We start from the raw sequence: 56,509 nt of genomic DNA on the forward strand, positions 1-56,509 counted from the left end.
GCGGGAGTCGTTCTTCGGTCGGTCCCGCGGTGTGGTCACCACTTTTCCCGGAGCCGCTAACGCTCCGGAAACGACTCACTCACGCCCCGCGAACCAACCACGCGCGAGCGGGGGAGACCGAACCGCCGCCGGCCTGGAGCACCGCGGCTCTGGCGCCCGCACACGGCCACGAACAGTCTCATCCGGCCCCATGCCCGCCGCCAACCGGCAGCACCGTTCGCGCGTCGCCGCGCTGGAGCCGGCTTCCCACCGTCCGTGAGGCCGGCTGTCGCTGAACCTCGGATTCTGCTCGTGAGGGCTGATTGTCGCCGCTTGTCGAAGTCCCCGGCCGGGCATGGAAGGGGAGGCAGGTGGACTGATGCCGATGTATGCGGACATCGGGATGGCGCAGGCTCTGACCGCTCCCGCGTCGCCGACGGTGTGCCCGGCATCTCCGACGCGCCCTGGGTGCCGTGACGGTCCGGGCCGAATGCTGGGGGACTTTCCGTACACGGTCGTCGGTACCGCGACAGGGGGAGGGGGCCATGTGGTCGAAAGTGTCGAACGAGAACCTACCTGCGAACGAGCAGCCGCCCTTCTGGGGCGAGCTGATCTCCCGTGAGCTGGCACCGCTCACCATCAGCAGCGCGAACGCCGGGGGCTTCCCTGCGCGGGCCTCGGTGCTGGACCTCGGCCCGGTACGGGTGGCCGCGTTCAGCAGCCCGCCCGCACATCTGAGACGCACCTGGGCGGACATCCGGCGGGCCGACCCGGACACATACCAGCTGACCTTCGTCTCCGGCACACCACTGTGGATCAGTCAACGGCGCCAGGACTCCGGACTGGTGATAGGAGACATGGTGCGGCTCGCCGGGCTGTTCCTTGCCGCCAGCCGCCGCCAGCCGCCGCCTCCGGCACCTCCGTGGTGCCGGAGGCGGCGGTACGCGCGTCGTCCGGCTCGGTCCGGCGGCCGCCCTGTCTCTCCCTGGTTGTACCGCCGCTGGGCACCACCACCGGTCGTCCGGACGGGATGGCTCATGCCAGGCATCCGAGCGGGTACGGAAGATGCCCGGCCGGACAAGCCGCTCAGGGGCACCGGAAGGGTTGCCGGGCCACTGAATGCCGGACAGGCGGCCATCCACCACGCGGCGGGGCGAAGAGTGCGATTCCAGTCAGCGCAACGGATCGGTGCGGTGCTGATTTCAGCCATCCACCGCGTCTTCCCGGCAAGCGGCCGGAGGCGTGCCTAGGGTGAACCCCGGACACTGTGCGGCGCCGGGAGGGCTGTCATGGCTGGAGACGATCGTCAGTCGGGGGATGGGCAGGTCGGCGGACCGTACTCCAGCCCGGGCGACCCCGGCAATCCCATGCCCGAGCCCGACGACACCCCGGAAGAGGACTAGGGCACCCGCGCCATGGCGGTGACCGCGGAGAGCCTGCGTGAGCGCTGCGCACAGGAGATGGACCGGAACCCGCGCGGATTCGCCGGCTGCTCCTGGCTCCGCAAGGCCTTCCTCGAAGTGCCACGGGAGCACTTCGTGCCGGACAAGGTGTGGTGGCCGGCCCCCGGCGAGGACGGCCGCTACGCCCTGATCGACCGGGCGGTGAAGCCCTGGGCCTGGCTCAAGGCAACCTACCGACCCGGCGTCGCGCTCATCACGCAGATCGACGACGGCGCCGTGGCGACCACCGGCCCGGCGACCGGAGCGTTCACCTCCAGCATCTCCGCGCCCGGTGTCGTGATCGAACTCCTCCGGCACCTGGCTCCCGAGCCCGGCGAGACCATTCTCGAACTCGGGACCGGAACCGGCTACACCACCGCGCTCCTGGCCCACCGGACCGGAGCCGCCGGAGTGACCACGGTGGAGATCGATGCCGAGATCGCAGCCCGCGCCCGCAGCCGGCTGAAGTCTCTGGGCATGGACCCCCGCGTCATCACCGGCGATGGCGAGCAGGGGCAAGCCGACGGCGGCCCGTACGACCGCATAGTGAGCACCGCATCGGTCCGGCAGGTCCCCGCCGCATGGCTACGTCAGCTCAAGCGCGGCGGCGTGCTGGTGACGCCGCTGGACAGCCCTTTCGGTTGCGACTTGCTGGTGCGCCTCGTCAGTGACGGCCGCGGCCGCGCCGTCGGGGTCCCCGTCGCACAGGTCGAGTTCATGCGGGTGCGCAGCCAGCGCGAGCCTCGCCCCTACGAGGACCTGGGCTGGCCCGCACAACTGGCTCCCGCGCGATGGATGGATCTTCGGATCACAGCCGACGAGGCAGGCCAGCACATCACCGCTGTCACCGCCTCTGCCGACCGTTGACAGCCTGCTGCTCTTCGGTGAGCTGCCAGGTACTCGTCGAAATCACCAAGCCTCGTGGCGGGCCGGGCAAGGGGCGGCCGGGCCGGAAGCGGCCGGCTCCGGGGCTGGTGAACGGGCCGCGGTCCCCAACGGGATCCGGCCGCGGGGCGATGGCCGCCCGGCACGCCCGCAACGAGGCCGGTGGTGAAGGCGCACCGGTACCGGGCGGCTGCCAGGGCCCGGCGAAGCCCGGCCCGAGCAGGCCGCCGCCCGCGCGACCGAGGGGAACGGGCAGTGAGCAAACAGCAGATGGCTCTCGACGGCCCGGACGCCCCGCCACCTGTGCCCCGGACGCGGTGCGTGTCGGCTGCCACTGATGGACCGCTCCGACAGCACCCGTTGCCTGCTGCCCGGACGCTGGGCCCGCATCAACGCCCCCGACGCCTGGTGCGGAGGCGACCAGCTCGGCACCCGCCTGGCCACGGCCGAGGAGCAACTGCGGAACGCCGAGGTGCAGCGGTACGCCGACACCTGACGAGACCCCTGCGCGCCGCGGCGGACGCGCGCCCCGACCGCGACCAGTTCCTCGCCGCCGCACGCCAGAGGGCCGCCCGGCGAAAACCGTGCTGCCCTACATCGCCACCCAGCAGACCCAGGAGACCTGATGCCCGCCCGCGAACCCCTGACCCCGTCCCCTCTGTGGGCGGCTGCCCGCCGCTCGGCCGCCTGGCTCGACGAGGCGAACGGAAACAGCGACCACGAGACAGCGATGCGGCTCATGAAGCTGGCCGAGGAGGCAGGGGAGGTGATGCAGGCGTACATCGGCACCGTGGGCCAGAACCCCCGCAAGGGCGTCACTCACGGGCCCGAGGACGTGGCGGCCGAGCTGTGCGACGTGATCCTCACCGCCGCCGTGGCGCTGCATCGGTTCACCGACGACCCGGAACGGTTCCTGGCCCGGCACGCGTCCCGTGTCATGGGTCGGATCGACGCGCTGACCCAGGAGACCGGCTGATGCCCGTCCGTATCCGGCGTGCGCGCACCAGCGGGTCGCGCAAGCCACTCGACGCGCAGGGCCGAAGTCGCCCACACCTGAGAACCCTCGTCCGGGCCGGCGAGAGAGCCCGCCCGGACGGCCGGAGCCTCATGCCGCCTGCTGGCGACGCCGACGACGAGCGGTTCACCGGCCGGCCTCCGCCGTACCGCTGCGGCGGCTGCCGGGGGCTTCCAGCCGCCATGCGGCGCGACCGTCATCAGAGAGCGCCCGCAGGGCTCTTGCCGAGTATCCGGATTGCCGGCCCGGCCGGCGGCGAAGTCGCGGACGGTCGTCGGTACGCTGCGACGGTGCACACGGTCGAGCTCCTCTTGGACGAGGCGGCGGAAGTAGCGGTTCAGGAAGCCTGGCGGCGGCTGGCGGACGCGGGGTTGCCCAGCCAGGCGCGCCACCGCTCACCGACCAACAGCCCGCACCTCACGCTGGCCGCCTGCCCGGAGCTGACCGCCCCGATCCGCTGGGAGCTCGCCGAAGTGGCCGCCTCCCTGCCGCTGCCGGTGCGGTTCACCGGCGTGGTCCGCTTCGAGCGGCCCACCTCGGTGCTGGCCTGGGCGCTTGACCTCGACTTTGCGCTGGCCGGGTTGCACCGCCGGGTGTGGGAGGCGGTGGTCTCGGACAGCCCGCCCGAGACCCTCAGCCCCTTCCATGAACCCGGACGCTGGAGCCCGCACATCACCCTCGGCCGAACCCGGCGGGCCGGAGCCTTCGCCCACCGGCGCCTCCCCGAACTGCTGCCGGAGCCCCCGCTGTCGGCCCGGCTCACGACCCTGCGCAGCTACGACACCCAGACCGGCGCCCTGGAGGTGTGGAAGTCCCGCCCCTGACACGCGTTCCGACGCTGGAGCCGGCCGTGCCGTTTCATCGGTGTGAGCTCGTCACCCAGCCTCCCGAAGACCGCACGGTCCTCGTCCGACGCCACGATGCCACGATGCCACGATGCTCATGGTGGGGGTCTGGACGAAGCACCGGCTTACCGTGTTGACCCGGCTTCCCGTCGTCAGGAGCGCCGCAGCGCCGCAGCCGGCCGTGGAAAGTCGGTTGAGGCACAACGGTGGGCGGCGACGGAGCCGCCTTCCCTTTCAACCTTCAGAAGCGGTGTAGCCGAACTGGGTCGAGTGCTGGGGCCTGCCCTGGCGGTTCGGCCAGGTATCGGGGTCGCCCGGCGAAATCAGCTGGTCAGGCGCCGTTCGGTTGCCCGCCGGCCATGGCGGGTCTGTCGCGTTACACGTCCTGTCGTGCATCCAGCACCACCGAAAGCTCGCTGCGCGACGCCACGCCCAGCTTGGGATACGCCTTGTAGAGGTGGTAGGCCACCGTCCGGGGGCTCAGGAACAGCTTGGCGGCGATGGCCCGGTTCTGCAGGCCGTCCGCCGCCAGCCGTACGATCTGATTCTCCTGCGGGGTGAGCTGGGCCAGAGGCCCGGCGGGGCGAGCCCGTGGAGTCTCGATACCAGTGGCGCCCAGCTCGGTGCGGGCTCGGTGGGCCCACGGTTCAGCACCGAGGTCCTCGAAGATCCGCAGTGCGCCCCGCAACTGCGCGGTCGCCTCGGCCTTCCGGCGCTCCCGCCGCAGCCACTCGCCGTACAGTAGGCGCGTCCGGGCCTCCTCGTACGGGCGGGGCGCCAGCGCGTGCCGGCCCAAGGCCGTCCGGTAGTGCTTCTCGACTGACTCACCGGAGTCCAGCAGGGCCCGGCAGCGGCTGACCAGAGCGTCCACGCACGGTTGTCCGGCCCAACGGGCCCAGTGGTCGAGGCGGGCGAAGGCACGCTCCGCGCGGTCGGTCTCGCCCAGCCGCACCGCCGCCTCGACCAGGTCGGGGATGCTGCGGGTGGAGTGGGCCAGGTGCCGCTCCGGCCCCTCGGCCAGCGCCTCCAAGTGCCGCACCGCCTCCTCCGGGCGGCCCGCCCCCAGGGCGAGCAGACCCAGCGCCCAGCGCGCGCCGCCGATGTTGGGCGCCGGAGTGCCCTCGAGCGCCTCCGCGGCGAGGGCACGGCAGCGTTCATCGTCGCCCGCGGCGGCGGCCAGTGCGGCAAGGATGGCCTGCAACTGCCCCGTCCACTGCGGCTGATTGGTGTCCTGCGCGATATGCAGCGCCTCCGTGGCGGCAGCGACCGCGGCCCGCGGTCGCCCGAGAAAGAACTCCGCCGCGGTGAGATAGCTCAGCGCCGGCGGCAGCCAGGCGATCCTGCCCTGCTCCCGGCCTTGCGCCACCAGGTTGGATGCCAGTTCGTACAGCTCCGCGTCCTGCGCCCCGGCCAGCATCGCGGCGGCGACCAGCACTTGGCCGCGCGGGTCATCGCCCAACGCCCGGCACGCGGCCCGAACCAGCTCTGGGAACGGCTCGGCAGGCACGTGCCGGCCCTCCCAGATGCCCACCAGGGACCGCAGCAGCCCGGCCGCGGGCGCCGCCGTGGACCCGGCGGGCACCGCCAGCGCGGCTACCTGGCGGGCGGTACGCGGGCGCACTCCTCCGTCGTCGATGAACCAGGCGATGTGCACCGCGTCCAGCAGCAGCTTCAGCGCCTGGCCCGAGTCGTGCCCGGCAGCCGACTCGGCCCCCGCGAGGAGGTGGGCGTTGGCGTCGCGCAGGGCGCCCCGGCCGAAGTCGGCCGCGGCCCGCACCTGAAGCACCCGGGAGCGCAGGACCGGATCAGCAGCGTCCGGCAGAGCACGTTCGGCCAGATCACCGGCGTGCGCGAAGTCACCCGCCTCCGCAGCGTCGGCGGCCGCCATCACCAGGTGCTCGGTGCGCCAGGCGGGATCGGGGGCGAACCGGGCGGCGGCCTCGTGGGCTGCGGCCGCCGCGGCCGGACCACCACGGGCACGGGCCCGTGCCGCCGCGGCGGCCAGTTCGGCGGCCACCTCCTCGTCGGGGGCGCACGCGGCGGCGGCCGACTGCCAGGCGCGCCTGTCTGCCTGGTCCGGGCCGGACAGCGCTTCGGCCAGGGCCCGGTGGACGGCGATGCGGTCGCCGTGCGGCGCGCTTTGGAGGACGGCCGCCCGCACGAGCGGGTGCCGAAAGACAACGTTGCGGCCGTCGACCCGGATCAGCCCGGCCCGTTCGGCGGGTGCCAGGTCTGTGGGGCCCGCGCCCGAGGTCGCCACCGCCCGCAGCACCACGTCCAGCTCGCCACGGTGCTCGGCCGCGGCGGCCAGCAGGACCGTGCGGGTGGCCGCGGGCAGGCCGACCAACTGCCCGCCGAACACCACCCGCAACCGGTCCCCGAGTGGAACCTCGCTGCCAGGGACCGCGGGACCGGTGGTCGCGGCGCCGCCATCGACCGGTCCGGGGCCGGGACCGGTGATGCCGCCCCCCTCCCGGGTCAGTACGGCGGGAAGCTCGAGCAGCGCCAGCGGGTTGCCCCAGGCCGCGGACAAGACGCGATCACGCGCCGCGTTACTCAGGTCGGCGGCCTTGTGGTCCAGGAGCCGGGCCGCCGCCCCGTCGTCCAGCCCCGCCAGGGCCAGCTCGGGCAGCCCCGGAGCAGGGAGTGAGCCGGGGTCGTCGCGCTCGGCGAGGAGCAGTGCGATGCCCTCGGCGTGCAGCCGCCGCGCGGCGAACAGCAGCGCTTCCGCGGACCCGTGGTCCAGCCAGTGCGTGTCGTCCACCACGCACAGCAGGGGGCCCCGCTCGGCGAGTTCGGACAGCAGCGAGAGCACGGCCAGGCCCACCAGCAGCGGGTCCCCGGGGCGGTCGGAATCCGCCAGCCCGAAGGCGCTCAGCAGTGCGGACCGCTGCGGCCCGGGCAGCCGTTCGGCTTCACCCAGTGCCGGGTGGAGCAGTAGATGCAGGCCCGCGTACGGCAGTTCGCCCTCGGCCTCGATCCCTTGGCCTCGTAGCACTCGCATCCCCGTAGCGGCGGATATCGCGTACTCCAGCAAGGCTGTCTTGCCGATGCCAGGTGCACCTCGTACGACCAGTGCGCCACTCCTGCCGTCTCGGGCGGCGGCGAGCAAGTGGTCGATTCGTCTCTGTTCGTCGTCTCGCCCGTACAGCATGGGCCGCACACTACTGCAGCGGTCCGCGGTACCGGCGATTACCTAAGCCGGTACTGATTCCTCCGCGCACGGGCACGCATACCGTCCTGATCAGCAAGTTCGGGCGGATCCGCGCCGCCGGCGCCGGTCCGCCGGAGAGCGCCACGAGAAGGGAAGCACCATGATCGTGAATCGGCATGCGGGTGTGAGGCGAGCGGTGTACGGGCGGACAGTGCTGCTCGCGGTGGCCGTTGCCACCGGACTGTCGTGCACGGCGGTCGCCGCCGGACAGTCGGCCCCGGCGACTGCCGGCACGGCCGGCGGGGCGGATGCCTGCCCGGAGGTGCGGGAGAAGGTCGAGCGGCTCGAGGGCCGGATCACCCCGAACGTCTGCGCCTTCCTCACCCGGCAGATCGCCTTCGGCGAGACGCCCACCGGGACGCCCCCGCAGCCGGGCGAGACCGGGCACCCGAGAGTCCAGGCCTACCTGGACATCTTCGACCCGGAAGCGACGCTGTGGGAGGCCGGCGGTGGACCCCAACGCGGCCACACCACGATCGGGAACTCGATCGTCGGGTCGCTGCGGCTCGTCCCGGACCTTCGGTACCGGGGCACGGACGTAGTCGCCGACGGCGCGGTGATGATGTTCGGTCAGTGGAACGAGGTCACGATCAAGGGCCAGAAGGTGGCCTACCCCCAGATCGCCCGGAACCTCCTCTCCGACGACGGCAAGACGATCCAGGCACGGCGCTACTACGACCGCTACACCGTCTACCGCTCCGCCGCCCCGGAGCTGCGCAACCTCTTCGAGGGCATCGCCGACGCCGGCCCCGTCACCGAGTCCCGGCAGACCGCCGGCGCGCCGCCACGCTTCCGGGCGAGTGAGATCTCCTCCCGGCTGGCCGCGTGGAATTCCGGGGACGTCTCCGCGCTCACCGACCGGATGACGGGTGCGAGGTTGACCGCTCCGGGGCTCGCCCACTCGCTCGCCACTGCCGAAGGCAAGGGCGCCTACCTCACCCGACTTCTCGAACACGCCGACCTCGACCTGAAGGCCGGACAGGTGGCGTTCGGCCGGACCACCACCTACGTGGAATGGCACGGCACGGTCAGCAGCGACAAGGGGCGGAACATCCCCTTCGGCATCATCGAGCGGTTCGGCCCCGACGGTGAGTGGGAACTGTATTTCGACACTCTGCCGCTCATTGCCGACAAGGCCGAGATCGCGGCCCTGTTCCAGCGGCTGGCCACGAGCTGATTCGAGGCCCCCGCCGTGACGGCGGGGGCCTCGACTCGCGGGTGGAGCGGGTCGCCGCTCAGGGGCGGGGGCCCGGGAGCGGCGTCAGGGCGCGCGCACCTTGGCGCCGCCCGCCAAGCCGAAAAAGTCGAGGAACGAGTAGATGATGCCACCGATACTGAGGACGAGCCCCGACCCGCTGATCAAGGCCTCCAGCACATCCATGGCCGGCTTGGGGACATGCGTGATGGTCTGGATGACCTGCCCGATGCCGTTGAGGACGTCGAACTCGATCCCTGCCGCCCCCGGGCCCGGTGCCCACCAGATGAGGTTCTTGAACCACTGCCCCAGGGGAACCTTGCCCAGGGCGCCGAGGCCCTTTCCGGCCCACATGGCGAACCCGCCCAGGCCGAGGCCCACGATTCCCGTGACGATGCCATAGATATCCCATTCCTTGGTATCTATCCCCTTTGCGATCGAGAGGATGACCGAACCGGCTCCGAAGATGAGAGCGCCCGCGCCGAGCACGACACCGATGGGGCCCGTGAACACCATGGCCACCACGCCGAGAACGGCGCTGACGACGGAGAACACCAGGTTCAGCAGGTCCCCGATCTTCTCCCAGAAGTTCTTTCCCTTGACCGCCTCGCCACTGGCCTCGTCCAACTCCCGCTTGGCCAGCGCCGCGTCGGTGGTGCGGAGGTCGCGCGCGTCGAGTGCCAGGAGCCGGGCGGCCTCCAGGTCCGCCTCCGCCGACTCGACGGACCGCTGCGCCTCGGCCTTTGCCTGCTGAGCGTCGGCGAGGGCGCGCCGGGTGCTGCTGCGGGCCTCCTCGTCGTCGGGCGGCGGTGTCTCCGCCTTGTCGAGGCTGTCCAGGCGGGCGCTCGCCGTGGACGCCACCAGGATGGCCGCGTCCAGCGCCCGTTTCGCCTCGCGGCCCTGGTCGAGGGCCCGGTCCGCCTGTTGCTGTGTCTCCCGGAGGCTGTCGGCGTACCTGTCGATCGCCTGGGCGGCCACCTCGTAGGACGACTGCAGCTTGCCCACCTGCACGGGCAGGTCACCGAGCTTGGTCCACAGCTTCTCCATGGACTTGCCCTCGCCGAGTTCGCCCGCGTCGAGCCGGGAGACGACGGACTGGGCGGACAGGGCGTCTTCGGAGACGGAGCGGTACTGCGTGGCGAGGTGTTCGAGGGTCTCGGGGTTGCCTGGTGTCGGGTCCTCCGAGAAGCCGAACACCGACTCCCAGTCGGCCAGCGGTGGGCGTGCCATGTCCCGACCTCACTTCCCGCTCTCGGTGCCGACGGCTGCGGCGGCGTCTGTGTCCGCGTCCGCGGGGGTCTCGTCGTCGTGGAACCGGAAGGTCGTGGCGACCGCGTCGAACACCTCGAAGAACTTCTCCGCCAGGCTGATGTTCGGAGTCGTGCTGGCGAGCACCATCAGGTCCTGGCTCGACGGCACGGGGATCACGACCTGGTGCACGGCGGTGCGGACCGTGACCTGCCCGAAGTAGTCGAAGTCCTCCAGGGAGGTCATCCGTCCCACGCTGCCCACCTCGGGCAGCTCCATGATCTCCACCCGGTTCAGGCCCGAACCCCGGCCGACGGACTTCCGGTTGTTCTGTACGCCCGCGGCGAGCATGATCTCGGCGAGATCGGTCGGCTCACCCTCGGGAATCCGCGTCCGCAGCACCATGGCCGATGCGTTCAGCGTGCTTCCGTCCGGGAGGAACACGATCAGAGAGCCGACCTGCAAGGCGCCCTGGGCGTAGGCCTCGCGAGCGCTCTTGCGGGTCTGCCGGATCAGCCGGTCCACCTGCTCGGGCTCCGCGCTCGTCCCCTTCGCCTGCTCCTCGACACGGCGCCGGATCGCGGCGTCCCTGGTATGCGGGTCGAGGTCCAGGTGTGACCAGGTGGACGGGTATTTCAGCGTGTAGCGCGCCGGAGCGCCCGTCGGCCGCTGGTCGGAGGGCAGCAGCCGCGGCTGCCCGGCCCCCTCCTGTGTTTCATGCGGGTTCATTCAGCGCCTTCGCAGCTTCGTTGTCCGTGTTGGTGAAGTTGTCGACGATGCCCTTGACGGTCTCCTGGAACGTGTCCACGTTCTCCTTGACCCGTTCGTGGCCGGCCGACCAGGCGTCGTCGAAGCCGTGGACGGCCGAGATCAGACCGGAGTCGCCCACGTCCTCCTCCGAGCCGACGTTGCCCAACTTCGCGGTTTTCTGGATCCGTTCGCGGATGTCCTTCAGGGCGTCCACGGTGTCGGTGAGTTCGTCGATCGGGATGTGAATGCGCGGCATGAGGTCCCCTTCTCTCCTCGCGCTCTCTCCTCGCGGCGGCCGAATCCCATGGCACCGTGACGCCGCAGGTCCCGGCCGTCGCCGAGAGGTCAGCCGATGGCGCCGGAGGTCTGTATCTCGGTGTTCGCCTCGCGGAGGTTGTGCTGCCTGAGTTCCTTCCGGGTCTTCGGCCAGGTGGACGCCTCGCGCGTCTCGTCAGGGCTGATCTTGATGTTGCCGTCGGCCATGTCCGTCGTTCTCCTCGTTCGGTCCGGTTCCGGGGGCTGGGGGCGAACCCCAAAGGCACGCGCACACCCGCCACCGGGCACTACGGAACGTCCGGCGGCTCGGTTCACCGCTGTTGCGAAACGGTGACAAATCACGGCATCCGGGTACGGCCCGGCAGTACTCCGAGGTAGCTGCCGGGGCGGACGCCGGCGACGTTCCGCACCCGCTGGTCACGCTCGGGTCCGTGGCGCCGCAGCATCCGGGAGTTGCCCGACAACGTCACGCTCGTGTGGAACCGGCGGCCGATCAGTGCCTTGATCCTGGCCGGCGTCCACCGCGGATCAAGCCATCCGTGGGAAACCGGAAACCGGTCCGGCTCCTCTTCCAGCCAGTAGCAGTGGTTCGCCATTTCGCGTTGACGCCGGCAACGGGGCAATCCACTTCTCGCGCCGGAGGTCGAGTGCGGTGACGACTTTGGTCGCGGGGCGCGATCCCTTCGACCGACGCGCCGCCGACAGGGTTCCGTACAGGCTGGCCGCATGACACCAGCATCCGTCGCCCGCCGGACCCTGCTCGCGGGCGCCGCGGCCTTGTCCACCGCGAGCCTGGGCACCGCCTGCGCCGCCGGCAACCCGCATGCTCGTACGGCCTCCACCGACGCGGCGGCGCCACCGCGGACCGCCGCATCGCTCACCTGCAAAGGCGTCAACTTCGACACCGACCGGGAGATCTGGCGGACGGAGTTCGTCCGCCGGGAGATCGCCGCCATCAGGGAGCAGCTGCACTGCAACGCGATCCTGCTACTCGGCCACGACTTGGACCGGATGACCGAAGCCGCGTCGATTGCGGCCGCGCACGGCCTGTTCGTCTGGTTCGAGCCGCGGCAGTTCGACAAGGACGCGGATCTGACCCTCTCCTTCCTCGGCTCGGTGGCGCGCGCCGCCGAGCGGCTGCGCACCCGACACCCCGGCGTGGGCATCGCGGTCGGCACCGAGCTGACCATCTTCATGTCCGGATTGGTGCCGGGCAAGGACTACACCGAACGTGGCCAGGCGCTTCGACGCCCCGACTCGGCCGGCTACCAGGAGCGGCTCAACGCCTTCCTGGCCCGGGCATTGAAGACCGTGCGGCCGCTGTTCGAAGGCCAGGTGACGTACAGCTCGGGGGAGTGGGAGGAGGTCGACTGGCGTGGCTTCGACGTCGCAGGGGTCAATCTGTACCGGAGCGCGGACAACAAGGCCACGTACACCCAGAAGCTGCGGGCCCTGCACCGGCACGGCAAGCCCCTCCTCATCACCGAGTTCGGCTGCTGCACCTTTACGGGGGCCGAGGAGCACGGTGGGACCGGCTTCCAGGTGGTGGACTGGGAGCGGGAGCCTCCGGTGGTGAAGGACGGCTATGTGCGCGACGAGCGGGAGCAGGCCGCCGAGATCGGCGAGCTGCTGGACCTCTACGCAGCCGAGCGGGTGCACGGCGCGTTCGTCTACAACTTCATCGCCCCGGACTCGCCCTATTCCCCGCAGCGCCGCCACGACCTGGACATCGCCAGCTTCGCGCTGGCCAGGACCTTCCCCACCGGGACGCGGCGCGGTTACGCGGAGACCGGGCAATGGGAGCCCAAGCAGTCCTTCCACACCGTGGCCGGCCGGTTCCGGTGACACGGGCCGCTGCCGGTGACACCGGAGCCACCGAACCCGCGGAGCCGGGCCCAGCACGTGCCCGCAGCTTCCGACGGCATTGACGGCGCCGAGGACCCGCTGCATCCTCGCACGCGCCAGCCGGAAAGTGCCTGCGAGCGCCACCGGGCGTAGTCGGCCACTCGAATGTCGGCAAGACCCGGCGAGCATCGGCCCGCGCACGGGCAGGTTCCTGAGGCATGACTTCGGGTCTGCGCCGGGGGCACCCCGGGGCGGTTCAGCCGAGGGCCGCGGACAGTGCCTCGCCGGGGGAGCAGCCCGAAGCCGCGCCGGTACGCGGTCCGACAGGTGTCCTGGTCCGGGCGCTCTCGTACCGCCTTCGTGGCCCGCTCGACATCGCCCCGTTCGGCGAGGGGAAGTGGCGTGCCGACGGAGTCCCGGGCCGCGTGCGTGCGCGGCGCCGAGCAGTACGGCGGCATGGGGGTCGACGGGTGTCGCGTCGGCAGTGGGTCTGCCGGTTGGGCGATCCACCGCGTCGAGGTGACTCGCCCACCGGCTTCATCCCGGCCGACTGCCGGGCGGCCCGCCCCTGGAGGTCCCGAGGGTGCGGGCCGGCCGGCCTCGGTGGTGGTCAGGCGTCGGCGATCGGTGCGGTGCCCAGGCGGATGTTGTCGATCGCCCAGTACCAGTTGTTGCCCGCGTTGAAGAGCCGGAAGGACACCTTCGCCGTCCCGGCCCCGGCCGGGACGGGACAGGAGAGCCGGACCAGGCGGTTCTCCTGGTCCCGGCCCTGGTTGGTGTTGCCGGATCCGGCGCTGCTGTAGTGGAGCAGGCGTACCTTGTCGCCGGAGTCGAACTCGACGGTGACCTCGGCCTCCTGGGGACTCTCCTGCCGGTAGTGGGAGTCGAAGCCCAGGTGGAGGGTGGAGGTACCGGACGGGATGTTCACCGCCGGGCTGGTCAGGGTCGAGTCGAATCGGCCCCGGCCCGACGGGCCGACGGTGTCGTCCCAGTCGTCGGGGTCGGCGACGGCGATGACGCCGAGGGCCCGGGTGAAGGAGGGGCGGTTTTGTCCGGCGGGGAACCAGAACTGCTTGGACATGAGTGTCCATCCCTGCAGTTCCCTCGTGCCCTGCGGCATGCCGGGCGCGTTGGTGACCGTCCAGCCCTCGGGGACGGTCCGGGTCCAGCCGAGCAGGCCGGGGCGGCTGAGATCGGCGGCCGGGCCGAGTGCGGGGGCGGCGGTCTCGAAGTCCTCCGCGAGGAGGTGGCCGGTCATGACGGGGCCGGTCCTGACCGGCAGCGACGCGGACACCTCCGGGCCGCTGCCGGCCGGCTTCGCCGTGGCGGTCGCCCGGAGGGTGGCGAGGGTGCGCGCAGCCGTGACGGGCGCCACGACGTCCCAAGCCAGGGTCGTGTCCGAGCGCGCGGGAACCGACGTCGGCGGGGTGCCCCGGACGGTGGCCTTCCAGCCGTCCGGAAGGGCCGGCGTGACGGTCAGGCCGGTGAGCGGCGTACTGCCGGCATTGGTGACGGTGGCTTCGACGGTGGCCGGCCGACCCGGCGACAGTACGGTGCCGTCGGTGCCGGGCGAGCTCGCCGGGCCGGTGAGCGTGACGGACATGACGGGGGCCACGTCGGTGTGCATGCGCACGTCGGCGAACCTGAGCAGTCCGTCGCCGCGGGCGTGCGCGGCGACGGCCAGCCGGCCCTTGGTGGCATTGCGGGAGGGGGTGACCGTGAAGTGCACCTCGGCCGTGGCCCCTGCCGCCAGCGCCTTGGGGTGCGTTCCGGTCGGTTCCACCGACCAGCCGGAGGGGGCGGTCAGGGCGGTGCAGAGGCCCTCGAGCCGGCCGCGGCTCCGGTTGTGCAGGGTGACGACGACATCGGCCGGGTCGCCCTGGGTGAACGGTGTGTCCAGGGAGGGCAAGGGCTCGGGCAGGCCGATGGTCGCGGCCAGCGCGGGGGGTGTGCCGGTCGCCGGGTCGGTGACGCCGGGTCGGTCGTGCGCCAGGCGGCCGGTCATGCGGCGCAGGAAGACCGGGTCGTCCCGGTCGAGGACCACGATGTCGTACCAGCCGTGGTCCGCCGGGCGCAGCCGCACCGTGTGCGAGGCACCGGGCCTGAGGGTGACGGTGTGCACGCGGTCGCCGTGCCCGCGGGAGTGGACCGACTCACCGACGAGGAGCCTGCGGGTGGTGGCGGACGGGTTGGAGCACACGATCCGCACACCGCCGGCGGCCGGCTGCTCGGCGAGGTGCGCCTCGGCGCCCACTCCGGCACCGCGAAGCTCCCACACGGACCAGCCGGGGCCGTGTACCTGCAGGTCGTAACCGTCGTCACCGTACTCGACCGTGTGGTCGGCACTGTTGCGCGCCGGGACGGTCCAGGTGTGCGGGTTGCTGCCGTCGCCGGGGTAGGCGGTGAACCAGGCACCGGTGGATCCGTCGTTGCCGAGCCGGAGGCGGACGCTGGTGCGGGTGACGCCGGAGCGCAGGGACAGCCGGTACGGCGAGGGGCGGGTCCGGCGGGTGCCGGTTTCCTGCTCGGGGAGCGACTGGTTCTTCGGCGGTTCGGGCTTCCAGCGGCCCACTGGCGCCGGTACCGGACCGGGCTGCTCGACCTCGGGCCGGCGGTAGCCGCGGTGGAAGTCGAAGGCGGAGGTCAGGTCGCCGAACACCCCGCGGCGCCAAGCGCTGATGTTGGGTTCCCGGACGCCGGTCCACCTCTCCAGGAACCGGATGACCGAGGTGTGGTCGAACGCCTGGGAGCTGACGAAGCCGCCCACCGTCCAGGGGGACACGATCGTCATCGGCACGCGCGGGCCGGGGCCGATGGGGCTGCCGTCGTACCAGTCGTCGCCGTTGCCGGAGGCCGGCCGTGGCGCCACCGGGGCGGGTACGTGGTCGAAGTAGCCGTCGTTCTCGTCGAAGTTGATGAACAGTGCCGTCTTGGACCAGGTCCTCGGGTCGCTCGCGATGGCGTCGAGGAGGTCGTAGACCAGGTTGGCGCTGCCGACCGGGGTGGAGGTGCTGGGGTGCTCGGAGAGCGCTGCCGTCGGGACGACCCAGCTGACCCGCGGCAGGGTGCCCTTGTCGATGTCGGACCGGATCCGCTGTACGAGGGTGTCCGGCTCGGAGCGGTGGGCGCCCCGCAGGAACAGCCGGCGCTCGGCCTCGGTCAGCGCGTCGACGCCCTCCTGGAACTCGGCCAGCTCGGCCTTGCGCTGTTCCGCGTCCTTGCGCAGCAGGCTGTCGTAGAACTGTTCGGTGGTGGAGTAGCGGCCGCTGACCTTGGAAAGGATCTTCCGGCCGATCTCCTTCCAGGGCCGGAAGTACTCCACCGCGTTGTCGGTGAAGTTGTCCCACTCCTGGTAGATCTGCCATGAGACACCGGCCGCCTCCAGGCGCTCGGGGTACGTCGTCCACGTGTAGCCGGCGTGGTCGTGGTCGTACGCGGCGTTGGTGACGGCTCGCTTGACGCCGTCCGGCTCGTAGCCGGTGGTGCCGGTCCACAGGTAGTTGCGGTTGGGGTTCGTCGAGCCGTAGACCGAGCAGAAATAGGAGTCGCACAGGGTGAACCGGTCCGCCAGTTCGTACTGGAGCGGAATGTCACGCCGGTCGTAGTAGGCCATGGTGCTCTGGGTCTTGGCCGCGACCCAGTCGTTCCACCAACCGTTCGCCCTGGCCTGGTTGGCGTCACGGAAGCCGTGTGCGAGTGCCCCCAGGTACTGGATGTCGCTCTCCGGGCGGCCGGCGTCGACCGCCGCCCGGCGGGCCGAGAACGGCAGGACCGCGCCGCCTGCGGACCGCGGCTGCTCGAAGACGGCGGCCCCCGAGGGCAGACGCAGCGGCGTACGGTCACCGAAGCCGCGTACACCCCTCAGGGTTCCGTAGTAGTGGTCGAAGGAGCGGTTCTCCTGCATCAGGACGATCACATGCTCGATGGCGCGCAGGCCGCCACGCGGCATCGGCGCGGCCATCGCCTCGTGCAACGACGGGGGAAGGAAGGAGAACGCGGCCCCACCTGCGAGAGTACCGAGAACCTTACGGCGGGAAACGTTGGACATGGCGGGGACGCTAAGGTGTGTCAACCGCACAACAAAACCCCGTACAGCGGGATTTCGCCGACCGTTCACCGGGTGACATCGACTGTTCCGCTGTCCGTGGGCTCGGCCGGTAGCGGCCGGCGACGGCCACTGACGCCCCGAGCCCCAGGCCCTGCGGTCGGTTCTCGTCGATCGCAGGCATACCCCCGAGTCCCTCCCGGGGCCCGGCATAACCGATCGACATTCCGATCGGGTCCGGGTTGGCTGGGATGCATGCCACAGCTGCGAACCGAGCGTCTTGTCCTCCGCCGGTGGAGGGAATCCGATCTCGAACCGTGGGCCGCCATGAACGCCGATCCCGAAGTCCGGGAACACCTGGGTGAACTGCTGACCCGGGAGGAGAGTGATGCCGCCGTGGCGCTCATGCAGGCTGGGTTCGACCAGCGTGGATACGGGTGGTGGGCGCTGGAGACACGGGAGACCGGCGAGTTCATCGGCCGGGCCGGCCTGGACGAGGTGGGCGGTGACATGCCGTTCACGGGGGTGGACGTCGGCTGGCGCCTGGCACGTTCGGCGTGGGGTCGTGGTTACGCCACCGAAGCCGCACTGGCGTGCCTGGCTTTCGGCTTCGAGGCCCTCGGGCTGCCGGAAGTGGTGGCGTCGACGACCGTCGACAACCTCCGGTCCCAGGCAGTGATGCGCCGGATCGGCATGACCCGCGATCCGGCCGACGACTTCGAGGACCCGAGCGTGCCGGAAGGGCCGCTTCGCCCGTGCGTGCTGTACCGGATCCCCCGTCCAGGTCCGCACGGGGAAACCAGCCGGCCGAACAGGGCACTCGGCACGGCCCGCGCACGTCACGAGTGAGTGCCCCGGACACCTCGTTGATCGCGCCCGGGTGCGGGGGACGGCCGTCTTCCGGCGGGCCGACGGAGTTCGCCGAGCCCTGGGCTCCTGTCCGGGCGGGGCGCTGTCCAGGGGCCGAGGGCGGCGGCCACGGTCAGGCTGCGGCGCCGCATGCACAGCGCCTGCTCAGATCGTTCACGGCATGCCCTTGCTGCCGGCGCGGCGTCGGCCGGCGGTCAGGCGCACGGTGTAGGTCAAGCAGAGCAACGCCAGGACGGGGAGGATGACCAGGGCCGGGTTCACCCATGCCGGGACCAGGTCGTATCCCGCGTGACACCTGTTGTGCAGCGGGAACCACCGCGTGTACTCCTCGAAGTTCGCCCTGCGGTACGCCGTGTCGTAGCTCTGGCCCGCTCTGTGGCATGCCTCCGCCGGGTCCAGCGACGCCCCGGCGAGGGAGCCGATGAGGTAGGTGACACCGGCTCCCAGCAGGAGGAGCACCGCGCTCCAGGTGAACCAGGCAGGACTGCGCCGCCACGTGCCCGAGAGCAGCGGACGGCTCCAGAACCACAGTGCAGCCAGGAGAGGCAGGAGGATGGGGATGAGAACGGCGGCCATGGGTCAACCTTCCCGGTTCTGCCTCTGAACCGCACGGGGCGCAGCATACTCGGCCGCGTGCCACGGCGCTCCAGGGGCCGTGCCGGCGCACGAGCCCTGGGCCCGTCACCTGCTCAGCCGTGCGGCTCCTCCCGTGTCGCTGCGGCTTCGGCCTCGACCTCGACCTCGAAGTACGCCATATCCCGCTTGTACCGGCTGGTGTACCGGGCCTGTTGGAGCCGGCCGGGCACACTGAGCACGAGGTCGGCCGTCGCCCGCCGGTCACTCCGGGTCGGGCTGGTAGCCGACTCGGCATCGTGCGCGCCCTTGTTGTCACGACGGTCGCCGAAGGAGCACGCGCGCCGTGGCGGTTTGTGGGGCAACCCCCGAGGTCGTGGTTCAGGCAGTGTCGTAGAGTCCGGCCAGTTCGGCGATGGCGCGGGTCATCTCTTCGCACGCCTGCGGAGGGCCGGCGACCTCGACGTCGGTGCCGAACTGCAGCAGGTGGCGGACCGCCTCCACGACGGGGTAGACGACCTCCACCCGCAGCCACTCGTCGGTGCCGGCCTCGGGGACAGGTGGCCCGGTGAAGTAGTCGCCGGCGATGCGGGTCACCATGTCCAGCCGCGCCCGGCGCAGCCGGACGGTGACCGTGACACCGCCGCTGCGGTCCTCCACTTGGCGGCGCAGGTCGTGCCAGACCTGGGTCAGCTCCACACCGGGCCGGCGACGCGCTGCGGCCTCGGCGACGCTGACCTGCGACAGGCGGTCGGTGCGGAAGAGCCGCGGCTTGCCCTTGTGGTCAGCGACCAGATACCAGGTGCCGGCCTTGGCCACCAGCCCGTACGGGTCGACGGTATAGGTGCGCAGCGCGGTCTGGCCGCTGTGGCGGTAGCGGATGCGCAGCCGTCGGTCGCTGAGGACCGCGGCGTACAGGGTCTCCAGGTCGGTCTCGGGGCGGGGTGCGGCATGCCAGCGGTCGGGTTCGACGAGAATGCGGCGGCTGGTCAGCTCGGCCGCCGGGCGGTGCGGGGCGGGCAGCGCGGCCATCACCTTGCGCAGCGCGGTGTCGAGCGCGTGGTCGAGGCCGAGTGCCGAGTGGGCGCTCTGTGACGCCAGCACGAACAGCGCACGTGCTTCGTCGGTGGTCAGGCCCGTGACATCGGTGCGGAAGCCGGCCAGGAGCCCGATGCCGCCGTCCTTGCCGCGCTCGGCGTAGACCGGGACGCCGGCCGCCGACAGCGCTTCGACGTCGCGGTAGATGGTGCGCTGTGACACCTCCAGGCGCTCGGCGAGTTCCTTGGCCGGAACCAGGTCACGATGCTGGAGCAGCAGCACGATCGAGAGCAGACGGTCGAATTTCACCCGCGCAGAATATGACGGCAGGTGTCATATAAGCCCATCAAGATCGCTCCCGTTGGCACCGACGAAGGAGCAGGACCGTGGAGCGTCACGACATCAATGCCCTGGCCGCGCGTATCGAGGGGCCCGTGCTGTTGCCTGGCCAGGAGGGCTACGACGAGGAGCGGACGGGCTTCAACCTGGCCGTGCGGCACCGTCCGGAGGTGATCGTCGGCGCCGCGCGGGCCGAGGACGTGGCGGCTGCCGTCGCCTTCGCCGCGGCACACGACCTGCCGGTGGCCGTACAGAACACCGGGCACGGCTTCTCGGTGGCCGCGGAGGGCGGATTGCTGGTCACCACTGGGCGTATGGCCGCGGTCCGCGTCGACCCGGAGGCCCGCACCGCGTACGTCGCAGCCGGGGCCCGCTTCGAGCAGGTGATCCCCGAGGCGGCGCGGCACGGCTTGGCGCCCTTGAACGGCTCCGCCCCGCACGTGGGCGTCGTCTCCTACACCCTGGGCGGAGGGCTCGCGCTGCTCGGGCGCAGTCACGGCTGGGCGGCCGACCGGGTACGGGCCATGGACGTGGTGACCGCCGACGGACGGCTGCGCCACGTCACCCCGGACGCCGAGCCGGAGCTGTACTGGGCGCTGCTGGGCGGCCGGGACAACTTCGGCATCGTCACCGGCATGGAGTTCGGACTGGTACCGGTGGCCCGGCTGTACGGCGGCGGCCTCTTCTTCGACGCCGGACGGACTCCCGGGCTCCTGGAGGCGTACGGGCGGTGGACCGCCACGGTGCCCGATGAGATGAACTCGTCCGTGGCGCTGATTCCCTTCCCGGAGGACCCGCAGGTGCCCGAGCCGATGCGCGGACGCCACGTCTGGCACGTGCGGATCGCCTTCACCGGCTCCCCCGAGGACGGCGAGCGGCTGGTCGGACCACTCCGCCAGGTGGGCCCCCGGCTGCTGGAGAACCTGCGCGACATGCCCTATGAGCAGAGCGCCGCCATCCACGACGACCCCCCGGTCCCGATGCCGTGGGCCGCCGACGCAGCCTTTCTGGCAGACCCGGACGGCGACACGGTCCGGACGATCCTCGAGCATGCCGGCCCCGGCGCGGCACTGCCGGCCATCGTGGAACTGCGCCACCTGGGCGGCGCGCTGGCCCGCCGGCCCGCGCACCCGAACGCCGTCGGCCATCGCGACGCGCGCTTCATGCTGGCGGTCCTCACCCCTCTGACGGGCATCTCCACCGCCGATGCTCACGCATTCCTGGGGCGTATGTTCAAGGACCTGGAACCCTGGACCAGTGGCCGGTTCCTCAACTTCATGGGCCACGGCGACACCGCCGATCAGGAACGGACCCGCACCGCCTACACCGCGGACGACCACCAGCGGCTGACCGCGCTGAAGGCCCGATACGACCCCCGGAACGTCTTCCGCCTCAACTACAACATCCCGCCGCAGACCGCCCGATGACACCGTCTGCTGGGAGTGACCTCGATGACACCGTCATCCGCGGACGTCGCCCCGACGGATCGTGCCATGCCGGCGCATGCTCCGCTGCGCCGGATCCTCGCCATGGACGCGGCCGGAATGATCCTCTTCGGGTCGGTCTACCTCTTCGCCTCCGGCTCCCTCGCCCGGCTGCTCGGGGTCGGCGGCAAGCTGGTGCTCACCGCCGGCGGGCTGATGCTGACGATCGGTGTGGGTGTCGCGCTGCTGGCCGGCCGAGCTCGTCCGACCGCCACATCGGTGCGGCTTGTGGTCGCGATCGGGGTCGCGTGGGTGGCGACGAGCGTCGCCTCCCTCGTCCTCGACTGGTGGGACCCCAACACCGCCGGCACGGCGTGGACGGTCCTGCAGGCCATCCCCGTCTCGGTGTTCGCCACCCTGCAGCTCGCCGCACTGCGCGGCAGAACCTGACCCGCCGGCTCCCCGGCGCGCGCCGTCACCTCTTCTTGGAGTTCCTCATGACCACAGACAGCCGGCCGGTGAACGCGCCGGGCTCATCCGTCACGTTCATCAACATCTTCGAAGTAGCCGCCGAACACCTCGACGCGTTCGTCGCCCAGTGGGAGCAACGCGCCGCACTCATGAGCACCAAGTCCGGATTTCTCGACACTCGGCTGCACCGGGCCCGTTCGTCGGAGAGCCGGTTCCAGCTCGTCAACGTATCCCACTGGGAGAGCCAGGAGGCGTGGGAGGCCGCCACTGCCGACACCGAGTTTCGGGAGCGCACCCGAGCCGTGCGCGAGGACCCGCAGACGCCGATCACGTCGAGTCCGGGTCTGTACGACGTCGCCGTCGAGTTCTCCGCGTAGCAGCGGAGCCGAGGTAGTCGCCGACCGCCCGCTGTGTCGGCCCGCCCCCGATTGCTTTCCTAGGGTTCCTAGGTTAAAACTAGAGCCTCAAGGATCTTGGGAGGGTGCATGGTGCGGGCCGGGCTGACAGTGGAGCGGGTGACGATCGCGGGCGCGGAGCTGGCGGATGACGTGGGGCTCGACCAGGTGACCATGTCGCAGGTGGCGCGGCGGCTGGGCGTGAAGGACGCGAGCCTTTACACGCACGTCCGCGGCCTGGAGGATCTGCGCGGCCGGATCGCCCTGCTGGCGGCGGACGAGAAGACCATCCGCATCGCGGAGGCGACCGCCGGGCGAGCAGGCAAGGACGCGCTCGTCGCCTTCGCGAATGCCTGGCGGGACTACGCCCACACGCATCCGGGCCGCTACATGGCAACGCAGACCCCGATCCGGATCGACCCCGCGCTGGCCGCGGAAGCACCGGGACCTCGGCGCGCGGTCGAGCTGACCTACGGCATGCTGCGCGGCTACGAACTGGCCGAGCCGGACCTGACCGACGCGGTCCGGTTGCTGCGCAGCACGTTCCACGGGTTCGTCGCCCTGGAAGCGGCGGGCGGTCTCGCGCACGAGCGTTCGCCGCAGCGGTCCTGGACCCGCGCGCTCGACGCCCTGCACACCCTCCTGGAGCACTGGCCCCCGTCCCGGAAAGGGGACTCTTCATGACCGACCCGACCATAGGCAGCCTGCGTGTGAACGGCGCGACCCTGCACTACGAAGTGCGCGGCCAGGGCCCGCTCCTGCTGCTGATCTCCGGAGGGACGGGCGGCGCGGCATCCTTCGACGGCATCGCCGAGGGCCTGGCCGCCGAATACACGGTCGCCACCTACGACCCACGCGGCATGTCCCGCAGCACGCTGGACGACCCAGACGCGGAACAGCACGTGGCCGAGCACGCCGATGACGCGTTCCGGATGCTGGAACTGCTGTCGCCGGGCGAGGCTGCACGGGTGTTCGGCGCCAGTTCGGGCGGGATCGCCGCCCTGCACCTCCTCACCGCCCACCCCGAACGCATCGCACGTATTGCGGTGCACGAACCGCCGGTGGTGGAGGTCCTGCCGGACGCGGCTGAACACCGCGCACTCATCGCACACGTGCGGGACACGTTCCGCACCCAAGGGCTGATGCCGGCGATGGCCGTGTTCGCTGCGGGCCTGAAGAAGGACGGCGACACCACCGAGCCGAAGGCCGAACTCAAGCTTCCGCCCCAAGCGGCGGCGCGGGCCGAGCAGACGATGGCCAACCTGCCGTACTTCGTCGGGCGGATCGTGCCCGGCTTCATGTCCTACGCGCCGGACATCCGTCGGCTGGAGGGGGTGTCGGACCGGCTCGTGATCGCCGGTGGCCAGGACTCACGCGGTGAGCTGCCCTACCGCTCGGCAGCTTTCCTGGCCGAGCGTCTCGGCACCGAGCTCCGGCACTTCCCCGGCGGGCACATCGGCCCGACCACGCACCCCGCGGAGTTCGGCGAGTTCCTGCGGAAGGCCCTCCTGGCCTGAGAAGTCACCTCAATTGGTCGACTCGGCGTTCCGTGGGTCATGGCGGGGACGACCGAGCGGTTGGTGCCGGACGAGTCGTGGGAGTTGTTCCAGCGGGTGGTACCGGAGGCGCCGTCGCGACCTCAGGGGGTGGCCGGCGTCGGGACGCTGACCGGGAGGTGCCGACCACGATCGTGTTCGTAGCCACGTCGGGTGGTACCGGGCAGCAGGTGCCGGCGGCGTCGTTCGGGCCGCCTGGGGCGACGGCACACCGCCGTTTCAGGTGGAGCGCACCATGGCCTGCCTCGCCGGCTGCCGCCGCCTCCACCGACGCTGCGAAGGCGAAGCCGGCCACTTCCTCGCCTTCACCGGCATCGCCTGCACCCTCATCTGCTGCCGCAGGCTCTGCGGGGCACGTTCCAGTGCCCCGCACGGGCGTGGAACGCCTTCGCCGCCCCCGCAGGTTGGCCGCCCCCTTGTCGTCCTGCGTGCGCTACACCGGCAACTCCTCCTCGGTGGCGAGGGGCTGGGGAGAACGGGGTGCAGCCCGGATGGGGGCGCACGTGCCAAGGTACGAGGGCGTGCGGGAGGTGGCTGATCATCGGCCCGGCCGTCGGGATGAGCCCGTCAGGCCCTTGACCGGGTGCCGCTTCGACGGAGGATGGGGGAAGAGAACGGGTCTGCGTGGTGAAGTGTGGGCCTTTCGATGACTCCGACAGCAGGGAGCGTTTCTTCCGATGCCCACTCAGCCTTCACGCCCTGAGCGCAGCGGTCCCGAGACCGCCTCGGTCATGGACGTCCCGCCGTTCAAGCCCTCCCTCGTCAAAGCCGTGTTCAGGGACGTGACCCTGATGCACGTCTCTCGGTCGGCCGCGTGGGCCGCCGCGTCGGTGACGCGGACAGTGCTGACGGAGATCATCGACGGCGCGAGGAGAGCGGCGGCGGGGGAGGCCCGGAGGAAGCTGGTTCCCGGGGACCTTCTCTCGGCCATCGACCGGAACGTCGAGCTCGAGGTGGGGATCAAGTGGTACGACCACAGCCCGACGTTTCAGGGCCTGACCGGTGACCTGTACGACGCCGAGGGTGTCGTCGTGCCTTCTCGTAAGCGGAGCGGGTCGCGCAGATCGAGTGCTGTGGTGGGCGCCCACAGGTTCGAGGGTGAGGTCAAGAAGCTGCTGCGGGGTCAGGGCGTGACGGCCGTCCCAGCGTTCGTCCGCGACCTGGACGGAATCGCGAGCGTGTTCCTGACGGACCTCGCCCGGGACGCGGCCATGGTCGTCCGCGAGGGCGGGGTCAGACGTTTCGGTACGGTCACCCCAGTGATGCCGGGCGAACCGGCCCCGCCCCCGTTCCCCAAGGATTCCCTCCAGGCCCTGTCCACCCGCAGGGGGGACGGGTGGACCATCGGCAGGGATGACATCCTGGCCGCCACCACGATCCAGTTGTTCGGCGGCAACCTCAGGCAGCGGGCCCTCGCCGAAGCACGCGAGGCGACACCGAACACTTCGGCCGGCTGAGCGGGGCGACCCGCTTCGCCGCCTGCACGCTCATTGCTACCGCGGACTCGCCGAACGAGATGGCCTCGAAGGGCCGGGCGTCCTGACAGAAGCGTGGTCCACGCGCCGGACCGCGGGCTGACGCGGCGTTCGGCCCCGTCGTGGGCCCGGCGGAGTCCATGAGCGAAGGCCGGCGGTGCGCCGCCGGCCCGGCCGGGTCCGGCACCCCGGTCCGTTCCGTGCACCCGGGCCGCCCGGCCCGCCCCCGCGGCCACCGCCGGCCCGGTCGACACCTGCGCCGGGGCCACCGGCTCCGTCGGGACGACGGACACGTGCGCCGGGTGCCGCGCCCGGCACCGGGCCCCCGTCCGCGCCGGCGTCCGGTCCGAGCCATCGCGCCGGCACAGCGCGATCCGGTCCGCCTGGAGCCCCCGCCCCGCCGTGCCGGGGCCGCCCATCCTCCCGGACCCCGGGGGCGGTTGGCGACATTCGTCGCACCCGGACCCTGGCTTGGTCTAGACCAAGAGGAGTACGCTTCCCTTGCCGCTCCCGGGCCGCCCCACGGTCATGGAGCCGCTGCTTGACATGCTCATGCTTGCCATGCCTTCGGGCGGGCGCGCACGACCCCCACAGGAGTAGTCATGAAGAGCAAGAAGATGCTGGCCGCCGCCATCGGCGCGGGTGTCGCCCCGCTGCTGGCCGTCACCCTGCCGGCGGGCAGCGCCAACGCGCACGGCTACATATCCTCACCCCCCAGCCGGCAGGCCCAGTGCGCCGCCGGCATCGTCCCCTGCGGTGACATCAAGTACGAGCCGCAGAGTGTCGAGGGCCGCAAGGGCCTGATGAGCTGCAGCGGAGGGAACGCCCGCTTCGCCGAGCTCGACAACGACAGCAAGGGCTGGAGGGTCACCCCGGTCAGCCGGACAACCAGCTTCAACTGGCGGCTGACGGCACGTCACGCCACCAGCACCTGGCAGTACTACGCGGGTGGCCGGAAGATCGCGGAGTTCAACGACGGTGGCGCCCGGCCGGGCGAGACCGTCACCCACCAGGTGAACTTCGGCAGCCTGACCGGCAAGCAGAAGGTCCTCGCGGTGTGGAACATCGCCGACACCGCCAACGCCTTCTACGCCTGCGTGGACGTGAACATCAGCTGACGCGGTGCCGCACCACCCGGCCCCTGCCGGGGCGGACCGGCCCTGCCGGGACCGGCCGGCAATCCGGTGCCGGAGCGGACGGTGCGTCGCCCGCTCCGGCACCGGGCGCCTCCTCCACTCCCGGCCGCCCGGCGGCCGGGAGCCTTCGGACGACCGTGTGCGAGCACGTGCGAAAGGGTGGGTACGGCGGTGGAGAAAGTTGTCGACGAGCGCGGCCTGCGTCCCCCTGGAGGGCTCGCCCCGGAGCGGAGCGGGGACGGCGGGCGGGCCACCCGGGCGGCCCACTCCCTGGCCTGCCGGGTCCAGGGGCGCGGCCCGGGGCTCCTCAGGGTGTGCCTGGGCACGGTGTTCCTCTGGTTCGGCATCCTCAAGTTCGTCCCCGCGGCCAGCCCCGCCGAGGGGGTAGCCGTCCGGACGGCGACGAAGCTCACCTTCGACCTGCTGCCGCCGGACGTGGTGATGCTGCTGCTCGCGGCGGCCGAGACGGCCATCGGCCTCGGCCTGGTCACGGGGGTGCTGCTCCGCGTGGCCCTGGCGGGGTTCTTCGCCCACATGGCCGGCGTCTTCTCCGCCCTCCTGCTGCTGCCCGGAGAGATGTGGCAGTGGGACGCGCCGGTCCCCACGATGGAGGGCCAGTACATCATCAAGAACGTCGTCCTGGTCGCGGCCGGTGTCGTGGTGGCGGCCGACGCATGGGGCCGGACACCGCCGCCGTGAGGACGTCCGGGGCGCCGGAGCGCGCCGGCCACGGAGCGGTGGCCCGTCCCGGACACCCCGACCGGCCGCCTGCCGGCCCGCCGGACGCCACATCGAGAGAGGACCCATGAACCGATACGGAGCCCCCACGCGCACGGCGGCCGTGACCCTGCTCGCCGCCTGTCTCGCCACCGGCCTCGCCGCCGCCCCGGCAGCCGGCGCCCCCGCCGCCACCGGGGCGAAGGCCCGCATCGACGCCGACTGGGCGTCCCGGTCGATCGTCTTCACCGCCGCCGCGGGGCAGGCGAACGACCTCCATGTGATCCCGATGGACACCGGCGACGGAGTCCGGCGGATCGGCTTCCGCGACGCGGTCGCGCTCGAACCCGGCGACCACTGCGCGTACCTCACACCCGGGGATGACACCTACGTCGTCTGCGAACTGCCCACCGACGGCCACCGGCCGGAGAGGATCGACGTCTTCCTCGGAGACCGGGACGACACGGTCGCCACCAGCGACCCCGCGGTCGGCACCGTCCGCGGCGGCCCCGGCGACGACACCCTGCACGCCCACAGCGCGCACACGGTGCGGGGCGACGCGGGGAACGACATGGTCATGGGCCGCGCGGTGCTGGACGGCGGCGACGGCATGGACCACCTGATGGGTGACGACAGCGGCCAGGAGATCTGGGGAGGCCGGGGCGACGACATGATCGAGGCGTACGAGGGCGCGGACATCGTGTACGCCGGCCCGGGCGACGACCACGCCATGGGCGGGGACGGCCGCGACATCGTCCTCGGCGGCCCCGGCGACGATTCACTGCATGGCGAGGGCGGCGACGACCTGGTCGGGGGCGGTCCCGGGGAGGACACCGTCGACGGCGGCCCGGGCCGCGACGTCGTCGTCCGGTAGACGCGCCCGTAGGCCCCGGAGGCGCCGCCGCGCCGTCGAAGCCGGCGGTGCGCCATCGGCCGGGGCAGCCGGCACGGTGAGGGACCTTGAACAGGTGTCAGTGCGAACGTGGCCTCACGGCCGGGTGGTCCGTCGCGCGCGGAGGGGCGAAGAGTCCGTGCGGAGTCTTCGCCCCGGGGGTGGAGATCAGGCGGCTTCGGTGGGGAGACCCGCCTCGACCCAGTCCTGGATGCCCTCGCGGTACTTGCGGACGTCGGTGTAGCCGAGGGCGGTGAGCCGGTCGGCGACCTGCCCGCTGTTGGGGCACGCCGGGTTGGAGCAGTAGGTGACGATCGCGGCGTCGCGGTCGGGGAGCACGGTGGGCGCTTGGGCGTCGACGTCGGCCGGAACCAGAGCCAGCGCACCGGGCAGGTGCTGCTGGGCGTAGTACTCGCCGCCGAGTGTGTCGACGACCGTCACCGCGCCGTTCTTGATCGCTGCTGCAAGCTCGTCGCGGGTGATGAGCACGGTCATGCCACTGCCTCCAAAGGAATCGGACTACAGTCCTCTTATGACTCACGACAGTAGCGGACTGCGGTCCGTTTCGGCAATGCCGCTGGAACTGCTGCGAACGCCGCCGCCCAAGGAACGCGCGGACGCGGCCCGAAACCGGGTGGCGGTGCTGGAGGCGGCTGCCAGGCTGTTCGCCGAGCAGGGCGTCGAGGCGGTGTCCATGGATCAGGTGGCCGCGGCCGCGGGTGTCGGCAAGGGCACCCTGTTCCGCCGGTTCGGAGACAAGTCGGGGCTGGCCGCCGCACTGCTGGACGCCCGCGAGCGCGTGCTGCAGGAGGCGGTCTTGCACGGGCCGCCCCCGCTCGGCCCCGGGGCCCCGGCCGACGAGCGTCTGGCCGCGTTCCTCAATGCCTACTTCGACTATCTGCTGGAGCATCTGGCGCTGGTCCGGATGTCCGAGACCGCCACTCCCGGCGCCCGGTACAGGATCGGGGCCTACCGGTTCTGGCACCGCCATGTGGCGATCCTGCTCGCCACCGCACCCGACCCCGACCATGCCGCACACGCGCTGCTCGCCGCCCTGGCAGCCGAACACGTCGCAGCACTCCTGCCAGAGATCGGCGAGCAGCGAATGCGCACCGGCCTGCTCCACCTCGCCCGGTCCGCGATGTGACGAGGCGTCGCACGATCGAGGGGCGGTCTCCGTGAGACCGCCCCTCGATCGACCGAAGTCGCACCACCCTCCCGCCACCCGGCGAAAGACCAGGTCAGACAGCGAGATCCTGCTGGATTACGAGGCCGCGATGTGCCCGCCGGACGCCTGGGAGCCGGCGGAGGCCGTGGCGGGAGCGGCGGACGGCGCGGCCGCGGCGGACGGGGCCGGACCGCCGGACGGTGTCCGGACCAACGCCCACACCAGCACCGCCCCGGCCAGGCCGAGCGCCCCGGCCACCAGGTAGCACGCCCGCAGGGCCTCGGCGACCGCGTCCCCGTCACCGGCTTCCGCTCCATGCGGCACCCGCGAGGTGAAGACCGTACCCAGCACGGCGACGCCGATCGCCAGGCCAAGCTGGCGTGAGGTGCTGAGCGCGCCGCCGGCCATCCCCGCCCGCTCGTGCGGCACCACGCTCATCGTCGCCGAGGCCAGCGGCGGCAGCGCCAACCCGGCCCCGAGACCCACGAAAAGCATGCCGGGGACGAGGACCGTCTCGGTGGCACCGGCTCCCACCCGCGCCTGCATCAGCCCACCGACCGCGATGGACAGCAAGCCCAGTGACACCGACCAGCGCGGCGGAACCCGCTGCCCGAACCGGCCCATCACCAGCGGCACGACGAAGGAGACCACGCTCATCGGCAGGATCACCAGACCGGTGTGTACCGGGCCGAGACCCAGCACGGTCTGCATCCAGATCGAGGCGTACGGGAAGACCGCCCAGGCCGCAGCACTGATCAGCGCACCGCCCCCGATGAACCCCACGAAGGCCCGGTGCCGGAAGAGACCCAGGTCCAGCATCGGTTCGGCGCTCCTGCGCTCGATCGCCAGGAAGAGCACCAGCGACACCGCGGCCAGCACCAGCGGTCCGAACACCGTCGGATCCGACCAGTCGGCCTCGGCGCTCCGGATCAGGCCGAAGGTCAGCGCTCCGGCACTCACCGTGAAGGTGGCCATACCGGGCAGGTCCAGGCGCCCGCTGGTCCGGCCGCCGTCCTTGGCGATGGTCCGCCGGGTGATGACCACGGCGATGACCGCCACCGGCACATTGACCGCGAACACCCAGGGCCAGCCGAAGTGCTCGGTGAGCAGACCGCCGATGATCGGGCCGGCCGCCGCGGCGGCCCCGTTGACGGCCCCCCACACGCCGAACGCCACCGCCCGGTCCCGGCCCCGGTACACGGTGCTGAGCAGCGCGATCGTGGTGGCGAACATCGCCGCCGCACCGGCCCCCTGCACCGCCCGCCCGGCGATCAGCAGCTCCGCGCCCGGGGCCAGCGCGCAGCCGAGCGAGGCGAGCGCGAAGACCACCAGACCGGCGAGATAGACGGTGCGGTGACCGAACCGGTCGGCGATGGTGCCGGTGCCCAGCAGCAGCGCGGCCAGGGCCAGGGCGTAGACGTCCACCACCCATTGCAGCTCGGTGAAGGAGGCGTCGAGGTCGTCGGCCATCTCGGGCAGCGCGACATTGACGATGGTGACATCGATCAGCAGCATGAACGCCCCCAGACCCACCGCGGTCAGAGGCCACCATTTACGCATCGACACAAGCCCTTTCGGGTTCTGGGAGACGGGACGTGCCGCCGGAGACGGGCACCCGCCCACAGTGCGGCACCGGGGGCCGGATCCAACGACCCGCCATGGGATTGCGGCGGAATCCGCCATCAGCGAAGCTGGACCGGTGGAAAACGTCATGCCGAGTGTCGTCTGCGACGAGCTGGACGAATGGATCGTGCAGAGCCTGCAGTTGGACGGGCGGGCGTCCTTCAGCCGGATAGGCGAGGTGCTGGGGGTGTCCGCGCAGACGGTGGCGCGCAGATACCGGCGGCTGCGTGCCGCGCAGGCCGTACGGGTGATCGGCAAGCCGTACCTCAAAGTCATCGGCCACGCCGCGTGGGTGCTGCGGATCGAGTGCACCCCCGACTCGGCGGAGCGGATCGCCACCGCGCTCGCCGCCCGCGAGAACACCAACTGGGTGCGGCTGACCACCGGCGGCGGCGAGATCATCTGCGGTCTGCGGGCCGCCCCGCAGGAGGAACAGCAGATTCTCGCCACGTTGCCCCGGACTCCACGGGTGGTCGGCTTTTCGGCTCACTGCCTGCTGCGCCGCTTCCGCGGCGGCCCGGCGCCGTGGACCGGTTGGACGCGACCGCTGGGCGCGGAACAGATCCGTGAGCTGAGCGGGGGCCGGCCGGATGCGCCGTTCGCCGCTGCCGACCGGGCGCCGGACGGACGCGTTGTCGAGCTGGACCCGGTGGCCCGCAAGCTGTTGGAGGTCCTGGGCGTCGACGGACGGACGCCGGTGAGCGAGCTCGCCGCCCGGGCGGGGATCTCGGAGACCGCCGCCCGCCGCAGACTTCAGGAGCTCACCGACCGCGGAGTGCTCTACTTCGAGGTGGACATCGACACCCGCGCGGTCGGCATGAACATCGAGGCCACGGTCTGGCTCACCGTGCCGCCCGCCGCCCTGAACGCCACCGGCAGCGCGCTGGCGCGGCACCCGGAGGTCTGCTTCGCCGCGGCGACCACCGGCCGGACGAGCCTGCTGGCCGATGTGCGGTGCCGGGACATCGACGCGTTCTACGCCTACCTCAGCGAGTCGGTGGGCGCCATCCCCCACGTCACCCAGGCCGAGACGGCCATCCACAGCCGTACGCTCAAGCGGCAGATCGGCCTCCCGCCGCTCCGCGCCCAGGCCGCCCCGGTCACGCGCAAGGCGGTTGCGACCGGCCGCGGTAGGTGACCGGGCCGGTTCCCGCCGCTGGCCCGCACGGGCCGCCGGTCGCACACGCCCCGCCGGTTGCCGTACCGTCTGCGCGCCCATGGCGCGGAACTCGTCGGCGAGGTGGTTCTGCTCGTGGCCGGGCGGATGACCGGCTGGGCAGAGCGGTACCACCGCGGCGGCCAGTACCCGGTGATGGGTACCCAGGTGACGCTCCATCTGGTGCAGCCGGAAGGCGAGCTTGCCCCGCTATGGTCACGCGGGTTCGCCCAAGGCCGGGGAGCACCTTCGGGCCGGCGGCGTGCACTGCGGGGCGGCGGGGCGGCCACGCCGGAGCCCGGCGGTGGACGGCCGCTTCGCTCGGGCTGGCGTGCGGTGTCGACTGCCCCACCGTTCTGCCCGACGGACGGGGCGGGCACGACCTGCGATTCCACTGATCGCCATATGAGGACGTCGGGGCCGCAGACGGGGTGCGGGGGTGGAACCCCGGGACCGGTTCCAGCCCCGGCCCGGTGCGCGCCCGGTCGTGACGAATGGGCATCGCAGCTTACGGGGCGGGTGCCCGTCCGGGGTGCGGGGCGGGGCGATCCGCGGCTGTGCCGTATGGGCGCGCATGACCGAATGCGATGCCGCGGGCATGCGGCCGGAGCCCTCGGGTCGCGGCTGCATGCCCGCCAGGATGGGGCGTCAGACTTTGGCGAGCCGGTCCACCAGCAGCTCCACCCTCGACTCGGTGTCCTCCGGCGGCAGCCGCCCTGACCGGGTCAGGGTCGCGACCCCGTGCAGGGACGCCCAGAACACCTCGGTGAACAGCTCCGGGGCGACGCCGTCCCCGGTGACCTCGCCGAGAGTCTCCAGCAGCGCGGCGAAAGCGTCCTTGAGAGGTTCCGGGGTGTCCTCCTGCGCGTACGGCAGTCCGCCGTCGAGCTGGAAGATGGCGTCGTAGACCGCCGGGTTGCATGCGGCGAAGTCGAGGTAGGCGTGGGCGAGGGCGGCGACCCGCTCGCGCGGGCCGGCCGCGGCGGCGGTCGCGGCCCGCACCGCGGCGGCCATCTCGGTGGCGCCCTGGAGGGCGACGGCACCGATGATCTCGCGCTTGCCGCGGAAGTGGCTGTAGAGGACGGGCTGACTGTATTCGATGCGTTCGGCGAGCCGGCGGGTGGTGACCGCGTCCCAGCCCTGCTGCTCGGCGAGTTCGCGGGCCGTCGCCACGATGAGGCGCTCGCGTTCCGCCCGTTCGCGCTCCTTGCGTTCCTGTACCGACATGATTCGATCCTAGCACCGCTAGACAATCGAGCGGCAGCAGTACTAGCGTTGCCTCATCTTCTAGCACTGCTAGGTCCCGGGAGGGTCATCATGCTCACCGCACTCGAGGTCTTCACCACCGTGGTCGTCGGCGTGATGGTGGGGGTGGAGTTCTCCGTCGCCTTCGTCATCAACCGGATTCTCGACGCCCTCCCGGAGGACAGCGGCCAACTCGGCCGCGCCCATGGGGGCCGGATGCTCGGCGCCGTGATGCCGGTCTGGTACATCACCTCGCTGGTCCTCGTCGGCGTCTGGGCTGTCGCCGGATGGCACCACCCCGGCACCGGCCTCGTCATCACCGCAGCCGGGCTGCTGATCACCAGCGTGATCATGTCGCTTCTGCTGCTCGTCCCGATCAACAACCGGGGGAAGACATGGACCCCTGAGAACCGGCCCGCCGACTGGAAGGAGCAGATGAACCGCTGGGACCGCTTCCACTACGTCCGCGTCGCCGTCATCATCGCCGCCTTCGCCCTGCTCGTCGCCGCCCTCACCTGACCCCGCGGGCAGCGCGAAGGCGAGATGGGCGGCGAGCGGGCTGACATCGACCCGTGCCCGGTCCAGCGCGGCCGGCGCGACCCCTGTTCCGTCGGCTCGACAGCCGGGACGATAGGGAGACCCGCGACCAATCATGCCGCCAGGCGGCCGTTCCCCGGCCGCAGAGCGGCGGCATCCGCCCGCCCCTACTTTCCCGAACGGCCCGCCGCCAAGGCTCGCCCGATGACGCGCCCCAACGCTGCCCGGTAAGTCGTGCACCTGGCCGAGGGGGCCAACCGTCTCCGCGCCGCTCGGCGGTCGCAACTGCGCGGGCCGCCCGGTGCCGGCCGCGGCCCCGCCGCAGCACCCGGTACCGGGGCGGGCGCCCGTGTCACCCGCGGGGGCCGAAGCGTGCCTCCCGCGTACCCGTGGGGGCCGGGAGCGCCCCCGGCTCCGCGGAGCCGCCGTGGTCGTCGGGCACGGTCGGTTCGCCACGCCGGGGCGGGCCGTGGTGCGCCAGACGGCGCCGGACCTCCTGGCGGGATGCCACCCCGAGCTTGCGCAGCACGTTGGCCACGTGCTCCTCGACCGTCCGTCGGGACAGGAACATGGTCTGTGCGATCTCGCGGTTGGTACGGCCGTCGGCCAGCCAGGTCGCCACCTCGCGTTCCCGGGGTGAGAGTTCGCTGCCGTAGCCCCGGCGCCCGCGCCGGGAGGGGGTGGCGGCGCCGGCGCTGCGGACCAGGTGACGGCAGCGGGCGGCGTCCGCGGGCGCGTCGAGCTTCTCGTAGGTGCCTGCCAGTTCGGTGAGCGTGGGGACGTCGGTGGCGCGCGCCGCCACCCACTCGGTGAACCGTGCCGCCTGGTAGGGGAGGCCGAGGGACCGGTAGTGGCCGACCGCGTCCGTGGAGTGGCGGGCCGCGCCCGCGGTGTCCCCGTCAGCGTCCGCGAGCCGTGCTCGGCAGGCGATCAGGGCGGTGTGTGCCAGCGGGGCGTCGAAGCCCGCCAGCCCCGCCGCCAACTCGTCGGCGAACGCGTGCGCGTCGTCGCGGCGCCCGGCGGCCAGGTACGCCTCCACGGCCTGGCAGGCGATCTCGCCTGCCCATACCCACAGGCCTTTCCGGCGCAGCAGGGCCGCGCCGCGGTCGGCGTAGGCGCAGGCCGCGCCGATGTCGTCGCGGTGGAGCAGCAGCGTGATCGTTCCGCCGGTCGCGGCGACGGCGACCGGGACGATGGCCGAGTCGGGCTCGTCCATGCGGGTGTCCCGGAAGGCCGCCTCGGCGCGGTCCCAGTCGCCGCGCGCGGTGGCCAGCCAGCCCTTGACCAGGTGGAGTTCACTGGTGACCGGCAGCAGGTGGGCGTAGGTGCGGGCGAGCCGGTCGGCGCGTTCCGCGAGACCGTCCCAGGCGCCGGAGTACCAGTCCAGTCGGACCCGGGTGGCCTCCGCGGTCCCCGCGATGTAGGACGCGCCGGCCCGCCTGGCCAGGCTCAGACCGCTGTGCAGGAAGTCCCGGGCCCGCCCGTAGCGCCCGATCCAGGAGCACCCGTCGGCCAGGTTGGCGTACACCCGGGCCAGGTCGTGCAGGGCTCCGGCGGCCTCCGCCTCGGACACCGAGGGCAGCAGGTGGAGTCTGTCCGCCGCCCCCGGCGAGCCGGAGATCATCCGGGCGCAGAGGGTGTTGGCCAGCAGCGCGGTGCGCGGCGAGCCCTGCGCCATGGTGTCCAGGCTCGCCTCCACCCGCTCCAGCCACATCAGGTCGGTGGTGAACGGGACGGTGCCCATGCACGGCACCGCCAGCACGGACATGCCGCGCAGCCGGCGTTCGGGCCGGCTGTGCAACGCCTCGACGGCCAGTTCGATCTCGGCCCGGCCGCGGTCCATGGCACCGGCCTCCCGGATCAGCAGCAGACCCAGCCACAGGTGCAGCTCGGCGCGCACCTCGTCGGTGAGCCGGGGGTCGGAGGTCAACTGCTCGATCTGGTCGGTGACCTCCCGGTGGTGCAGGCCGATCAGGGCGCACTCGCACAGCTTGAGCGCGAGTCGGTTGACGTCCCCGGCGCCGACGGAGGGCTCGGCCACCGCGGCGGACAGCAGTTCCATCGCGGTGGAGGTGTCGCCGGCGCGTACCGCCGCGTCGGCGGCCTCCTCGCTGTAGCGGAGCCAGTCCTCGATCAGCCCCGCCCGCCGGGAGTGCGCGGCCAGCCGTACGAGCGGCCGCGGGGTGAGCCGGGCCAGCTCGCGGGCGGCGCGCAGGTGCAGCTCCTGGCGGTGCGGACCGGGCAGCGTGTCGTACACCGCGCGCTGCCCGAGCGAGTGCCGGAAGCCGTAGGCGTTCTCGGCCGCCTCCACCAGCACGGCCCGCTCCAGCAGGGTGGCGACCTGCGTCCGGCCGCGGCCCACCCCGGCGACCGCGCCCAGCAGCTCGGCGGTGGCCGGCACGCCGAGTACCGCGGACGCCTCGGCCACGGCGCGGGTGTCGCCGGGCAGTGCGTGCATGCGCTCGGCCATCGCCTCGCGCAGCAGCACGGGAACCTGCACGATGTCCAGCAGCCGGCGCGCCGTCGTCTCGTCGGTGCGCAGCCGTCCTTCCAGGGCGCGCAGCGCGCAGGTGATCTCCTCCACGACGAAGGGGATGCCGGCGGTGCGCTCCCGCACCGTCTCGGCGAACCCGGCTTCCACCGGACGGCCGAGGATCTGCTCGATCAGGCCGCGCACCCCGGCCGTGTCCAGCGGCGCCAGCGACAGGTGCGCCCCGGTGGTGCCCGGCGGCGGGCGGAACGTCCGGCCCAGCGGGGCATCGCCCGGCAGGTCCTCGCGGCGGTAGGTCATGACCAGCGACAGGCCCGGTGGCGGGTCGGTCATCACGAAGCGCAGCAGCTGGCGGCTGCCCTCGTCCGCCCAGTGCGCGTCCTCGATCACCAGCACCGTCGGCCCCAGCGCCGCCAGCAGGTCGCGTACGGCGCGGAAGGTCTGGTGCCGTTCGGCGGCGGCGTCCTCCGGGCCCGGGGGCGCGGGCGGCAGCACGTGGGCCAGCTCGGGCAGATAGCGGCGGAGCGTCCCGATGACCGGGCCGAGCCGCCCGCGCACCCGCTCCAGCCGCTCCGCGCACAGGCGCAGGCACTCCAGGACGACGCCGTAGGGGAAGGGGTCGCGCAGCGGCTGGCAGTACCCGACCGCGGTCCACCGGGGGCCGCCGCGCAGGCCGTCGGCCATCTCGGCGACCAGCCGGGTCTTGCCGACGCCCGCCTCGCCCTCGACGAAGACCGCGGACGGGGCTGCGGCCACGGCGGCGGCCAGCGTCCCCAGTTCCCGGGTGCGGCCGATCAGCACCGGTGAGCTGGTCCGCGGCGGGGTGGCGGAGGCGTGCTGGGCCGACTCGGTACCGCGCGTCATCGCTCCGCTCCCGCTGAGGTGCCCGGCATGGCCGTCGACAGCTGGTCGAGGTGTCCCGAGGATAGGCACCGCGGTGGATTTCCGGAACCCCGCACGCCGCATAAATCCCGTACCCCTACGGGGAGTTGCCACGGTTGTTCGGGGGTGACCGAAGGCCGGATCGTTGCCCTCCGAGTGGCCCTCCGTTCCCTCGACCCCCCACCCGGCAGCCACTCCTCGGGTCCGGTCCGCCGGGCATCGAGCGGGAGACGGAGTAATCATGCGAAACAGATCTCTGAGCGGAAGTCGGCGCGCCCTCGCGGCGGCCTGCTGCGCCGCCGCCCTGACCACCGGCGGTGTGGCCGCCGCCGAGAGCCACCAGCGTCCCGCCGACCGGGCCGAGGCCGGCGTCGTCCAGGCCGACCGGCCGGTCGCCGGACAGTACGTCGTCGTGCTGGAGGACGACGCCCCCAAGGCCGCCCGCGGCCATGCCACGACGCTGGCCGACCGCTACGGCGCCGAGGTCATCAGGACCTTCTCGGCCACCTTCAACGGATTCGCGGTCCGTGGCGCCGGCGAGCGGGAGGCCGCCCGGCTGGCGGCCGATCCGTCCGTGGCGGCGGTGTACGAGGACGGCACCGCCCGGGCCGCGGGCGAGCAGCCCAACCCGCCCTCCTGGGGGCTGGACCAGATCGACCAGAAAACCACCAGTCTCGACAAGAAGTACGCCTACCCGAACACCGCCGACGCCATCACCACCTACGTCATCGACTCCGGGGTGAACAAGAACCACAGCGAGTTCGAGGGCCGGGCGGAGTCCGGCTACGACTTCGTGGACAACGACACCGACGCCGCCGACTGCTTCTGGCACGGCACCCACGTCAGCGGCACCATCGCCGGCAAGACCGTGGGAGTCGCGAAGAAATCCAGGATCGTCGCGGTGCGGTCCCTGGGCTGCAACGGCTCGGGGCCGGACTCGGCCACCGTCAGCGCGCTGGAGTGGGTCGCCACCCACGGCAAGGCTCCGGCGGTGGTCAACATGAGCCTGGGCATGGACACCGCCGGCGTGGGAGACCAGCAGGTCAAGGCCCTGGTCGCCAAGGGCTTCACGGTCGTGGTCTCGGCCGGCAACAGCGGGACCGACGCCTGCGGCGTCAGCCCGGCCCGGGTGCCCGAGGCGATCACCGTCGGCTGGATCGACAAGGGCGGCAGCCGCAAGGGCAACTACGGCAGCTGCCTGGACCTGTTCGCACCGGGCGGGAACATCCACTCCGCCGACCACACCGGCGGCTACCGCACCGGCAGCGGCACCTCGATGGCCTCACCGCACGTCGCGGGGGCGGCGGCGCTGTATCTGCAGGCCAACCGGAGTGCCACACCGCAGCAGGTGCGGGACGCACTCGTCGGCGCCGCCACGCCCAACCTCGTCACCAACCCCGGATCCGGCTCCCCGAACAAGCTGCTGTACACCGGGTCCATCGGCGGCGGCCCGCAGCCGGAGTGCCAGACCCGGGCCAACGACGAGGACGTGGCCATCCCCGACGCGGGCGAGGCCGTCACCAGCAGCATCCGCCAGGAGGGCTGTGCGGGCCGGGCCTCGTCCGCGCTTCCGGTGAAGGTCGACATCGACCACCCCTACAGCGCGGACCTGGCGATCGATCTCGTCGGGCCCTCCGGGGCCGGCCATCCGCTCAAGCGGGCGGGCGGAGTCGGCTCGGCGGACGGCGTACACCAGACCTTCACGGTCGACGCCTCCGCCGAGAACGCCGACGGCGTGTGGCAGCTGCGGGTCACCGACGTCCACCGGTACGACACCGGAAAGCTCACCGGCTGGTCCATCGCCTTCTGACACCTCCGACCGCCCAGGGCCGGTCCTCGGCTGGGGCCGGCCCTGGGTACCTCCCCACCGGATCGCCCGCCGGGGACTGTCCCGGCGACCTCTCGTCCGCCCACGTCCTTCCCCTCACCCCGCGAGGAATCGTCCATGAGAACACGACACCTGGTAGGAACCCTGATCTGCGCGCTGGCGGTGGCCGTCGCGCCGGCCGCCGTGCCGGCGGCGGCGGATCCCGCCCCCGCGCCGGCCACCGCGGCCAATCCCACCGACCAACTGCGTCCGGACCGCGGCTCCGACCCCAGGGTGGTCAACGGGCAGCGCACCTCGGTCCGTGACAACCCGTCCGTCATCACCGGCCTGCGGGTGGGCGGCGGCGGCCCCCAGGGCGCGTCCTGCACCGCCTCGGTGGTCGGCAAGCGCAAGATCCTCACCGCCGCGCACTGCATGATCGACGTCACCGGCGAGAAGAGCTACCTCTACGGCGACGACGACCTGAACACCCCCGGCGACGAGAGTTTCCGCACCAAGGTCGCCTCGTACAAGGTGCATCCGAAGTACACCGGCCCCAACAGCTGGCGGCAGGGGTACGACGTCGCCGTGGTCACCACCGAGGACGACATCCCGGTGCCCGAGAGCCAGTGGGCCAAGGTCGCCGGTTCCTCCGACGCGGCGCTCACCGAGCCCGGCAGGTCGGGGACGGCGCTCGGCTACGGCAAGGTGGCCGTCGGCGGCTCCTCGGGAGTGCTGTACAAGACCACGATGCCGGTCAACGACGCCGGCCGGTGCCAGGTGTTCGACATCAAGGTCAACCCCGACGTGATGGTCTGCGTCGGCTACGACGACGGCCGCACCGCCACCTGCTCGGGGGACAGCGGCGGACCGTTCACCGTGGATGGCGTCGTGGTGGGCGTGGTCTCGTGGGGGTCGAGCAAGTGCGACCGCTACAGCATCATGGCGCGGCTGACCAACGAGATGGGCGACTGGGCCAAGGCGCAGATCGGCGGCGGCCAGCCGGGAGACGGCAAGTTCTCCGTGGAGCTGAGTCCGTCCAGCGGGCGCGTCGCCCCCGGCAAGCACGTGTCCACCACGCTGGCCAGCCAGGCCGGTGACGCGGGTGCGGAGAAGATCGACCTGTCGGCCACCGGGCTGCCCACCGGCGCGAGCGCGGTGTTCCAGCCCGCGTCCCTCACCTCCGGCGGCACGTCCAAGGTCACCTTCGAGACCTCGGCGCAGACGCCGGCCGGCGCCCACACCGTCACGGTCCACGCCAAGGGTGCCTCCGGAACCAGGACCGCGACCTACACCCTCACGGTGGGCGACGGGGGCGGCACCGAAGGGCCCAGGCCCACGGTCTCGCCGGCCTCGAGCACCGTCAGCGGGGGCCGGTTCGTCAACGCCGACGTCACGGTGACCGGCGGACAGGGCGCCAGCAAGCTCAGTGCCACCGGGCTGCCGTCCACGCCGACGTTCTCCCCGCGGTCGGTCCCGGCCGGCGGTACCTCGCGGATGACCGTCATGGCCCCCTACCAGGCGGGTACCTACAAGATCACGGTCACCGCCACCGACGAGGGGGGCAGGGCCGGCAGCGCGGACTACACCCTGACGGTGCGCTGAACGGCTGAACCACCGTCCTGCGCGGGGCCCGTGAACGACGTCGTTCGCGGGCCCTCCGCCACACCCGCGGCGGGCGCGTAGCCGTTCACCACCGCGTGGAGTATGGCGTACCGCACCGCTTCCGGGTCCAGGGCCGGCAGCTCGGAGGCGTCCTCCATCCGGCGGCGAGCGCCCGATGGCCCGCACCTGCTCGTCGACGCCGTGGCCGGGTCGGGTGACCGACATGCGCTCCGCGTCACAGCCCGGTCAGGAAGGCGGAGCCCGGCACGCTCAGGGGCTCCTCCCGCTCCCAGGTCGTCCGCAGTATGAGATGGCCTTCCGAGGGGCGGCCGGATTCTGCGAGCATGCGGTCATGCAGCAGCAGCTGATTACCAGCGGCAGCGTGCCGGCAACCGGTCCGAGGGAGTGACCCTCCCCGACTCACCGCCCGCACGCAGACCTCTCGCGCCTCGCGAGGGGTCTTTTTCGTTCTCCGGCCCTACCCGGCCTCCCTCGACAGGACCACCACCCATGGAACACACCCGGCTCACCGTCACGCTCCAGCCCGGCCACGGAACGCTCGCGCGGCTCGCCGCCACGCTCAACAACCACCACGTGCTGGACCTCGCGTACACCACCGCATCATCGGACTCGGCCACGGCCGTCGTACACGTACCGCAGAGAGACGCACTTCGCGCACAGCACAAACTGCGCAGGCTCATCGACGTGATCGACGTGACGCTGAACCCCCCTCCGCCTGGCATCGCTGATGCAGCAGACGTCCCCACTGCCTGCCAACAGGCCGTCGGCGCGGCACACCCCTGAGCGGTCCGGCCGGTGCTCCGGGGAACCCGACCCTCTCCCGCGCCGTCGCCACCCTGAGTACGTGTCATCAGTGTCGGCGCGCTGCTCGGCGCGTGCGGTGCCTGCCGAGCGGTGCTGGAGGAGACCGACGGTCAGGGCACCGGCGAGGGAGCCGGGCACGGCAACGGCCGAAGGCCACATCGGGTGTCGGGTCCTCTCCCTGGACAGCTTCGGTGGTGGGCTCAGCGACTTTGGCGGCCCCACGGCACGTCTGCGGTCAGAGGCCGGTCCCGATGAGACGGAGTGCCGCGGTCGACCTCGACCAGGTATCGGACCCGGACACGGGAGCCGTCTGTCCAGCCGCCCTGGCGGCTGATTCCCAGCCGCCGATTCGGTTCCTGACCTCGCCCGACACCCGCAGGCGCGGCCGGACCCGGCAGCGCCGCGCGCGGAGCCTGGCCGTAGTCTGCTTCCCATGGCCGATACCCAGACTCTTACGCCGCGTGAAGCCCTGGAGATGCTGCTGGCTGGCAACCAGCGGTTCGTCGCCGGGTCGCCGGAACACCCGAACCAGGATGCCGCTCGCCGTACCGAGGTCGTCCCGGCCCAGAATCCGTTCGCCGTGCTCTTCGGCTGCTCCGACTCCCGTCTGGCGGCCGAGATCATCTTCGACCGCGGGCTGGGTGACCTGTTCGTGGTCCGCACCGCCGGGCACGTCCAGGGGCCGGAGGTACTGGGCAGCATCGAGTACGGGGTGAGTGTGCTGGGTGCCCCGCTGGTCGTGGTGCTCGGGCACGATGCGTGCGGCGCGGTCGCGGCGACACGTGCCGCCGTCGAGGCAGGTGCGGCGGCGGGCGGCTACGTGCGGGATGTGATCGAGCGGGTGACCCCCAGCGTGCTGGCTGCCCGTGCCGCCGGGCACACCGAGGACGCCGATTTCATCGCCGAGCACATCAGGCACACTGTCGACCTGCTGCTGGACCGTTCCCGGATCCTGGCGCAGGCGGTCGAAGCGGGGCAGGCCGCCGTGGTCGGACTGTCCTACCGGCTGGCCGACGGGACAGCCCATCTGGTCACCGTCCGCGGCCTTGAGGTGCCTGTGGACGCGGCTTCATGATGCCGGGTGTCCAGGACTCCGGTACGTCCGCACGACGTGCGGAGCAGTGAGGGGCGAACACGACCTTCCGCGGCGGACCGCACGCGCATCTGGCGGGAACACGAACAACGTCCCTGCCGGTCACCCGAGACGCCCGGGCCCGCGGCACGGCCTGCCCGGTTGACGATCACCGGCCCAGACCCCTCGACCGGCGATGACGCGATGCTGCCCGGGTTCTGCTCGTCGTCGCTGGTCGCTCCGGCTCGCTGGAGGCCGACGGCGGGGGCGCCGAGCCCTCCGGGCGGCTCGCAGCGCGCCCGGACGGTGAGCAGGGCGGCCCACGGGCCGCCCTGGCCGGCGCGGGAGCGGCTCGGACGGCACCGGGCAGCCGCCGACTCAGTGGGCGTCGGCCTCCGGCCGCGGCGACTCAGCTACACGGCCAGGTGCTCGACCACCGACCACGGCACGTCCAGCGGGTAGCGCCTTCCAGCAACCGGCCTACGTAGCCGCCGTTCTCGCTGCGGCGGACGCCGATGACGGCATCGACTGGACGTTTCGGTCGACTCCACCGTCGCGCGGGCCACCAGCACGCCGCTGGAGCGCGCGAACAGGGCGACTCGCTCCGGCGAGCCGACCGATCATCCGTCCGGACGCTCCCGCGGCGGGCTGTGCACCAAGCTCCACCTGGCCGGCCGTGCCCCCTAGCCTTCGCCGTCACCGCGGGCCAGGCCGGGGGCGCACCGGCGTCCAAGTCGATCGCCATCGGAGGTGCCGGACGGCCCCGCCGCGGTCCGTGCGGCGACACGGCGTGGCGGATGCTCGACGGCCGCTGTTTCGGCGGGCTGCCCTACGCGTAGGTGTGTGGGGCAGTGATGTGGTGGCCGTCGGCACGGAGCTCATCGGCCTCGGCCCCGGACGAGGTGACAGCGCGCGGTAGAGAATAAGCGAGACTGCTTTCATGACACGACATGCCGATGCCGACACCCGTCGCGCGCAGATCGCCGATGCGCTGCTGAGCACCGTGGCTGAGCGTGGGCTCGCCCGCACCGCCTTGGCTGACGTCGCCGCGACGGCCGGGGTTTCCGTGGGGCTGGTGCAGCGGTACTTCCGTACCAAGGGCGACCTGCTCAGGTTCGGCGTGGAATGGATATACGGCCGGGCCCGCGAGCGGGTGCGGCAAGTGGAGATCACCCCGCCGGTGCGCGGGATCGTCGTACGCATCATGGAGACGTTCCTTCCGTTGGATGACGAGCGGGAGAAAGAGCTCAAGGTCTGGCTGAGCTTCCTCCATGCCTCGCTGACCGACCCGGAGATGGCCGCCACCCACAAGGCCGCCACTCGCGATCTGAACGACGGTCTTGTGGAGGCGCTCAGCGGCGCGCAGCGTGCAGCCGAACTCGCTGACGACATTGATGTCGCCAGGGAGGCGGCGGCACTGATCGCCTTTGTGGACGGGCTGAGCCTTCACCACGTCGCGACCGGTGAGGGGTACGACGCGGACGAACTACGAGCCGCACTCGTCCGGTACGTCGACCGGCTGTTCGATGGCGAGGTGGCCTCACGCTGACGTCAGGGAGCCTTCCGGAGAGCGGAATGGCCGCGGGACGGGCCGTAGGTGAGCCTGCGGAGCGCTGTCTCGGCGGGACCACGCCGGTTCTTGCGTCGCAGAACGTCGGCTGTCAGCACGGAGCACGCCCATACGATGACACCCACCAGCACGGTTCCGGCGACGCCGAGGTGCCGACCGAGATTCAGCGTGTAGGGCGCGAAGAGACCGAGCCAGGCGACTGACTGCATCAGATAGCAGGTCATCGAACGCTGACCGCAGGCGCTGAGCGCGGTCACGAGCGGCCCGCGCTGCTCGCTGACACGTACCGCCAGCAGCCCGATCAGGGCCGCGTACCCCAAACCGCCGCCGACTCCGCTGGCCATGTGCAGTACGCCTGCCAGCCTGAGCGCGGCCTGTGACGGATCGGTCCACACCAGCGAGGTGATCAGTGCGAGTGGGAGTCCGCCGGCGAGGGCGCTGCCGATTCCGAGCGCGGCCGTGTTGCGCAGGAGCCGCGGGTGGCGGCCGGGTTCTTCCAGGACACGTCGACGGGCGGCCCAGACGCCGAGCATGAACGGTCCAACCGAGACGAAGACCAGCATCAGCGTCGAACCCGGCCAGCCGGTCGCCCGGTTGAGTGCGTCCCGCAGGGGATTCTCAGTCGTGCTGACCACCGTGCTGGCTCCGCCGTCCGTTTCAGCGCCCGCCGCGATCAGGGAGAACAAGGCCGTGCTGATGAGGCACAGCGCCCCGGCGGCCACGAGCAGCGACCTGTCCCTGAACCTGAGCATCCCGACGAACAACAGCGCGATGAGCCCGTAGGCGGCCAGTATGTCGCCGGAGTACAGCAGCACTGCATGGCATCCGCCGAAGACCACCAGCCAGCGGCCGCGCCGTCGCAGCAGACGGCGGACGTCGTGCCACTCCCGCCCCGCAGCCTGTTGCCGCCTGTGGATCTGCGCTACTCCGTACCCGAACAGGGCGGCGAACATGGGGTATCCCCGTGTGTCGCCCATGACGGTGACCACGCCCGCGACGGCCCGGTCCGGTAATCCGCCCTCCGTGGGATAGCCGAGCGGTAGGTAGCCGTCTGCCTGAACATACATGTGCGCGTGGACGACAGCGATCACGAGCAGCATCACACCGCGTGCGAGATCGGGAGCCAGTGAACGCCGACTGGGGGCCACGGCACCCTCGGGGGGCGGGCCCGCGGCATGAGTAGAGGATGTGAGCATGAAAAAATAGTAGCAACTTATTTTACGCGGGGTGAGGCCTTTCCTGGTGGGCTGGGTGGGGTCAGGTCGGGCTGCCGCCCATGAGTGGCCGAGGTCCTGGACGGGTGTTTCCGGTGTGGAGGGCCTGGTGATCAGAGGTTCGGTCAGTTCTACCTGCCGGGGAATGCCCATGGATGGTCCAAGGTGTCCTCGGCCGCTACGACGAAGACGGCCGACAGCGATGCCGTCGGCCGGACCACACCGCTGGAACCGGTTGCCGCCGCCGGCTCGCCGCCCACGTCATCGCCGTCCACCGCCGGAGCGGCCGCTCACACCGACCGGCGGATCGAAACCGTCCACCCCCTCTCCGGCCGTTCCTTGCCCACCCAGGGTCTCCGATGCCGGCGAGATTCCCAGCATCGCCCAGGACTTGCATCATGACGGCGACCTCGGAGTGCGGGAGGCCATCAGTCGTCGTGACTCGAGGCGAGCCGTTCTCGCAGCCGCGCGTGCCGGAACTGGTAGACCGGCCCTACGGTGCGCAGGACGCCTCTGCGGTGGGCGTCGTCGAGGAATCGCAGGAGGCGCAGCGGTGTGCCGTACCGGCGCCGCAGTTGCCAGCAGGCCAGGGCGGCAGACCAGGTGGCGGAGTGAGTGAATCCGATGGTCAGGCCGCCCAGCACACCACTGGTGAGCGCGCTGGGCAGGTCTCCGGTGTGGCCCGCGGCGAGCCGGGGCGGGAGCCAGGGGGCCAGCCACCGCACGGCGGCGCCGCCCGCCAGCCCCGCTCCGACACCGATCACCAGGCCGAGCAGCAGCCCGTATCCGCGGTCGCGGCGCCAACACGCGAGCGGGCCCATCGGACTGTCGGGGGCCGCGGCCGGCCGGCTGACCGCCACGGCGACCACCCCGGCCAGGCCGGCGGCCAGCCCGCCCATGACCCCCGAGGCCACCGCCCCGCCCAGACCGACGAGCACGCCGCCACGCAACCCGCCGGCCAGGCCCACCGCGAGGACAAGGGCCATGCCGCCCCCGAGGCCGACCAGCGCGCCGCCCTTGAGGGCGTCGGGTGCCAGGAGCCGGTCCCACCGCAGTGGCCCCAGCCGCCGGGGCATGCCACCGATGGTGAAGACCCGGGTGTAGACCAAGCTGAAGACGGTGCCGAGGACCAGACCGCCGATCATCCCACCGACGGCCGGGTCGCCTGCCAGAACCGCGCCCAGAGCGCCGACCGCCTGATAGAGAGTGAGGCGGACGAGCCAGGTCGCAACGGTGCGCGGGGAGCGGGGGGTCCACTCCACGAGCTGCCACCACGCCAGGTCCGGGGTGCGCCGGCGCTCCATCAGGGAGGCGAGCCGACCGAGCCACCCGCGGGCCTCGTCCAGCTGGTACCGGGGGACCGGTTGCCCGGTGCGTCTGCGGTAGGCGGACGGCAGCACCCGTTCCAGCAGGTGGTCCTCCACCGTCTCCCGGGTGGGGAACCGGGCAGGGGAGAGCAACTCACCCACCGGGTCGCCCGCCCGGTAGGTGTCGCGCACCAGGGTCAGCATCAGCGGGGTGTCCAGTGCCTGCGCCACCGGGCCGGCGGGGTCGCTCCGCACCGCCTCGGCGACGGCCTGCCAGGGTGCCGGCAAGGGATGGGGCCGACAGCGTTCCAGGTAGTCCGCGGCGCTCGGGGCGTCCACCGGGAGCAGTTCCAGTGCCGCAGCGCCCGCCAGGTGGGTCACCATCGCGGCCCGGACCATCTCCACGCGGCGGCTCAGCAGTACCACCCGGAGGCCGACCTGCTCGTCCAGCGCCTGGAGCGCCAACGACTGCAACGGGTCAGGCAGTTCGTCAAGACCGTCGAGGATGACGGCCACCCGGCCCTCAGCGACGAGCCTGCGCGCGGTGCCGGCGGGGTACTCCCGGGCGGCGAGCAGCGGGTAGAGCGTCTCCACCTGTCGCACCAGCCAGTGCGTGAAGGGCTGGGTCTCCACCTCCCAGCCCTGCAGGGTCAGCAGCACCGGCACCGGCACCACGGCCCTGTCGTCCTCCTCCAGCCGTCCGCGGTGGTCCACCAGGTCCAGGAGCAGCCGGATCGCGGCGGCGGTCTTCCCCGCGCCCGCCCCGCCGACGAGGACCAGCCGCCCGGAGTCCAGACCACCGTAGAGCGGCAACAGGTCCGGCAGGTGGCCGCCCCGCAACTGCTCCGGCGTGACGGCCCGCAGCCCGGGCAGCGGCCGGAACCGGGGCGGATCGCCAGGGCGCCCCACCGCCTCGGCCACCGGACCGGTGATCGCATCCGACGGCCACCGCCAGGCCACGCGGACCGGCGCCGGGCTGACCAGCCGCCGCTCCCGCGCCACCTGCGTCCAGTCCCGGCCGATCTGGACGCACAGGGCGTCAGCCGCACGGTGCAGCGGTTCGCCGTCCTCAGCCGGCACATCCCGGCGCCAGGTCCTGATGAGCCATATCTCCAGGGGGCCGAGCAACCCTGCCACACCGGCCACCGTCCCCAGCAGTGTGGCGGCCGACTCCGGGTCGCTTGCGCGCAGCACGGCGGCGACGGCGGCCACCGCGGCGACGCCCACCAGGACGCAGGCCGCGAGCGCCCAGTGCCGCCGAACGATCCGCCACATGGGCCCGCAGTATGGCACCGTGACGACGCCGCGGTCCGCCGTTCGGCCGGGATTCTCCAGGCTCAACCGCACCTGGCGAGACGGCGGTTGACGTACGCCCCGGGCGGCTCGCCTGGCCCACCGCGGACGATGTGACGGGGGCACGGGAGGATCGACGGCGGCATCACTCCCGGGGGCCGATGCCCCCCAGGCCACAACGCCCCGCCCGCGCCTGCGGGCGCCCCGGACACGACCGGCGGCCCGCCGGGGCTCCGTAGCCGGTGCGCGGGCAACCGCCGAAGAAGCGGTCGGCCAGGCGCAGCGCGTAGCGATGCAGCGAGCCCGGACGGCAAGGAAGCAGGCGGGCGGCGGGAAGCCGGTGGGCGCAGGCCCGCCGTGCACCACGTGGCGGGCACCCCGCACCCTCTCCTCGCCGTAGTGCCAGGCCGCGCGTGCGTCGGGTGCCCAGGTCGGGGACGAAGGCTCTCACGACGACGGAAACGTCTTCGCCGGGCAGGGGGCGGGCTGGAGGTCGGCGATGGAGCGGGGCGTCTCGAAGACGGGCACGATGGTTCCGCCGGAGAACACGACGAAGCCCCGGCAGGTGCCGGGTGCGGAGGCAGGCGGTGCTCGTTGGTGGCGCGCGTTCGGTGGTGCTCAGTGGCGCTTGGCGGGGTGGCCCGGGTCGTCTGGCGGCTTCGCGAAGCCGCAGCCCCGACGCAGGCCGCGTCCCGTGGTCACCTACCGCGACCGCAAGGTGGTCGAACGGCGCTTCGCTCACCTCAAGCAGTTCCGGGCGATCACCACCCACTTCTACGAACTCGCCGACCGCCACCGCGCCGGAACCGTCCTGGCCGCCCCCACCCTCTGGCTCCGCGAACCAGCCCGATGAGCACTTGTCAGACACGCTTCAGCCATCAGCCCGTTCCTACCGGCGGGCGGTTGGCAGCGCGCTGGAGGCGGAGTTGGCCGATTTCCGCAGCGTTCTTCATCAGTTCGGCGTTCACCCAGGCGACCATGTGCGCGACGGTGTGCTGAGGGCCGCTTGGCCACGGGAACGGGGCTGTGGAGTCCAGGACGGCACCGGTGAGCCGGTCCAGTGCCTCCAGCCATTGGCGGGGGCGGCCTGGCGCGCCGTACGCACAGCGACACCCCTGACAAGAGCACCTGGTCGCCGGAACGGAACTCAGGCCGCCGCGGTGCGGAAGGCGCTGGGGCTCAGGCCCTTGTGGCGTTTGAACGCGGCACTGAAGCCGAAAGCGTCGGCATAGCCGACGGACCTTCCGATCTGGGCGATGCTGAGGTCGGTGTCGGTCAGAAGCGCCTCAGCCTCGTCCATGCGGCATTCCGTGAGGTAGGCGAGGGGCGGGCGGCCCATCAGCTTGGTGAAGCGCTTGGCGAACAGCGCCCGGGAGACGCCGGCTCGAGTGGCCAGCGACGCCACCGTCCAAGCCTCGGCGGGCCGGTCGTGGAAGGCCTGCAGTGCGGGGGCGAGGACTGGGTCGGCGAGGCCCCGGTACCAGCTGGGCGCGTCGGCACCGGCCTGGTTGAACCAGCTGCGCAACGTGCACACCAGGGCCCAGTCGAGGAGCCGGTCCATCAGCGCCTGCGAACCGGAGGAGAGATGGGCGGCGTCGGCGGCGGCCGTCTCCAGCCAGGCACAGACCTCGACGTCCTCCTTCATCACCAGGACGGGCGGCAGGGCACGCAGGAGCCGCTCGTGGCGGTGGCCCGAGGCGCGGTAGGCGCCCACGATCAGCGCGGTCGCCTGCTCCGAGTCGGTGCCCCAGTAAATACCGCCGAGTTCCTGGGCGGTGCACTCGGTGTCCGTGGTGAAGCAGGCGATCTCGTACGCGGCATGGGGGCCGTGGACAGTGGTGGGATGGTCGGCGAGATGGAACGGTGCGGGGCCGCGCACGATGGCCGTGTCGCCCACGCCGACCGCTCGCTCGGTGCCGTCGGGCAGCAGCAGGGTGCCCCCGCCGCGCAGCACGCTGATCATCGTGAGCGGTCCGTCGTCGGCGAAGCGGATGGTCCAGGGCGCCGTCAGTACGGCGTGGCTGACGACCGAGCCCTCGGCCCGGATGCCGCTCAGTAGCGAACTCAAGGGATCCACGGGACGCATCGTAGACGATCTCCTATGTTCCAGAGCGTTTCTCCCATGGATCATCTACGTCACCGCGGCTGTACTGGATTCATCGAATCGACCGAGATCAGCCGGGAGACACCGTGACACAGCACGACAGCCATGCCAAGACAGCCCTCGTCGTCGTCGCACACCACCGCACAGACTCCCTCACCGCGCACACGGCCCGCCGTGCCGCCGCCCGACTCGAAGCCGCCGGATACCGCATTGACCTGCTCGACCTGCACGCCGAGGGGTTCGACCCCCGGATGAACATGTCGGACCAGCCGGACTGGGGCAACAGGGAGAAGGCGTATTCGGACGAAGCGCACGCCCATATGCAGCGCATCCTCGACGCCGATGTCGTCGTCGCGGTCTTCCCGGTGTACTGGCAGAGCGTGCCCGCCATCCTCAAGGGCTGGATCGACCGCGTATGGAACTACGGGTTTGCCTACGGCCGCAGCAAGCCCCGCCTCGCCGGCAAGCGCATGCTGTGGCTGGGCCTCGCCGGCGCCACTGCCGACGATCCCATCGTGGAAGGGATGCAAACCGTCCTCGAAACCAATCTGAGCGAAGGCATCGCCTACTACTGCGGCTTCTCCCATTCCACCGTCGGCCTGCTCACCGACGCGGAGGAGCGCCCGCAGCGCGTCGACGCCGAAGGAAACCTCCTGGTCGGTGAAGCGGTCTCGGGCGCTGAGCGAGAGGCACAGTACGCCGAACTCGACCGGCGTGCAGGGGAGTTCGTGTCACAGTTCGTCGCCGAGGAAGTTGTGGCGGTCTGACCGCCAGGGAGACATACGTGGCCGTGGACGACCTGTGGGTGTCGGACGTCAGAAGTCGAGCTGGTACTCCAGGGCTCTGGCCCTTCTGATCACTCGGAGTCAGTCGGGTGAGGCCCCGCAGAATCGAGGTCCCGGACCGGGTCCGGGACCGACCACGTCAACGGCGACAAGACACCTTCCCGTCTGGCGGCCGAGATCATCTTCGACCGCGGGCTGGGCGATCTGTTCGTGGTCCGCACCGCCGGGCACGTCCAGGGGCCGGAGGTACTGGGCAGCATCGAGTACGGGGTGAGTGCGCTGGGTGCCCCGCTGGTCGTGGTGCTCGGGCACGATGCGTGCGGCGCGGTCGCGGCGACACGTGCCGCCGTCGAGGCAGGTGCGGCGGCGGGCGGCTACGTGCGGGATGTGATCGAGCGGGTGACCCCCAGCGTGCTGGCCGCCCGCGCCGCCGGGCACACCGAGGACGCCGATTTCATCGCCGAGCACATCAGGCACACTGTCGACCTGCTGCTGGACCGTTCCCGGATCCTGGCGCAGGCGGTCGAAGCGGGGCAGGCCGCCGTGGTCGGACTGTCGTACCGGCTGGCCGACGGGACAGCCCATCTGGTCACCGTCCGCGGCCTTGAGGTACCTGTGGACGCGGCTTCGTGATGCCGGGTGTGCGGATACCGGAGCCTGCCACCTGGACCGGGTCAGACCATCGGCCTGGCCAGACACGCGCCCGCGTGAACCGCGCAGCGCTTCGGTGCCGGAAGCCAGCCACTTCGCACTCGACCGGGATCGCGCACTGCGGTCCGGCGTGGTGTCGGTGAAGGCGGAAGCGGCCATATGCGAGGCACTGCGGCTGCGGGGGAGCTGCCGACACCCGATGGCCAGAGCAGAAGCGCTTCGCCATCTAGGTGTCCGATGAACGGATATCTCTAATCGAATAACGGTCTGATCTCGCTCGCAGGCGATTTCCGCGATCACGGCAAGTTATGTGATCTGCGTCACTAAAGATTTGGTAATGGGCGTGGTAGAACTGCGCAACTCCGCAGGTGGCACCACCCCTCGCCGCCCGGCGGAGCATTCGGTACACACACCGCCAGTACGGCCAAGGTGATCACGGTCCGAGTCCGCGGACCGCCACCTCTGGCATTTGCCGATCGGACAACGGCGTTCGCTCAAAGCCCGCACATCGACCGGCACGACTCCCGTGTACCGGTCCCTGCGCCACCGAGGTAGCCACGTGTCACTCGACTCCGTCACCAAGTCCGTCGACGAATCCGTCAGCGGCTTCGTCGAGCCCATAGCCGAATGGCTCGGAGAAGTCGTCTTCTACTCCGTCCCCGTCAACGGCACGGAGCTCCCGCTCATCGTCGCCTGGCTGGTCGTCGCCGGACTCGTCTTCACCACCTGGTTCGGGTTCGTCCAGGTGCGCAAGTTCCGCCTCGCGATCGACGTGGTGCGCGGTAAATACGACGAGAAGGGGTCGGCAGGTGAGGTCAACCACTTCCAGGCGCTGACCGCCGCGGTGTCCGGCACCGTGGGTCTGGGCAACATCGCCGGTGTGGCCGTGGCCGTGTCCATCGGTGGCCCTGGCGCCACTTTCTGGATGATCCTGTGCGGCCTCCTCGGCATGGCGACGAAATTCGTCGAGGTCACCCTTGGCGTGAAGTACCGAGAGGTGCACGCCGACGGCACCGTCTCGGGCGGGCCGATGCACTACCTCCCCAAGGGCCTGGCCGACCGCTTCGGCAAGAACGGCAAGACCCTCGGCAAGGTTCTCGCGATCCTCGCCTCCGCCATGATCCTGTTCTTCGGCCTCTTCGGTGGCAACCTCTTCCAGGTCAACCAGAGCTACGCCCAGCTGGTCTCCGTCACCGGCGGCGAGGACGGCGCCATCGGCTCCTCCGCCGGCGCGCTGTTCTTCGGCATCGTGGTCGCCGCGCTCGTCGGCATCGTGCTGCTCGGCGGCATCCGCTCCATCGCCAACGTCACCAGCAAGCTCGTCCCCGCCATGGCCGGCATCTACATCGTGGCCTGCCTGATCGTCATCCTGGTCAACGTCACCGCCGTGCCTGACGCACTGGTCTCGATCGTCGAGGGCGCCTTCAACCCCGAGGGTGTCGCCGGTGGTGTGCTCGGCGCGCTGATCATCGGGTTCAAGCGCGCCGCGTTCTCCAACGAGGCCGGCCTCGGCTCCGCACCGATCGCGCACTCCGCGGTGAAGACCAAGCACCCCGCCAGCGAGGGCCTGGTCGCCCTGCTGGAGCCGTTCATCGACACCGTCATCATCTGCACGATGACCGCGCTCACCATCGTCATCGCCAGCCCCGACAGCTGGGGCGAGGCCCGAAACGGTGAGTCGATCGGCGGTGTCACGATCACCTCCGACGCCTTCGAGACGGTGCTGCCCTGGTTCCCGTACATCCTCACCGTCGCGGTGATGCTGTTCGCCATCTCGACCGTGCTCACCTGGGGCTACTACGGCCTCAAGGCGTGGACCTACCTGTTCGGCCGCAGCAAGGCCAGCGAACTCACCTACAAGGTGGTCTACACCGTGTTCGCCATCGCCGGCTCCCTGTTGACCCTGCAGACCCTGATCGACATGGCCGACGCGGTGCTGTTCATGCTCGCCGTCATCAACATCATCGGCCTGTACCTGCTCGCCCCGGTCGTCAAGCGGGAGCTCAACTCCTTCCTGGAGTTCGTCCGTGCTCGCAAGGCCGGAGCCACCGAAGAGGCCGACGAAGACCAGGAGCCGGTGAAGACCACCGTCTGACCGCCCCCCGGCGGCCCGGCTCCTGAAGCGGGCCCGTACACGTCCGACGCCTTCGTGTACGGGCCCGCTCGCCTCTCTGTTTCACCAGGTGAGAAGCCCTCTGGTGGCGCCACTGAAGAAACGTTAAGGTGTAAAGAACGCGTCAAGATCGTGCGGATGGCGGACGGCATCGAGCCGACGGCAATCCACCGTGAACGCGGGGTGTGCCGGGAAGTCTGGTCGGCGTCCGAGGGCCCGTGTGCCCTGAACCCGATGCCCCGGAGGTACTCCCCGATGGCTGCCGCCCCGCGCGAGCGCTCCCCCTTCCTCGGCCTGTTGCCGCTGCCGGAGCGCACCGCCGTCACTCAGGCACTGAGAACCGAAACCGTCGGTGGGCTGGTCCTGCTCACAGCCGCAGTAGCGGCGCTGATCTGGGCGAACACTCCCTGGAGCGGCGCGTACGAGCGCATCCGCGACTTCCACTTCGGCATACCCGCACTCGGCCTGGACCTGTCGGTGGGGCACTGGACGGCGGACGGACTGCTCGCCGTCTTCTTCCTCGTCGCCGGCATCGAGCTGAAGCGGGAACTGGTCGTCGGTGAACTGCGCACCCCCGCGACGGCGGCCCTGCCGGTGATCGCCGCGATCTGCGGCATGGTGGTGCCGGCGGCCCTGTACGCCACCACGGCCACCGTTACCGGAGGCAGCATGGACGGCTGGGCCGTGCCGATGGCCACCGACATCGCCTTCGCCCTGGCGGTCCTGGCCATCCTGAGCACCCACCTGCCCGCCGCGCTCAGAGCCTTCCTGCTCACCCTCGCCGTCGTCGACGACCTGGGCGCCATCCTCATCATCGCGGTCTTCTTCACCAGCGATCTGAACCCCGCCGCGCTCGCCGGAGCCTTCGCCGGCCTGGTCGTCTTCCACCTGCTCCAGCGGTACCGGGTCACCGGCTGGTGGTGGTACGCACCGCTCGGCGTCACCATCTGGGCGCTGATGTACAACGGCGGAGTCCACGCCACGGTCGCAGGCGTCGCCATGGGACTGATCCTGCGCACCACCCGCGACGAGGACGAAGGCGAGACCACCTCACCGGCCGAGCGCACCTCCCATCTGCTCCACCCGTTCTCGGCCGGCGTGGCGGTTCCGCTCTTCGCGCTCTTCGCCGCCGGAGTGAGCGTCTCCACCACCGCACTGGGCGAGGTCTTCACCCGGCCCGAACCGCTGGGCGTGGTGATCGGACTCGTGGTCGGCAAGACCGTGGGAATCTTCGCCGGCACCTACCTCGCCGCCCGGTTCACCCGGGCCCGGCTCAACCCCGACCTCGCCTGGGCCGACGTCTTCGCCCTCGCGGTACTGGCCGGGATCGGATTCACCGTCGCGCTCCTCATCGGCGAACTCGCCTTCCCCGACCCCGCCGGCGCCGACACGGTCAAGGCCGCCGTCCTGATCGGCTCGGTCATCGCCGCCCTGCTCGCCGCGATGCTGCTCAGACGCCGCAACCGGGTCTACCGCCGCCTCTACGAGGAGGAGAACCGGGACGACGACCACGACGGCATCCCCGACATCTACCAGCACCCGCGCCCCACCACCGCACCACGAGCCGCGAACGACAACTGACCGGACGACGAGACCAGCACCCAAGGCAACCGGGCTGACGAGGACACTCGCCGGCAGGGACACTCACACGACACGGGGGATGACGACATGATGAGTGCGGCGGACTTCGACAAGCAGTTCCGCGAGCAGGCCAACCAACAGAGGCAGTGGGGCCTGCGGGTACTGGCCGCCGGTGCCGTGCTGTGGGGGTGGTTCGCTTACCTGGTCATGTTCCCCTACGACATCGAACACGGCAGCGGTCCCGACATCGAATGCGACGCGCTGCTCTTCGGCGACGGGCCCACGGAGCTGTGCGCGGAGCACCGCCCCTGGTGGGAGGCGCTCGCCGTGCTCGGCGTGTCCATCCCGGTGACGATCCTGGGAGCCGTCCTGTACGTGATCGCGGTCGCCAGTCTCAACGCCAGCCGGTACCGGCGGGATATGGCGTACTTCGAAGCCGAAGCGACACGGGAGGAGCCTCACGGCTGAGCCAACGGCGTACTGAGGTTCGACCCGAGCCGCCGCGCGGGCACAGGCCAGCATGCCAGGGAAACGGTGAGTCGTACGGTCGGGCAGCTGGCCGCGAGGTCCCGCAGGGCGAGTGCCTCGCTGCCGTCAACCGACAGTGGCCCACTCCTCGCCCTCGGCCGGCTCGCGCTGACCGCCCTGGCCGGACGGGCGGAGGACGTCGCGGCCAAGGGCCTGACCGTGCGCGAAGGGCGGATCGACGACTTCGCGTAGGTGCGGGGCAGCCGGACGCTGCCGCGCCGTGTGGCCGACAACGTGGTCGACAACGCGATCACGCACACGGACCCAGGGGGGCTGGATCGGTGTCGCGGTACGGGCCGAAGGAGACGACGCGGGCGCAGTGTCCCTCGTCGTCGAGTCCAGCGGACCGGTCCTCGATCAGCGGCAAGTGGCGGATCTCGCGCAGCCCTTCCGCCGCCTCGGCGCCGACCTGGCAGGCACCGGCCGGGGCAGCGGCCTCGGCCTCTCCATCGTCGCGGCCGTCACCCGGGCCCACCACGGCATCCTGGACCTGCGCGCCCGCCCCCGACGGCGCCTGCGGGCCACCGTCACCCTCCCTCGTACGGACACCGCAGGGCGACGGCGGAGGCCCCCGGCACACCGACGCTCGTGGCGCGTTGAGAGTCCTGGTGGTCGAGGACGCCCGCCCCTCGCCGAGGTCATCGCCGAGGAACTGCGCGACCAGAGCATGGCCGTGGACCTGGCCCACGACGTGCTCGACGCCGTGGCCAAGCCGGACGTCAACCCGTACGACGTCGTCGTGCTCGACCGAGACCTGCCCGGCATCCACGGCCACACCCTTTGCCAGGTGATCACCGAGCGGGACGGCCGCGTGAGGGTGGAGCCGATCGGGTGGACGCTCGCAGCAGCGGCGAGCTGCCGGTCGCCGGGGGAGGGGAGACATCGGTGTCGCTGCGGCCGCCGGTGCGCCGGGTGGTGGTCCGCCGAGGCGGGAACGATGCCGGGCGGGCGGAACCGGGCTTCGCCGTCACGCGTCCTTCTCCGGCGACACCGTCACCGAAACGGCGGTCGGTGGACTGCACGGACCAAGGCAGAAGGATGCGAGCGGGGGAGAAGGTCAGGTGTGTCGACGGACGGCGGGCCGGGTGTGGCCGGCCGGCGTAGTGGCGATGGGCGTGGTGGCCGCCCTCGCCGGATGTGCCGGGGAGGGCGACGACCGGGCGTCCGGGGAACCTGTTTCGTTCGGTTCGGCCTGGGACCGCGAGGCGGATCCAGGGACTCCGCACGACATCGGTGGCCAGGGGGTGCCACGCCTCCGGCTGCGACTGCCTGACGGTGTGGGTATCAAGAAGGGCCATGTTCCGGTGACTGTCCCCGGCACGCCGGC

At 71.6% G+C, this 56,509-nt stretch carries 49 protein-coding genes and 3 pseudogenes (1 of these 52 cut by a window edge); 33 read left to right on the forward strand and 19 right to left on the reverse strand.

Features of this window, described 5'->3' with window-relative positions:
- Window positions 1-1,394 precede the first annotated feature (1,394 nt).
- From ACH4B3_RS30160 to ACH4B3_RS30175, 4 genes are all read left to right on the forward strand, one after another.
- On the forward strand, window positions 1,395-2,288 hold the full coding sequence (locus tag ACH4B3_RS30160) for a methyltransferase domain-containing protein (RefSeq protein WP_398468198.1): 894 nt from the start codon (window positions 1,395-1,397) through the stop codon (window positions 2,286-2,288).
- Between the two features lie 355 nt (window positions 2,289-2,643).
- Window positions 2,644-2,802 carry a hypothetical protein gene (locus ACH4B3_RS30165; RefSeq protein ID WP_398468200.1) on the forward strand — a complete coding sequence of 53 codons (159 nt, stop codon included), beginning with the start codon at window positions 2,644-2,646 and terminating at the stop codon, window positions 2,800-2,802.
- A 129-nt stretch (window positions 2,803-2,931) separates the two neighbouring features.
- Complete coding sequence (locus ACH4B3_RS30170; protein ID WP_398468202.1) at window positions 2,932-3,282, forward strand: MazG-like family protein; 351 nt, start codon at window positions 2,932-2,934, stop codon at window positions 3,280-3,282.
- Between the two features lie 329 nt (window positions 3,283-3,611).
- Window positions 3,612-4,145, forward strand: coding sequence for a 2'-5' RNA ligase family protein (locus ACH4B3_RS30175; RefSeq protein WP_398468204.1), 534 nt, complete (start codon window positions 3,612-3,614; stop codon window positions 4,143-4,145).
- Window positions 4,146-4,369: 224 nt separating this feature from the next.
- On the opposite strand, the pseudogene ACH4B3_RS30180 reads toward ACH4B3_RS30175, so the two are convergent.
- Together ACH4B3_RS30180 and ACH4B3_RS30185 are read right to left on the reverse strand one after the other, a co-directional pair.
- A pseudogene (locus tag ACH4B3_RS30180) lies at window positions 4,370-4,520 on the reverse strand (ISNCY family transposase); the annotation flags it as partial.
- A gap of 22 nt (window positions 4,521-4,542) precedes the next feature.
- Window positions 4,543-7,320: an ATP-binding protein gene (locus tag ACH4B3_RS30185; protein ID WP_398468206.1), complete on the reverse strand. Its 2,778-nt coding sequence runs from the start codon at window positions 7,318-7,320 to the stop codon at window positions 4,543-4,545.
- 196 nt (window positions 7,321-7,516) lie between these two features.
- On the opposite strand from ACH4B3_RS30185, the gene ACH4B3_RS30190 reads away from it, so the two are divergent.
- Window positions 7,517-8,557, forward strand: a complete 1,041-nt coding sequence (locus tag ACH4B3_RS30190; protein ID WP_398468208.1) for a hypothetical protein — start codon at window positions 7,517-7,519, stop codon at window positions 8,555-8,557.
- Window positions 8,558-8,641: 84 nt separating this feature from the next.
- Here ACH4B3_RS30190 and ACH4B3_RS30195 read toward each other — a convergent pair whose 3' ends face one another.
- The 5 genes from ACH4B3_RS30195 to ACH4B3_RS30215 all read right to left on the reverse strand — a co-directional run bounded on the left by ACH4B3_RS30195 (window position 8,642) and on the right by ACH4B3_RS30215 (window position 11,577).
- Complete coding sequence (locus tag ACH4B3_RS30195; RefSeq protein ID WP_398468210.1) at window positions 8,642-9,805, reverse strand: putative T7SS-secreted protein; 1,164 nt, start codon at window positions 9,803-9,805, stop codon at window positions 8,642-8,644.
- A 9-nt stretch (window positions 9,806-9,814) separates the two neighbouring features.
- A complete protein-coding gene (locus tag ACH4B3_RS30200; protein WP_398468212.1) occupies window positions 9,815-10,552 on the reverse strand; it encodes a hypothetical protein in 738 nt (245 codons plus the stop codon).
- Window positions 10,539-10,829, reverse strand: coding sequence for a hypothetical protein (locus ACH4B3_RS30205; RefSeq protein ID WP_398468214.1), 291 nt, complete (start codon window positions 10,827-10,829; stop codon window positions 10,539-10,541). The genes ACH4B3_RS30200 and ACH4B3_RS30205 overlap by 14 nt, the downstream gene beginning before the upstream one ends.
- A gap of 89 nt (window positions 10,830-10,918) precedes the next feature.
- Window positions 10,919-11,056, reverse strand: coding sequence for a hypothetical protein (locus ACH4B3_RS30210; protein ID WP_398468215.1), 138 nt, complete (start codon window positions 11,054-11,056; stop codon window positions 10,919-10,921).
- 131 nt (window positions 11,057-11,187) lie between these two features.
- On the reverse strand, window positions 11,188-11,577 hold the full coding sequence (locus ACH4B3_RS30215; protein WP_398468217.1) for a winged helix-turn-helix domain-containing protein: 390 nt from the start codon (window positions 11,575-11,577) through the stop codon (window positions 11,188-11,190).
- Between ACH4B3_RS30215 and ACH4B3_RS30220 the strand changes: the two genes are divergently transcribed.
- On the forward strand, window positions 11,576-12,694 hold the full coding sequence (locus tag ACH4B3_RS30220) for an abortive infection protein (protein WP_398468219.1): 1,119 nt from the start codon (window positions 11,576-11,578) through the stop codon (window positions 12,692-12,694). The genes ACH4B3_RS30215 and ACH4B3_RS30220 overlap by 2 nt on opposite strands.
- Before the next feature lie 610 nt (window positions 12,695-13,304).
- Here the strand turns inward: ACH4B3_RS30220 and ACH4B3_RS30225 are convergent.
- Window positions 13,305-16,742: a phosphocholine-specific phospholipase C gene (locus ACH4B3_RS30225; RefSeq protein WP_398468221.1), complete on the reverse strand. Its 3,438-nt coding sequence runs from the start codon at window positions 16,740-16,742 to the stop codon at window positions 13,305-13,307.
- 252 nt (window positions 16,743-16,994) lie between these two features.
- Between ACH4B3_RS30225 and ACH4B3_RS30230 the strand changes: the two genes are divergently transcribed.
- Window positions 16,995-17,588: a GNAT family N-acetyltransferase gene (locus ACH4B3_RS30230; protein ID WP_398468223.1), complete on the forward strand. Its 594-nt coding sequence runs from the start codon at window positions 16,995-16,997 to the stop codon at window positions 17,586-17,588.
- Between the two features lie 174 nt (window positions 17,589-17,762).
- Here the strand turns inward: ACH4B3_RS30230 and ACH4B3_RS30235 are convergent, their stop codons facing one another.
- The 3 genes from ACH4B3_RS30235 to ACH4B3_RS30245 form a co-directional block, all read right to left on the reverse strand.
- Window positions 17,763-18,185: a hypothetical protein gene (locus ACH4B3_RS30235; RefSeq protein ID WP_398468225.1), complete on the reverse strand. Its 423-nt coding sequence runs from the start codon at window positions 18,183-18,185 to the stop codon at window positions 17,763-17,765.
- A 113-nt stretch (window positions 18,186-18,298) separates the two neighbouring features.
- Complete coding sequence (locus ACH4B3_RS30240; RefSeq protein ID WP_398468227.1) at window positions 18,299-18,424, reverse strand: hypothetical protein; 126 nt, start codon at window positions 18,422-18,424, stop codon at window positions 18,299-18,301.
- A gap of 139 nt (window positions 18,425-18,563) precedes the next feature.
- Window positions 18,564-19,529, reverse strand: coding sequence for a helix-turn-helix transcriptional regulator (locus tag ACH4B3_RS30245; protein ID WP_398468229.1), 966 nt, complete (start codon window positions 19,527-19,529; stop codon window positions 18,564-18,566).
- Between the two features lie 77 nt (window positions 19,530-19,606).
- Between ACH4B3_RS30245 and ACH4B3_RS30250 the strand changes: the two genes are divergently transcribed.
- From ACH4B3_RS30250 to ACH4B3_RS30290, 9 genes are all read left to right on the forward strand, one after another.
- Window positions 19,607-20,986: an FAD-binding oxidoreductase gene (locus ACH4B3_RS30250; RefSeq protein WP_398468231.1), complete on the forward strand. Its 1,380-nt coding sequence runs from the start codon at window positions 19,607-19,609 to the stop codon at window positions 20,984-20,986.
- Between the two features lie 66 nt (window positions 20,987-21,052).
- On the forward strand, window positions 21,053-21,433 hold the full coding sequence (locus tag ACH4B3_RS30255) for a hypothetical protein (RefSeq protein ID WP_398468233.1): 381 nt from the start codon (window positions 21,053-21,055) through the stop codon (window positions 21,431-21,433).
- 47 nt (window positions 21,434-21,480) lie between these two features.
- Complete coding sequence (locus ACH4B3_RS30260) at window positions 21,481-21,831, forward strand: antibiotic biosynthesis monooxygenase family protein (RefSeq protein WP_398468235.1); 351 nt, start codon at window positions 21,481-21,483, stop codon at window positions 21,829-21,831.
- Window positions 21,832-21,939: 108 nt separating this feature from the next.
- Window positions 21,940-22,533 carry a TetR/AcrR family transcriptional regulator gene (locus ACH4B3_RS30265; protein WP_398468370.1) on the forward strand — a complete coding sequence of 198 codons (594 nt, stop codon included), beginning with the start codon at window positions 21,940-21,942 and terminating at the stop codon, window positions 22,531-22,533.
- Window positions 22,530-23,366 (forward strand): alpha/beta fold hydrolase, encoded by an 837-nt coding sequence (locus tag ACH4B3_RS30270; RefSeq protein WP_398468237.1) that lies wholly within the window; start codon window positions 22,530-22,532, stop codon window positions 23,364-23,366. The genes ACH4B3_RS30265 and ACH4B3_RS30270 overlap by 4 nt, the downstream gene beginning before the upstream one ends.
- A 716-nt stretch (window positions 23,367-24,082) precedes the next feature.
- On the forward strand, window positions 24,083-24,862 hold the full coding sequence (locus ACH4B3_RS30275; protein WP_398468239.1) for a hypothetical protein: 780 nt from the start codon (window positions 24,083-24,085) through the stop codon (window positions 24,860-24,862).
- A 620-nt stretch (window positions 24,863-25,482) separates the two neighbouring features.
- Window positions 25,483-25,998 (forward strand): lytic polysaccharide monooxygenase auxiliary activity family 9 protein, encoded by a 516-nt coding sequence (locus ACH4B3_RS30280; protein WP_398468241.1) that lies wholly within the window; start codon window positions 25,483-25,485, stop codon window positions 25,996-25,998.
- A 189-nt stretch (window positions 25,999-26,187) separates the two neighbouring features.
- A complete protein-coding gene (locus tag ACH4B3_RS30285) occupies window positions 26,188-26,715 on the forward strand; it encodes a DoxX family membrane protein (protein WP_398468243.1) in 528 nt (175 codons plus the stop codon).
- A 106-nt stretch (window positions 26,716-26,821) separates the two neighbouring features.
- A complete protein-coding gene (locus ACH4B3_RS30290) occupies window positions 26,822-27,607 on the forward strand; it encodes a calcium-binding protein (RefSeq protein WP_398468245.1) in 786 nt (261 codons plus the stop codon).
- 186 nt (window positions 27,608-27,793) lie between these two features.
- On the opposite strand, the gene ACH4B3_RS30295 is transcribed toward ACH4B3_RS30290, so the two are convergent.
- Window positions 27,794-28,120, reverse strand: a complete 327-nt coding sequence (locus ACH4B3_RS30295) for a rhodanese-like domain-containing protein (protein ID WP_398468247.1) — start codon at window positions 28,118-28,120, stop codon at window positions 27,794-27,796.
- A 37-nt stretch (window positions 28,121-28,157) separates the two neighbouring features.
- On the opposite strand from ACH4B3_RS30295, the gene ACH4B3_RS30300 reads away from it, so the two are divergent.
- Window positions 28,158-28,772, forward strand: coding sequence for a TetR/AcrR family transcriptional regulator (locus tag ACH4B3_RS30300; protein ID WP_398468248.1), 615 nt, complete (start codon window positions 28,158-28,160; stop codon window positions 28,770-28,772).
- Between the two features lie 117 nt (window positions 28,773-28,889).
- Here ACH4B3_RS30300 and ACH4B3_RS30305 read toward each other — a convergent pair whose 3' ends face one another.
- Window positions 28,890-30,353, reverse strand: coding sequence for an MFS transporter (locus ACH4B3_RS30305; RefSeq protein ID WP_398468250.1), 1,464 nt, complete (start codon window positions 30,351-30,353; stop codon window positions 28,890-28,892).
- Between the two features lie 151 nt (window positions 30,354-30,504).
- Between ACH4B3_RS30305 and ACH4B3_RS30310 the strand changes: the two genes are divergently transcribed.
- The gene (locus ACH4B3_RS30310; RefSeq protein WP_398468252.1) at window positions 30,505-31,554 is read left to right on the forward strand and encodes an Lrp/AsnC family transcriptional regulator; all 1,050 of its coding nucleotides are present in this window, start codon (window positions 30,505-30,507) and stop codon (window positions 31,552-31,554) included.
- 666 nt (window positions 31,555-32,220) lie between these two features.
- Here ACH4B3_RS30310 and ACH4B3_RS30315 read toward each other — a convergent pair.
- A complete protein-coding gene (locus tag ACH4B3_RS30315) occupies window positions 32,221-32,799 on the reverse strand; it encodes a TetR/AcrR family transcriptional regulator (RefSeq protein WP_398468254.1) in 579 nt (192 codons plus the stop codon).
- Window positions 32,800-32,889: 90 nt separating this feature from the next.
- Here ACH4B3_RS30315 and ACH4B3_RS30320 point away from each other — a divergent pair, with 90 nt between their 5' ends.
- Window positions 32,890-33,336, forward strand: a complete 447-nt coding sequence (locus ACH4B3_RS30320) for an anthrone oxygenase family protein (RefSeq protein ID WP_398468256.1) — start codon at window positions 32,890-32,892, stop codon at window positions 33,334-33,336.
- A 370-nt stretch (window positions 33,337-33,706) separates the two neighbouring features.
- Here the strand turns inward: ACH4B3_RS30320 and ACH4B3_RS30325 are convergent, their stop codons facing one another.
- Window positions 33,707-36,709 carry an ATP-binding protein gene (locus tag ACH4B3_RS30325; RefSeq protein ID WP_398468258.1) on the reverse strand — a complete coding sequence of 1,001 codons (3,003 nt, stop codon included), beginning with the start codon at window positions 36,707-36,709 and terminating at the stop codon, window positions 33,707-33,709.
- Window positions 36,710-36,968: 259 nt separating this feature from the next.
- On the opposite strand from ACH4B3_RS30325, the gene ACH4B3_RS30330 reads away from it, so the two are divergent.
- The 5 genes from ACH4B3_RS30330 (at window position 36,969) to ACH4B3_RS30350 (ending at window position 43,585) form a co-directional block, all read left to right on the forward strand.
- Window positions 36,969-38,537, forward strand: a complete 1,569-nt coding sequence (locus tag ACH4B3_RS30330; RefSeq protein ID WP_398468260.1) for a S8 family peptidase — start codon at window positions 36,969-36,971, stop codon at window positions 38,535-38,537.
- 135 nt (window positions 38,538-38,672) lie between these two features.
- Window positions 38,673-40,139: a trypsin-like serine protease gene (locus tag ACH4B3_RS30335; RefSeq protein WP_398468262.1), complete on the forward strand. Its 1,467-nt coding sequence runs from the start codon at window positions 38,673-38,675 to the stop codon at window positions 40,137-40,139.
- Window positions 40,140-40,649: 510 nt separating this feature from the next.
- Window positions 40,650-40,943, forward strand: a complete 294-nt coding sequence (locus ACH4B3_RS30340) for a hypothetical protein (RefSeq protein ID WP_398468264.1) — start codon at window positions 40,650-40,652, stop codon at window positions 40,941-40,943.
- A 454-nt stretch (window positions 40,944-41,397) separates the two neighbouring features.
- Window positions 41,398-42,039: a carbonic anhydrase gene (locus tag ACH4B3_RS30345; RefSeq protein WP_398468266.1), complete on the forward strand. Its 642-nt coding sequence runs from the start codon at window positions 41,398-41,400 to the stop codon at window positions 42,037-42,039.
- A 937-nt stretch (window positions 42,040-42,976) separates the two neighbouring features.
- A complete protein-coding gene (locus ACH4B3_RS30350; RefSeq protein WP_398468268.1) occupies window positions 42,977-43,585 on the forward strand; it encodes a TetR/AcrR family transcriptional regulator in 609 nt (202 codons plus the stop codon).
- 2 nt (window positions 43,586-43,587) lie between these two features.
- Here ACH4B3_RS30350 and ACH4B3_RS30355 read toward each other — a convergent pair whose 3' ends face one another.
- Together ACH4B3_RS30355 and ACH4B3_RS30360 are read right to left on the reverse strand one after the other, a co-directional pair.
- On the reverse strand, window positions 43,588-44,706 hold the full coding sequence (locus ACH4B3_RS30355; RefSeq protein WP_398468270.1) for a DUF418 domain-containing protein: 1,119 nt from the start codon (window positions 44,704-44,706) through the stop codon (window positions 43,588-43,590).
- Window positions 44,707-45,248: 542 nt separating this feature from the next.
- Window positions 45,249-47,402 carry a hypothetical protein gene (locus ACH4B3_RS30360; RefSeq protein WP_398468272.1) on the reverse strand — a complete coding sequence of 718 codons (2,154 nt, stop codon included), beginning with the start codon at window positions 47,400-47,402 and terminating at the stop codon, window positions 45,249-45,251.
- Window positions 47,403-48,114: 712 nt separating this feature from the next.
- On the opposite strand from ACH4B3_RS30360, the gene ACH4B3_RS30365 reads away from it, so the two are divergent.
- Complete coding sequence (locus ACH4B3_RS30365; RefSeq protein ID WP_398468274.1) at window positions 48,115-48,273, forward strand: hypothetical protein; 159 nt, start codon at window positions 48,115-48,117, stop codon at window positions 48,271-48,273.
- Window positions 48,274-48,298: 25 nt separating this feature from the next.
- On the opposite strand, the pseudogene ACH4B3_RS30370 reads toward ACH4B3_RS30365, so the two are convergent.
- Window positions 48,299-48,499, reverse strand: a pseudogene (locus ACH4B3_RS30370) (DinB family protein); the annotation flags it as partial.
- 68 nt (window positions 48,500-48,567) lie between these two features.
- Window positions 48,568-49,506 (reverse strand): AraC family transcriptional regulator, encoded by a 939-nt coding sequence (locus ACH4B3_RS30375; protein ID WP_398468276.1) that lies wholly within the window; start codon window positions 49,504-49,506, stop codon window positions 48,568-48,570.
- 104 nt (window positions 49,507-49,610) lie between these two features.
- Here ACH4B3_RS30375 and ACH4B3_RS30380 point away from each other — a divergent pair, with 104 nt between their 5' ends.
- From ACH4B3_RS30380 to ACH4B3_RS30415, 8 genes and pseudogenes are all read left to right on the forward strand, one after another.
- Complete coding sequence (locus ACH4B3_RS30380) at window positions 49,611-50,291, forward strand: NAD(P)H oxidoreductase (protein WP_398468278.1); 681 nt, start codon at window positions 49,611-49,613, stop codon at window positions 50,289-50,291.
- A gap of 177 nt (window positions 50,292-50,468) precedes the next feature.
- A pseudogene (locus ACH4B3_RS30385) lies at window positions 50,469-50,942 on the forward strand (carbonic anhydrase); the annotation flags it as partial.
- Window positions 50,943-51,519: 577 nt separating this feature from the next.
- The gene (locus ACH4B3_RS30390; protein WP_398468280.1) at window positions 51,520-53,055 is read left to right on the forward strand and encodes an alanine/glycine:cation symporter family protein; all 1,536 of its coding nucleotides are present in this window, start codon (window positions 51,520-51,522) and stop codon (window positions 53,053-53,055) included.
- A 273-nt stretch (window positions 53,056-53,328) separates the two neighbouring features.
- The gene (gene nhaA / locus ACH4B3_RS30395) at window positions 53,329-54,654 is read left to right on the forward strand and encodes a Na+/H+ antiporter NhaA (protein WP_398468282.1); all 1,326 of its coding nucleotides are present in this window, start codon (window positions 53,329-53,331) and stop codon (window positions 54,652-54,654) included.
- Between the two features lie 87 nt (window positions 54,655-54,741).
- Entirely contained in the window at window positions 54,742-55,122 is a 381-nt protein-coding gene (locus tag ACH4B3_RS30400) for a hypothetical protein (protein ID WP_398468284.1), read from the forward strand.
- A 66-nt stretch (window positions 55,123-55,188) separates the two neighbouring features.
- Entirely contained in the window at window positions 55,189-55,374 is a 186-nt protein-coding gene (locus ACH4B3_RS30405) for a hypothetical protein (RefSeq protein ID WP_398468286.1), read from the forward strand.
- A 127-nt stretch (window positions 55,375-55,501) separates the two neighbouring features.
- Complete coding sequence (locus ACH4B3_RS30410; protein ID WP_398468288.1) at window positions 55,502-56,455, forward strand: response regulator; 954 nt, start codon at window positions 55,502-55,504, stop codon at window positions 56,453-56,455.
- 31 nt (window positions 56,456-56,486) lie between these two features.
- Window positions 56,487-56,509 carry the 5' end (the start) of a hypothetical protein gene (locus tag ACH4B3_RS30415; RefSeq protein ID WP_398468290.1) on the forward strand. 397 nt of this gene lie beyond the right edge of the window, so the window shows 23 of its 420 coding nt (coding positions 1-23); it begins with the start codon at window positions 56,487-56,489; its stop codon lies off the right edge, out of view.

The organism is Streptomyces sp. NPDC018031 (genome assembly GCF_044327625.1).
Lineage (GTDB): Bacteria > Actinomycetota > Actinomycetes > Streptomycetales > Streptomycetaceae > Streptomyces.

Excerpts from the sequence above, each read along its gene's own strand:
- ACH4B3_RS30160 (WP_398468198.1), top strand. The coding sequence starts at position 1,395 with ATGGCGGTGACCGCGGAGAGCCTGCGTGAGCGCTGCGCACAGGAGATG.
- ACH4B3_RS30165 (WP_398468200.1), top strand. The coding sequence starts at position 2,644 with ATGGACCGCTCCGACAGCACCCGTTGCCTGCTGCCCGGACGCTGGGCC.
- ACH4B3_RS30170 (WP_398468202.1), top strand. The coding sequence starts at position 2,932 with ATGCCCGCCCGCGAACCCCTGACCCCGTCCCCTCTGTGGGCGGCTGCC.
- ACH4B3_RS30185 (WP_398468206.1), bottom strand. The coding sequence starts at position 7,320 with ATGCTGTACGGGCGAGACGACGAACAGAGACGAATCGACCACTTGCTC.
- ACH4B3_RS30195 (WP_398468210.1), bottom strand. The coding sequence starts at position 9,805 with ATGGCACGCCCACCGCTGGCCGACTGGGAGTCGGTGTTCGGCTTCTCG.
- ACH4B3_RS30200 (WP_398468212.1), bottom strand. The coding sequence starts at position 10,552 with ATGAACCCGCATGAAACACAGGAGGGGGCCGGGCAGCCGCGGCTGCTG.
- ACH4B3_RS30205 (WP_398468214.1), bottom strand. The coding sequence starts at position 10,829 with ATGCCGCGCATTCACATCCCGATCGACGAACTCACCGACACCGTGGAC.
- ACH4B3_RS30210 (WP_398468215.1), bottom strand. The coding sequence starts at position 11,056 with ATGGCCGACGGCAACATCAAGATCAGCCCTGACGAGACGCGCGAGGCG.
- ACH4B3_RS30220 (WP_398468219.1), top strand. The coding sequence starts at position 11,576 with ATGACACCAGCATCCGTCGCCCGCCGGACCCTGCTCGCGGGCGCCGCG.
- ACH4B3_RS30215 (WP_398468217.1), bottom strand. The coding sequence starts at position 11,577 with ATGCGGCCAGCCTGTACGGAACCCTGTCGGCGGCGCGTCGGTCGAAGG.
- ACH4B3_RS30225 (WP_398468221.1), bottom strand. The coding sequence starts at position 16,742 with ATGTCCAACGTTTCCCGCCGTAAGGTTCTCGGTACTCTCGCAGGTGGG.
- ACH4B3_RS30230 (WP_398468223.1), top strand. The coding sequence starts at position 16,995 with ATGCCACAGCTGCGAACCGAGCGTCTTGTCCTCCGCCGGTGGAGGGAA.
- ACH4B3_RS30235 (WP_398468225.1), bottom strand. The coding sequence starts at position 18,185 with ATGGCCGCCGTTCTCATCCCCATCCTCCTGCCTCTCCTGGCTGCACTG.
- ACH4B3_RS30255 (WP_398468233.1), top strand. The coding sequence starts at position 21,053 with ATGCCGGCGCATGCTCCGCTGCGCCGGATCCTCGCCATGGACGCGGCC.
- ACH4B3_RS30260 (WP_398468235.1), top strand. The coding sequence starts at position 21,481 with ATGACCACAGACAGCCGGCCGGTGAACGCGCCGGGCTCATCCGTCACG.
- ACH4B3_RS30265 (WP_398468370.1), top strand. The coding sequence starts at position 21,940 with ATGGTGCGGGCCGGGCTGACAGTGGAGCGGGTGACGATCGCGGGCGCG.
- ACH4B3_RS30270 (WP_398468237.1), top strand. The coding sequence starts at position 22,530 with ATGACCGACCCGACCATAGGCAGCCTGCGTGTGAACGGCGCGACCCTG.
- ACH4B3_RS30275 (WP_398468239.1), top strand. The coding sequence starts at position 24,083 with ATGCCCACTCAGCCTTCACGCCCTGAGCGCAGCGGTCCCGAGACCGCC.
- ACH4B3_RS30280 (WP_398468241.1), top strand. The coding sequence starts at position 25,483 with ATGAAGAGCAAGAAGATGCTGGCCGCCGCCATCGGCGCGGGTGTCGCC.
- ACH4B3_RS30290 (WP_398468245.1), top strand. The coding sequence starts at position 26,822 with ATGAACCGATACGGAGCCCCCACGCGCACGGCGGCCGTGACCCTGCTC.
- ACH4B3_RS30295 (WP_398468247.1), bottom strand. The coding sequence starts at position 28,120 with ATGACCGTGCTCATCACCCGCGACGAGCTTGCAGCAGCGATCAAGAAC.
- ACH4B3_RS30300 (WP_398468248.1), top strand. The coding sequence starts at position 28,158 with ATGACTCACGACAGTAGCGGACTGCGGTCCGTTTCGGCAATGCCGCTG.
- ACH4B3_RS30305 (WP_398468250.1), bottom strand. The coding sequence starts at position 30,353 with ATGCGTAAATGGTGGCCTCTGACCGCGGTGGGTCTGGGGGCGTTCATG.
- ACH4B3_RS30310 (WP_398468252.1), top strand. The coding sequence starts at position 30,505 with ATGCCGAGTGTCGTCTGCGACGAGCTGGACGAATGGATCGTGCAGAGC.
- ACH4B3_RS30315 (WP_398468254.1), bottom strand. The coding sequence starts at position 32,799 with ATGTCGGTACAGGAACGCAAGGAGCGCGAACGGGCGGAACGCGAGCGC.
- ACH4B3_RS30320 (WP_398468256.1), top strand. The coding sequence starts at position 32,890 with ATGCTCACCGCACTCGAGGTCTTCACCACCGTGGTCGTCGGCGTGATG.
- ACH4B3_RS30325 (WP_398468258.1), bottom strand. The coding sequence starts at position 36,709 with ATGACGCGCGGTACCGAGTCGGCCCAGCACGCCTCCGCCACCCCGCCG.
- ACH4B3_RS30330 (WP_398468260.1), top strand. The coding sequence starts at position 36,969 with ATGCGAAACAGATCTCTGAGCGGAAGTCGGCGCGCCCTCGCGGCGGCC.
- ACH4B3_RS30335 (WP_398468262.1), top strand. The coding sequence starts at position 38,673 with ATGAGAACACGACACCTGGTAGGAACCCTGATCTGCGCGCTGGCGGTG.
- ACH4B3_RS30340 (WP_398468264.1), top strand. The coding sequence starts at position 40,650 with ATGGAACACACCCGGCTCACCGTCACGCTCCAGCCCGGCCACGGAACG.
- ACH4B3_RS30345 (WP_398468266.1), top strand. The coding sequence starts at position 41,398 with ATGGCCGATACCCAGACTCTTACGCCGCGTGAAGCCCTGGAGATGCTG.
- ACH4B3_RS30350 (WP_398468268.1), top strand. The coding sequence starts at position 42,977 with ATGACACGACATGCCGATGCCGACACCCGTCGCGCGCAGATCGCCGAT.
- ACH4B3_RS30355 (WP_398468270.1), bottom strand. The coding sequence starts at position 44,706 with ATGCTGCTCGTGATCGCTGTCGTCCACGCGCACATGTATGTTCAGGCA.
- ACH4B3_RS30360 (WP_398468272.1), bottom strand. The coding sequence starts at position 47,402 with ATGTGGCGGATCGTTCGGCGGCACTGGGCGCTCGCGGCCTGCGTCCTG.
- ACH4B3_RS30375 (WP_398468276.1), bottom strand. The coding sequence starts at position 49,506 with ATGCGTCCCGTGGATCCCTTGAGTTCGCTACTGAGCGGCATCCGGGCC.
- nhaA (WP_398468282.1), top strand. The coding sequence starts at position 53,329 with ATGGCTGCCGCCCCGCGCGAGCGCTCCCCCTTCCTCGGCCTGTTGCCG.
- ACH4B3_RS30400 (WP_398468284.1), top strand. The coding sequence starts at position 54,742 with ATGATGAGTGCGGCGGACTTCGACAAGCAGTTCCGCGAGCAGGCCAAC.